Source organism: Caballeronia sordidicola (assembly GCF_000729995.1).
Taxonomy (GTDB): Bacteria; Pseudomonadota; Gammaproteobacteria; order Burkholderiales; family Burkholderiaceae; genus Caballeronia; species Caballeronia sordidicola_A.
The window spans coordinates 1-57,671 of the sequence record NZ_JNFG01000216.1; the positions used below are offsets into that span (position 1 = coordinate 1).

At 58.2% G+C, this 57,671-nt stretch carries 49 protein-coding genes, 3 pseudogenes and 1 riboswitch (1 of these 53 running past the window's edge); of the genes and pseudogenes, 22 read left to right on the forward strand and 30 right to left on the reverse strand.

What is annotated here, in order from left to right; genetic code table 11:
* Positions 1–329: LysR family substrate-binding domain-containing protein (locus tag FH08_RS0147750; RefSeq protein ID WP_031365152.1), on the forward strand; the 329-nt coding region annotated here is incomplete at its 5' end.
* A gap of 638 nt (positions 330–967) precedes the next feature.
* Here FH08_RS0147750 and FH08_RS0147760 read toward each other — a convergent pair.
* From FH08_RS0147760 to FH08_RS0147775, 4 genes and pseudogenes are all read right to left on the reverse strand, one after another.
* A pseudogene (locus FH08_RS0147760) lies at positions 968–1,315 on the reverse strand (EmrB/QacA family drug resistance transporter); the annotation flags it as partial.
* Positions 1,316–1,447: 132 nt separating this feature from the next.
* Positions 1,448–2,080: an NAD-dependent dehydratase gene (locus tag FH08_RS0147765; protein WP_031365154.1), complete on the reverse strand. Its 633-nt coding sequence runs from the start codon at positions 2,078–2,080 to the stop codon at positions 1,448–1,450.
* Between the two features lie 179 nt (positions 2,081–2,259).
* On the reverse strand, positions 2,260–2,844 hold the full coding sequence (locus FH08_RS0147770) for a YceI family protein (protein ID WP_031365155.1): 585 nt from the start codon (positions 2,842–2,844) through the stop codon (positions 2,260–2,262).
* A gap of 77 nt (positions 2,845–2,921) precedes the next feature.
* The gene (locus FH08_RS0147775; RefSeq protein ID WP_031365156.1) at positions 2,922–3,752 is read right to left on the reverse strand and encodes an SDR family NAD(P)-dependent oxidoreductase; all 831 of its coding nucleotides are present in this window, start codon (positions 3,750–3,752) and stop codon (positions 2,922–2,924) included.
* Between the two features lie 89 nt (positions 3,753–3,841).
* Between FH08_RS0147775 and FH08_RS0147780 the strand changes: the two genes are divergently transcribed.
* Complete coding sequence (locus tag FH08_RS0147780; RefSeq protein WP_031365157.1) at positions 3,842–4,444, forward strand: TetR/AcrR family transcriptional regulator; 603 nt, start codon at positions 3,842–3,844, stop codon at positions 4,442–4,444.
* 133 nt (positions 4,445–4,577) lie between these two features.
* Complete coding sequence (locus FH08_RS0147785; RefSeq protein ID WP_031365158.1) at positions 4,578–5,279, forward strand: IS6 family transposase; 702 nt, start codon at positions 4,578–4,580, stop codon at positions 5,277–5,279.
* Positions 5,280–5,398: 119 nt separating this feature from the next.
* On the opposite strand, the gene FH08_RS0147790 is transcribed toward FH08_RS0147785, so the two are convergent.
* The 5 genes from FH08_RS0147790 to FH08_RS0147815 all read right to left on the reverse strand — a co-directional run bounded on the left by FH08_RS0147790 (position 5,399) and on the right by FH08_RS0147815 (position 12,694).
* Positions 5,399–6,499 carry an NAD(P)-dependent alcohol dehydrogenase gene (locus FH08_RS0147790; protein ID WP_031365159.1) on the reverse strand — a complete coding sequence of 367 codons (1,101 nt, stop codon included), beginning with the start codon at positions 6,497–6,499 and terminating at the stop codon, positions 5,399–5,401.
* A gap of 53 nt (positions 6,500–6,552) precedes the next feature.
* Positions 6,553–6,726, reverse strand: a complete 174-nt coding sequence (locus tag FH08_RS52870; RefSeq protein ID WP_160172578.1) for a hypothetical protein — start codon at positions 6,724–6,726, stop codon at positions 6,553–6,555.
* Positions 6,727–7,459: 733 nt separating this feature from the next.
* Positions 7,460–10,297 (reverse strand): ATP-binding protein, encoded by a 2,838-nt coding sequence (locus FH08_RS0147800; RefSeq protein ID WP_031365160.1) that lies wholly within the window; start codon positions 10,295–10,297, stop codon positions 7,460–7,462.
* Entirely contained in the window at positions 10,294–11,427 is a 1,134-nt protein-coding gene (locus FH08_RS0147805; RefSeq protein ID WP_031365161.1) for a substrate-binding domain-containing protein, read from the reverse strand. The genes FH08_RS0147800 and FH08_RS0147805 overlap by 4 nt, the downstream gene beginning before the upstream one ends.
* A 1,042-nt stretch (positions 11,428–12,469) precedes the next feature.
* Entirely contained in the window at positions 12,470–12,694 is a 225-nt protein-coding gene (locus FH08_RS0147815; protein ID WP_031365163.1) for a hypothetical protein, read from the reverse strand.
* 207 nt (positions 12,695–12,901) lie between these two features.
* Here FH08_RS0147815 and FH08_RS0147820 point away from each other — a divergent pair, with 207 nt between their 5' ends.
* Positions 12,902–14,908 carry an arabinofuranosidase catalytic domain-containing protein gene (locus FH08_RS0147820; protein WP_235210746.1) on the forward strand — a complete coding sequence of 669 codons (2,007 nt, stop codon included), beginning with the start codon at positions 12,902–12,904 and terminating at the stop codon, positions 14,906–14,908.
* Between the two features lie 171 nt (positions 14,909–15,079).
* Here the strand turns inward: FH08_RS0147820 and FH08_RS0147825 are convergent, their stop codons facing one another.
* The 5 genes from FH08_RS0147825 to FH08_RS0147845 all read right to left on the reverse strand — a co-directional run bounded on the left by FH08_RS0147825 (position 15,080) and on the right by FH08_RS0147845 (position 19,700).
* On the reverse strand, positions 15,080–15,997 hold the full coding sequence (locus tag FH08_RS0147825; protein WP_235210744.1) for an ABC transporter substrate-binding protein: 918 nt from the start codon (positions 15,995–15,997) through the stop codon (positions 15,080–15,082).
* A gap of 81 nt (positions 15,998–16,078) precedes the next feature.
* Positions 16,079–16,585 carry a flavin reductase family protein gene (locus tag FH08_RS0147830; RefSeq protein WP_031365166.1) on the reverse strand — a complete coding sequence of 169 codons (507 nt, stop codon included), beginning with the start codon at positions 16,583–16,585 and terminating at the stop codon, positions 16,079–16,081.
* A 50-nt stretch (positions 16,586–16,635) separates the two neighbouring features.
* Positions 16,636–17,952 carry an LLM class flavin-dependent oxidoreductase gene (locus FH08_RS0147835; protein WP_031365167.1) on the reverse strand — a complete coding sequence of 439 codons (1,317 nt, stop codon included), beginning with the start codon at positions 17,950–17,952 and terminating at the stop codon, positions 16,636–16,638.
* A 51-nt stretch (positions 17,953–18,003) separates the two neighbouring features.
* Positions 18,004–18,807 carry an amino acid ABC transporter ATP-binding protein gene (locus FH08_RS0147840; RefSeq protein ID WP_081889885.1) on the reverse strand — a complete coding sequence of 268 codons (804 nt, stop codon included), beginning with the start codon at positions 18,805–18,807 and terminating at the stop codon, positions 18,004–18,006.
* Between the two features lie 2 nt (positions 18,808–18,809).
* Entirely contained in the window at positions 18,810–19,700 is an 891-nt protein-coding gene (locus tag FH08_RS0147845) for an amino acid ABC transporter permease (RefSeq protein WP_051889095.1), read from the reverse strand.
* 227 nt (positions 19,701–19,927) lie between these two features.
* Between FH08_RS0147845 and FH08_RS0147850 the strand changes: the two genes are divergently transcribed.
* Positions 19,928–20,836, forward strand: a complete 909-nt coding sequence (locus FH08_RS0147850; protein ID WP_031365170.1) for a LysR substrate-binding domain-containing protein — start codon at positions 19,928–19,930, stop codon at positions 20,834–20,836.
* A 171-nt stretch (positions 20,837–21,007) separates the two neighbouring features.
* On the opposite strand, the gene FH08_RS0147855 is transcribed toward FH08_RS0147850, so the two are convergent.
* The 3 genes from FH08_RS0147855 to FH08_RS0147865 form a co-directional block, all read right to left on the reverse strand.
* The gene (locus FH08_RS0147855; RefSeq protein WP_031365171.1) at positions 21,008–21,535 is read right to left on the reverse strand and encodes a GNAT family N-acetyltransferase; all 528 of its coding nucleotides are present in this window, start codon (positions 21,533–21,535) and stop codon (positions 21,008–21,010) included.
* A 226-nt stretch (positions 21,536–21,761) separates the two neighbouring features.
* Positions 21,762–22,013 carry a hypothetical protein gene (locus FH08_RS0147860; protein WP_031365172.1) on the reverse strand — a complete coding sequence of 84 codons (252 nt, stop codon included), beginning with the start codon at positions 22,011–22,013 and terminating at the stop codon, positions 21,762–21,764.
* 538 nt (positions 22,014–22,551) lie between these two features.
* A complete protein-coding gene (locus tag FH08_RS0147865; RefSeq protein WP_326929024.1) occupies positions 22,552–23,466 on the reverse strand; it encodes a LysR substrate-binding domain-containing protein in 915 nt (304 codons plus the stop codon).
* Positions 23,467–23,678: 212 nt separating this feature from the next.
* On the opposite strand from FH08_RS0147865, the gene FH08_RS0147870 reads away from it, so the two are divergent.
* The 3 genes from FH08_RS0147870 to FH08_RS0147880 are packed head-to-tail and all read left to right on the forward strand — an operon-like array spanning position 23,679 to position 26,386.
* Positions 23,679–24,431, forward strand: coding sequence for an SDR family NAD(P)-dependent oxidoreductase (locus tag FH08_RS0147870; protein WP_031365174.1), 753 nt, complete (start codon positions 23,679–23,681; stop codon positions 24,429–24,431).
* Between the two features lie 29 nt (positions 24,432–24,460).
* Positions 24,461–25,135, forward strand: a complete 675-nt coding sequence (locus FH08_RS0147875; protein ID WP_200878894.1) for a glutathione S-transferase family protein — start codon at positions 24,461–24,463, stop codon at positions 25,133–25,135.
* Positions 25,136–25,180: 45 nt separating this feature from the next.
* Positions 25,181–26,386, forward strand: a complete 1,206-nt coding sequence (locus FH08_RS0147880) for a multidrug effflux MFS transporter (protein ID WP_051889086.1) — start codon at positions 25,181–25,183, stop codon at positions 26,384–26,386.
* A gap of 250 nt (positions 26,387–26,636) precedes the next feature.
* Here FH08_RS0147880 and FH08_RS0147885 read toward each other — a convergent pair whose 3' ends face one another.
* The 6 genes from FH08_RS0147885 to FH08_RS0147910 all read right to left on the reverse strand — a co-directional run bounded on the left by FH08_RS0147885 (position 26,637) and on the right by FH08_RS0147910 (position 34,163).
* The gene (locus FH08_RS0147885; RefSeq protein ID WP_031365177.1) at positions 26,637–27,827 is read right to left on the reverse strand and encodes a phosphoribosylaminoimidazolecarboxamide formyltransferase; all 1,191 of its coding nucleotides are present in this window, start codon (positions 27,825–27,827) and stop codon (positions 26,637–26,639) included.
* A 39-nt stretch (positions 27,828–27,866) separates the two neighbouring features.
* Positions 27,867–27,948: riboswitch (ZMP/ZTP riboswitch) on the reverse strand.
* 242 nt (positions 27,949–28,190) lie between these two features.
* Complete coding sequence (locus FH08_RS0147890; RefSeq protein ID WP_031365178.1) at positions 28,191–30,272, reverse strand: acyltransferase family protein; 2,082 nt, start codon at positions 30,270–30,272, stop codon at positions 28,191–28,193.
* A gap of 1,178 nt (positions 30,273–31,450) precedes the next feature.
* Positions 31,451–31,921, reverse strand: coding sequence for a DUF2269 family protein (locus tag FH08_RS0147895; RefSeq protein WP_031365179.1), 471 nt, complete (start codon positions 31,919–31,921; stop codon positions 31,451–31,453).
* Positions 31,918–33,168: an SDR family oxidoreductase gene (locus tag FH08_RS0147900; RefSeq protein ID WP_031365180.1), complete on the reverse strand. Its 1,251-nt coding sequence runs from the start codon at positions 33,166–33,168 to the stop codon at positions 31,918–31,920. The genes FH08_RS0147895 and FH08_RS0147900 overlap by 4 nt, the downstream gene beginning before the upstream one ends.
* A gap of 8 nt (positions 33,169–33,176) precedes the next feature.
* Positions 33,177–33,539, reverse strand: a complete 363-nt coding sequence (locus FH08_RS0147905; RefSeq protein ID WP_035569156.1) for a hypothetical protein — start codon at positions 33,537–33,539, stop codon at positions 33,177–33,179.
* A 90-nt stretch (positions 33,540–33,629) separates the two neighbouring features.
* The gene (locus FH08_RS0147910; RefSeq protein WP_031365182.1) at positions 33,630–34,163 is read right to left on the reverse strand and encodes a GbsR/MarR family transcriptional regulator; all 534 of its coding nucleotides are present in this window, start codon (positions 34,161–34,163) and stop codon (positions 33,630–33,632) included.
* Positions 34,164–34,281: 118 nt separating this feature from the next.
* Between FH08_RS0147910 and FH08_RS0147915 the strand changes: the two genes are divergently transcribed.
* Positions 34,282–34,710: a thiol-disulfide oxidoreductase DCC family protein gene (locus FH08_RS0147915; protein ID WP_051889088.1), complete on the forward strand. Its 429-nt coding sequence runs from the start codon at positions 34,282–34,284 to the stop codon at positions 34,708–34,710.
* Positions 34,711–34,887: 177 nt separating this feature from the next.
* Positions 34,888–35,679 carry a hypothetical protein gene (locus tag FH08_RS0147920; protein WP_031365184.1) on the forward strand — a complete coding sequence of 264 codons (792 nt, stop codon included), beginning with the start codon at positions 34,888–34,890 and terminating at the stop codon, positions 35,677–35,679.
* A 157-nt stretch (positions 35,680–35,836) separates the two neighbouring features.
* Here FH08_RS0147920 and FH08_RS0147925 read toward each other — a convergent pair whose 3' ends face one another.
* A complete protein-coding gene (locus FH08_RS0147925; RefSeq protein WP_031365185.1) occupies positions 35,837–37,165 on the reverse strand; it encodes an MFS transporter in 1,329 nt (442 codons plus the stop codon).
* Between the two features lie 126 nt (positions 37,166–37,291).
* On the reverse strand, positions 37,292–38,251 hold the full coding sequence (locus tag FH08_RS0147930; protein ID WP_031365186.1) for an MBL fold metallo-hydrolase: 960 nt from the start codon (positions 38,249–38,251) through the stop codon (positions 37,292–37,294).
* 167 nt (positions 38,252–38,418) lie between these two features.
* Between FH08_RS0147930 and FH08_RS0147935 the strand changes: the two genes are divergently transcribed.
* A complete protein-coding gene (locus FH08_RS0147935; RefSeq protein WP_235210745.1) occupies positions 38,419–39,264 on the forward strand; it encodes an IclR family transcriptional regulator in 846 nt (281 codons plus the stop codon).
* Between the two features lie 46 nt (positions 39,265–39,310).
* Positions 39,311–40,096 (forward strand): annotated as a pseudogene (locus tag FH08_RS0147940) (IclR family transcriptional regulator); the annotation flags it as partial.
* Positions 40,097–40,107: 11 nt separating this feature from the next.
* On the opposite strand, the gene maiA reads toward FH08_RS0147940, so the two are convergent.
* Genes maiA through FH08_RS0147965 form a run of 5 tightly spaced genes read right to left on the reverse strand, consistent with a single transcriptional unit; the run spans position 40,108 to position 45,377 of the window.
* Positions 40,108–40,785 (reverse strand): maleylacetoacetate isomerase, encoded by a 678-nt coding sequence (maiA, locus tag FH08_RS0147945; RefSeq protein WP_031365189.1) that lies wholly within the window; start codon positions 40,783–40,785, stop codon positions 40,108–40,110.
* Positions 40,782–42,071: a fumarylacetoacetase gene (gene fahA / locus FH08_RS0147950; protein ID WP_031365190.1), complete on the reverse strand. Its 1,290-nt coding sequence runs from the start codon at positions 42,069–42,071 to the stop codon at positions 40,782–40,784. Before fahA ends, maiA begins: the two co-directional genes overlap by 4 nt.
* Positions 42,072–42,085: 14 nt before the next feature.
* A complete protein-coding gene (hmgA, locus tag FH08_RS0147955) occupies positions 42,086–43,420 on the reverse strand; it encodes a homogentisate 1,2-dioxygenase (RefSeq protein ID WP_031365191.1) in 1,335 nt (444 codons plus the stop codon).
* Between the two features lie 31 nt (positions 43,421–43,451).
* Positions 43,452–43,679, reverse strand: coding sequence for a DUF2783 domain-containing protein (locus FH08_RS0147960; RefSeq protein ID WP_031365192.1), 228 nt, complete (start codon positions 43,677–43,679; stop codon positions 43,452–43,454).
* Between the two features lie 6 nt (positions 43,680–43,685).
* Positions 43,686–45,377 (reverse strand): FAD-dependent oxidoreductase, encoded by a 1,692-nt coding sequence (locus tag FH08_RS0147965; protein ID WP_031365193.1) that lies wholly within the window; start codon positions 45,375–45,377, stop codon positions 43,686–43,688.
* 560 nt (positions 45,378–45,937) lie between these two features.
* Here FH08_RS0147965 and FH08_RS52875 point away from each other — a divergent pair.
* From FH08_RS52875 to FH08_RS53950, 10 genes and pseudogenes are all read left to right on the forward strand, one after another.
* Positions 45,938–46,081: a hypothetical protein gene (locus FH08_RS52875; protein WP_160172580.1), complete on the forward strand. Its 144-nt coding sequence runs from the start codon at positions 45,938–45,940 to the stop codon at positions 46,079–46,081.
* A gap of 48 nt (positions 46,082–46,129) precedes the next feature.
* Positions 46,130–46,351, forward strand: coding sequence for a hypothetical protein (locus FH08_RS0147975; RefSeq protein ID WP_152603120.1), 222 nt, complete (start codon positions 46,130–46,132; stop codon positions 46,349–46,351).
* 373 nt (positions 46,352–46,724) lie between these two features.
* Complete coding sequence (locus FH08_RS0147980) at positions 46,725–48,086, forward strand: DUF1329 domain-containing protein (RefSeq protein ID WP_051889089.1); 1,362 nt, start codon at positions 46,725–46,727, stop codon at positions 48,084–48,086.
* 83 nt (positions 48,087–48,169) lie between these two features.
* Positions 48,170–49,998, forward strand: a pseudogene (locus FH08_RS49215) (DUF1302 family protein).
* 61 nt (positions 49,999–50,059) lie between these two features.
* Positions 50,060–52,420, forward strand: a complete 2,361-nt coding sequence (locus FH08_RS0147990; RefSeq protein WP_031365196.1) for an efflux RND transporter permease subunit — start codon at positions 50,060–50,062, stop codon at positions 52,418–52,420.
* Between the two features lie 31 nt (positions 52,421–52,451).
* Positions 52,452–53,429 (forward strand): WD40/YVTN/BNR-like repeat-containing protein, encoded by a 978-nt coding sequence (locus FH08_RS0147995; protein WP_031365197.1) that lies wholly within the window; start codon positions 52,452–52,454, stop codon positions 53,427–53,429.
* A 257-nt stretch (positions 53,430–53,686) separates the two neighbouring features.
* Positions 53,687–55,135: an APC family permease gene (locus FH08_RS0148000; RefSeq protein WP_031365198.1), complete on the forward strand. Its 1,449-nt coding sequence runs from the start codon at positions 53,687–53,689 to the stop codon at positions 55,133–55,135.
* An 84-nt stretch (positions 55,136–55,219) separates the two neighbouring features.
* Positions 55,220–56,518: an NAD(P)/FAD-dependent oxidoreductase gene (locus FH08_RS0148005; RefSeq protein ID WP_031365199.1), complete on the forward strand. Its 1,299-nt coding sequence runs from the start codon at positions 55,220–55,222 to the stop codon at positions 56,516–56,518.
* Positions 56,519–56,549: 31 nt separating this feature from the next.
* Positions 56,550–56,909, forward strand: coding sequence for a cupin domain-containing protein (locus tag FH08_RS0148010; protein WP_031365200.1), 360 nt, complete (start codon positions 56,550–56,552; stop codon positions 56,907–56,909).
* A gap of 99 nt (positions 56,910–57,008) precedes the next feature.
* Positions 57,009–57,671, forward strand: the 5' portion of a protein-coding gene (locus FH08_RS53950; protein WP_051889090.1) for a PAS domain-containing protein. 30 nt of this gene lie beyond the right edge of the window; only the first 663 of its 693 coding nucleotides appear in the window; its start codon is at positions 57,009–57,011; its stop codon lies beyond the right edge, outside the window.

Here is a 57,671-nt window from a genome sequence, read left to right on the forward strand (position 1 = left end):
TCGCACCTGTTGCAGGTGTGCAATTTCAGGAGGCCATTCTCAGCTACTGCAGACGTGCGGGTTTTGAGCCCCGCCTCGCGACTGAGGCCCGCGACACCAACTCGGTTATCGTTCTGGTCGCCGCCGGATTCGGCGTTGCGATTCTTCCCGAATGGGTGAAAGAGACGTTTCGCTCGAATGTCATATTCAAAACATTGCACGAGGTTCCGCCGCTGGTCGATTTGGCGTTGGCATGGTTGCCGGACGACCCGTCACCCGCCAGTGCCGCATTCCGCAAAGTGGTTGATTCGTACGTGGCTGCCAACCCTGTGCGTTCCAGTCGCACTTGAAACAACGCCGATCATCGAGATGGCCGGCACACCGCAGACGCTTGATCGTTTGCTTGGCGACCTGAGCGGTTAGCGTGATCAGTCCGGGGATCTGAGTTACGCCAACACCAAGGCTTCGCATGGCTAATAAAAAATTTGCCCCGCATGAATCAGATCATCTCTTATTCCGTCCGGAGTCGTTCCCATGCCTGTTGCGAACGTCGGGATGAGGGCGGCCAGTCAAAATGAATAAGGGCCGACCGGTTCCTTGTGACTGACTCTGAGCGAAGTCGAACGCGAGAACGCGAGGATCAAAAAATGACCTGTTCTGACGGAGAAGCGGATGACCGCTGCAGAAAGATCCTTGCGCTCTTCGTAAAAAAATGGCTCAGCCAGTTCCTTCGACATCGGCTCGGGTAACCCGGCTCTGCGGTATGCGCTCGAATCAGAGCCCCATTTACGCGTCGAAGTGCCGCGACCGACTGGTCCGGTTAGAATTTTTCCCTCCGATGCGGTGACGTTGGATGGTGCGGGTTCGACGCCTCAGACCGAACGCTGAGCGTCAGTAGTAGGCGGCTCGCCTGGGCCATTCGTACATACGCGTGCATGTGAGGCATGAGGGTGATCTCGGTTTGCTCGGTCAGGTATCTTGGATGACATCAATGCGCGCCCGAATCTACAGCACCGCGACCGCCTCTCGCCGGCCTCGTGATCCAGATCAGCGGAATAATCAAAATAAAAATCACTGCGGACAGGTAGAAAATATCGTCAAGCCCCATCATCGCCGCCTGGCTATTCACCGTGAAATCGAACAGCGCCCGCGACGATTCGGCAGTGAGATGCAGCAGCGATTGGGTTTCACCAATCTGCTGGTTGAACGCCGGATTATTGACGCTTGCGACTTCTGTGAGACGCACATGATGCAGAACCGTACGATTGTTCCACTCGTTGCCAGCGAGCGAAGTGCCGACTGCACCACAAAATACCCTCACAAAATTGGTTAGACCTCATCGAGTGGGTCAAAAGATCTTCCAGTTCCCACACGATTTTTCTCCCTTGCGGGCGACGCCAATGTACGAATGTCGGTTCTTGGTTGACAGCACGAAGCTCGGACGGCGAAGTAACAAATCTGAACGAACTCAGTTCATCTCTTGCGAGTTGATCCTACGACACCCTAATTTTGCAACGATGACCGCATCAAGTAATTTGGCAGCAATGGCATCTGCTGGATTGATGCGGAGTTTCTTCGGTAAGATCGGAGCGAAAAATCGAAGCAGCCCCAGCACCGCTCCCTCTGCAGCCCTTGCTTTATTTCTTTCACCACCGACAAGGCTGGGTCTGCAGATCGTAAGCGATTGGAACGCGATTTTCTGGATATCCCTCTCAACCTCTCCTTTAGTCCTGTAGTAAAAGCTCATGGAATCGGGAGATGCGCCCATGGCGGTCACAATCGCATACGTCTCTACGCCGGCGGTATACGCTGCTTTCCCGAATGCAAGAGGTAGTTCGTAGTCGACGTAACGGAACGCTTCTTTCGAACCTGCTATTGCCTGCGTCGTTCCCAACGCGCAAACGACTGCATCCGGCTTGTACGACATCAGAGTCGGAATAAGCTCTTCGAGGTCTAGCCCGACCGGGTTCACCAGTCTGTCACTCGGGGCCAGCGGTTTGCGTGTCGGTGCAATGACCGTGGAAACGAGCTCGCTGGAGAGCGCGAGCTTCAATGTTTTGCTGCCCACCAACCCTGTTGCACCCAGCAGTAATAGTTTCATCCTCATGCTCTCCCACTCCAACACCCTGACTCAGACATGCTTGACATGCTCAAGACTGATGCAACACCAGTTTGATGAGCGGCGATTTCAAGCGGCGGCTTTCTGCAGATCGATCCAGCGTCGTGCATCGGCCCACCGTCTCTGAGGCCGCCCGATTCAAAAACGCAGCGGCGAAAGGCTTATTGTTTGATTCCTTCGAAATTGATCGTCACGTGAACATCGTCGCCTACGAAGGGTACATAAGCCTTCATCCCGAAATCGGAACGCTTGATCGTCGTTGTTGCAGTGAAGCCGACCTTATAAACGTTCGTGCCGGTCGTATCCTGCGCTGCCCGATTGAACGTCGTCTTGAGGACCAGACGCTTCGTTATCCCGAGCAAGGTGAAGTCGCCTTGGATATCCATTGTCTTGGTACCCGTCTTTCTGATGTGTGTGCTGGTAAACGACATTGTTGGAAACTGTGCGATGTTGAAGAACATCGGGCCATGCAAAGCCGTGTCGCGTGCCGCGAAGCCCGTATCGACGCTGTCCGCGGCCATGGTCACCTTGACTGTGCTGTCTTCCAACTTTGCCGTGTCAAGAACCAGTGCGCCTTTCAGGTCGCGAACACTCCCAGTAATCGTAGAGAAGCCGAGATGGTTGATGGTAAAGATAGTCTGCGTATGCGCCGGGTCCAAGGCATAGGTATCAGCCGCAAACGCGGAAGTCAGCGGCGCGGCGACGGTCAAGCTCGCCGCAAATAGCAACTTCAGTGAAAACTTCATAGATAGTTTTTTCCGTTCGGATTTTGAAAGGGTAGTCAACCGCTCGGGACTTCGACGAGATTCCCTGGATCACTGCATCAAGATTGCTGCTTGCCCTGAGCAGCGTTCGACACAGCCTCCCATTTGTCCCAGTTGCTAAGACGCGCCGCGTAAGTCGCCCGGATTTTTGTGATCGTTGCCGAGCCTAGCGCCAAACGAAGCGGCGGCTGTTCAGCGTTCACGGCTTCGAGAATCGCTGGGGTGGTCGCTATCGGATCGCCAACCTCCTCGGGTTTGAATGACGAGCGAACTCTCTGACGTATCGGCTCGTAGGCTGCTATGGGCGAAGAGGATTGCACTGCCGACTGAAACCCCGTGGCGAACTGGCCCGGTTCTATGATCGTGACTTTGATTCCGAACGCCGCTACTTCGCCGGCCAGTGCTTCCGACATGGCCTCGATGACAAATTTGCTTGCGGTGTAGCTGCCTCCGGTCGGGAAACCGATAATGCCGCCAATGCTCGACACCGTCAGGATGTGGCCGCTGCCCTGGGCCCTTAGGATCGGCAGCGCCGCCTGAATCACCGAGAGCGTCCCAAACACATTGGTGTCGAAGTTCGCCTTTACTTGCTCGTGCTCTAATTCTTCGATCGCGCCCATGTAGCCATAACCGGCGTTACAGAGGATGACGTCGAGGCGCTTGAAATGCGAGTGCGCATGATTGACCGCTTGAAATACCGCATCGCGGTCTGTTACGTCGAGCGGCAGGACCAGGATCGACGTACCGTAAATCTCGACGAGTTCGTCCAGCGCCGCCGGGTTTCGCGCCGCAGCGACCACCTGATCACCACGTTTTAGGGCGGCTTCTGTCCAAATTCGGCCGAATCCTCTCGACGCACCGGTTACAAACCACACTTTTGCAGTTGACAAGTTGAACTCCTTTATAATTGCACTGGATGTAAATTATCGCACTGAGTGCACACTTGTCAAGAAGCACGTCGATTGTCAGAATGGTGACGATGAATAGCAAAGAGAAAATCCCAAACGGCCTGCGTGAACGCAAACGCCAGTTGACGCTGGATCTGATCACCAAAACAGGCCTGAAACTCTTCAGCGAGAATGGGTATGAGGAGACGACGCTCGATGCGATCGCTGCGGCATCGGGCATATCGCGGCGCACCTTCTTTTACTATTTGAAGTCGAAAGAAGACGTTTTGCTTGCGCATGAGAGCGGTGAGTTCCCGCACGCGCTGCGCCCTACCTTCCTCGAGCAATCACCGGATCAGTCGCCCCTGGACGCCGCCAGGAAGACATTTCTGAGCCTTGCCCCGATGTATGACACTAAAGAGTCACTCATCGCGGACCAGATCCTTCGATCAATAGAAGCACTTCGCTTGCGCAAAGATGCGCTTTTTGTTCAGCTGGAGGATGTACTGGCAGGTGCGATGTATGAATTGTGGCCAGATCCGGCTCGTAAGCCGGGTCTGCGACTGGACGCCATGATGGCAATGGGAACTCTTCGAATTGCCAAGGAGAATTGGCGCCAGGCAAACGGGGCTCGTCCGTTGACGTTCTATATCGACGAGGCTTTCGAACTTCTTAATAACCGGTCGGAATGGTGAGCGTTGGCGGGAATCTCTATCGACTCGACAGACGCCTTCGCGGTATGCGTGGCTTCGCTTGAGCAGTCGTCGGGTTCTGTCGCATTAAGGCGGTGCTATATGATTTGCGTCGACAAAACGAATCCCATGCCCAATGAAACAGATCCTGACGCCGGCCTTAGCGCGTGTTTTTAAACGCCTTCACTATCCGTTTGACGTGATGCTGATGTGCGTGCGCTGGTATGTCGCCAATGGGCTGAGTGTGCGAAACCTGGAAGAGATGATGGCAGAGAGAGGCATCGAGGTCGATCATTCGACCGTGCATCGTTGGGCGATCAAGCTGCTGCCAATTCTTGAAAAAGCGTTCCGGCGTCGCAAACGCCCGGAGGGAAAAAGCTGGCGTGTCGATGCGACGTATATCAAGATCAAAGGAAAGTGGAAGTACTTGTATCGAGCGGTGGACAAGGCCGGACAGACGGTCGATTTCCTGCTGCGAGGCCAGCGTGACAAGGCCGCGGCGCAACGTTATTTCGATAAGTCGATTGACCAGAACGGCGAACCACAGACGATCACGATCGACAAAAGTGGCGCGAACTTGGCCGCGCTAGAGGCCCTCAATGCCGAGCGCGACACACCGATCAAGATCCGCCAAAACAAGTATCTGAACAACATCATCGACCAGGATCACCGGGCAATCAAGCGTCGCACTCGGCCAATGCTTGGGTTTAAGACCTTCCGGTGCGCACGCATCCTGCTGGGCGGCATCGAACTGATGCACATGATCAAGAAGGGGCAGTTGAAAGACAGCGGTAACGGCCAGACTCCCGCCGATCTGTTTTATTCGCTGACCAAATAAGTATTCCATATCATTGGAAACTTTGCTCGCCTAGATATCCTTATTGCGACAGAACCCCCGTCAGACCCTCCGTGCCGGGGCGGACAGTCTGACCGCAAACATGACTCCAAGCTCGGCATTCAGTGCGGCGTGATTGCCACCTTAAGTACACCATCGCGCTGGTTCGCAAAGAGGTCGTAAGCAGCGGCGATGTCGTCGAGTTTGTAGTGGTGAGTAACCAATTCTCCCAAGTCGACACGGCCAGAGGCTACGACGTTCAACAAGCGGCGCATGCGCTCCTTCCCTCCCGGGCATAGCGCTGTGTTGATCTTGTGATCGCCCAAGCCGGACGCAAAAGCCGACAACGGGATTTTCAGGTCGGACGAGTACACGCCAAGGCTAGACAGCGTGCCGCCGGGCTTCAGAATGCGAAGGGCCGATTCGAATGTTCCCTGCGTGCCCAGCGCCTCGATCGACGAATCGACGCCACGACCGCCGGTTAGTTTCATGATTTCATCGACCACATCGCACTTCTTGAAATCCAGCGTGATATCGGCACCCATTTTTTTGGATACGGCCAGTCGCGCCTCGTTGCCATCCACCACGATGATGGTGCTGGCGCCCAGCAACCGCGCGCCTGCCGTGGCGCACAAGCCAATTGGGCCCTGCGCGAACACAGCCACAGTGTCGCCAATCTTTATATTGGCGTTTTCCGCCCCCTTGAAGCCGGTCGACATAATGTCCGGGCACATCAACACCTGCTCGTCAGTCAGGCCGTTCGGAATCGGGGCGAGGTTGGCCTGGGCATCGGGCACCAGTACATATTCGGCCTGGGTGCCATCGATAAGGTTGCCAAAACGCCAACCCGCCGTCGCCTTGTAGCCGTGGCATCCGCACAAGCCCTTGGCGATCAGGTAGCTGCCGTCTTGTGACGGGTAGCCGTCCATCGCGGCGTACGAGTTGAAGTTGGGGCAGATCGCGCCGGCGATCACGCGCTGGCCTTCTTGGTAGCCGACCACTGCACTGCCCAGTTTTTCGATAATGCCAACCGGTTCGTGACCGATCGTGAGACCCTTGGCGACGGGATATTCGCCCTTGAGGATGTGGACGTCGGTGCCACAGATGGTGGTTGTGGTGATGCGAATCAACGCGTCGTTGGGGCCAACATCGGGAATTGGTTTTTCGACGACTTCAATACGACCGGGTTCGACGAACACAGCTGCTTTCATCATGGAGGGCATAGCACTTTCCTTTTATAAAGTGTTTATACGCAAACAGGCCGCGTGGCGATTTTTTAAGGACGCCATCGAAGTAGCAAAGCATGGCCTGGCGAAGCGAACTTGCTGAACCCGCCCGCCTCTGCCACGTTCAGACCGGTGTTCCAGGCAGAGTCGACAACATGCTCGTAGTTCACTAGCGCGCCACGACGCATTGATTGGCTGTATTTACGCAGCACAGTTTCGTTCACGTTATGTTTCCTGCATTCTTTGTCTCGTCTTATATCTGTTGCAAGCCAAACTTCCAAAGAGCGATGAACGCTTCTGCGTGGGTTACGCCCACCTCGTCGAACGCAAACCGGTTTGTCGGATCAGCGGGTTGCGCGGTCCGAGGCTGACACAACTTAATGTTGTTTAAGGCGATATATCAAGCAACTTGTGCGCCAGTCGCTGGTCGCTCCACGCACAAGGCATCTAACCTTTGATGCTCAAGGAACCCTTAGTTATCGACAGTAAATCGTCCACCGATGGACACTTCCTCCTGTCGCAAAATCGATCGCATTGCCGGGCGCGAGCCACATCACCTGTTTCAAATTGGTACGCTTTGCTCGACCGGCGTTCAGGAGTTAGTCATGGCGACGTCAGCTCTCGTGATTGCTCGACCGGGACCTGGATTGTCTTTTGTACAATCTTTCGGTCTTGGCACAGTGCTCCTGATGCACGCGGTCGATCGGCAGGCGCAACGTATGAACCGGCAGATCACCAGCGTGTCGCTACCAGGGTGATCACGCGTGCGTTGGCATTGGCCTGACGTTCCAAAGGTCGTTCTCTTCGACCTTGCAGAGGTGGGCGCCACCACCTTCCACCCTCCTCCCTTCAACCGAACTTGCACTGGTCGCAATCACCACTGCGCCCGGGTTTGCTCATCGCAGCGCTTCTGCTCCATGTGCCTTGGGCACAAGCGTGGGCTGCATCGCGCACGTGTCATGGCACTTGCCTCTTCATCAGATATCGCTCCACAAAGCTGAGGATTGCCTTGGACCGGTAATCCTTTGCGAGCCCGCAAAGATGATCGGCGAAAGGACGGTAGCGCTCGTCGAGTTCGGGCAGGTGGGCGGCGTGCTGCGCAATGGCTTTCATGTCGCCGAGTCGCGCCAGATGATGCAGCGCTTCAATTTGCTCCGGCGGCGGCGCGATCAAGGTCTCGATGGCGGGATCGGCAACGGGTACTGCCGCTTCACTGGGTCCGGCGACTTCCGCCGCGCGAATTTCGTCGCTCCATTCGATATTCAGGAGGGCCGCGATCTTTGATAACAGCCCATTGAAGTCGATCGGTTTAGTCAAAAAGGCATTCGCACCGGCCGCCAGGCTTTGCGCCGCATCGGCCCCGGAGGCGCCGGCGGAGACTGCGACGACGGGCAAATCCTGGAACTCCGGCATCTGGCGCAGGCGGCGTGTGGTTTCGAGCCCGTCCATGCCAGGCATCACAATGTCCATCAGGACGAGCGCCGGCCGCAGGGATTTGATTTTCTCGAGAGCGTCCAGTCCGTTAGCAGCCTCCGCCATGTCAAATCCGAGCTGGCTGAGCATATCGACCGCGACCGCGCGGTTTTCCGCCACGTCATCCACGACCAGGACGGTCTTGCGCGCTCCCTTGTAGCCACCTATCGTCCGCTCCAGTGAGGCAACAGCCGCATGAGGCGCCACCACCGGCGCGTTCAGCTCGAATGAGAAGGCGCTGCCGGCGCCGCTGTGGCTCGTGACATGGATCTCGCCGCCCATCAGGCGCGAGAGCTGTTGGCTGATGGCGAGGCCCAGCCCCGTGCCTCCCAACCGGTGGCGAGCGTCGCTCACCTGTTCGAAAGGCTGGAAGATTGCCTTCAGATGCACATCGTCTATGCCGATGCCTGTGTCCTCTACCTCGAAAAGCAGTCGCGCTGGCGGCAGGAAACCGACGCGCAGACGCACGCCCCCTTCTTCGGTAAATGAGATTGCATTGGAGAGCAGATTGAGCAGCACCTGGCGCAGCCGTTTTTCGTCCACGCGCACGCCCGCGGGCAGATCGGGTGCCATCTCGCAGGCGAAGGCAAGCCCCTTTTCCGTTGCCTTCACCCGGATCGTCTCGGCAATAAAATGGATGAACCGGTCGAGCGGAATGTCGGAGAGGTTGAGCTCCATCTTGCCGGCCTCGATTTTAGCCATATCCAGGATGTCGTTGATGAGCGTAAGCAGGTGTTCGCCGCTGCGCTGGATCACCCGGATCCCGTCGATCTGTCGTTGGTCGAGGCTCTTATCGCGGCCAAGGATCTGCGCGTAACCCAGAACCCCGTTCAACGGCGTGCGCAACTCGTGGCTCATGTGCGCGAGAAAGTCGCTCTTGGCCTGGTTGGCGGCATCGGCGTGTTCCTTTGCGACGGCCAGTTCAGCTGTTCGTTCGAGGACCATCTCTTCGAGCCGCTCGCGATAGCGCCGCAGTTCCTCGTCGGCACGCTTGTGTTCCGTAATGTCGCGCGAGATGCCGAGCAGGAATTGCGGCTCGCCGCTTGCATCCGGGATCGGGATCTTCATCGTGTGCACGATGCGCACCCCGTAGCGCGTATGGACCTGCTCCTCCGGCACGTCGACCATTTCCCGCGAATCCAGCACGGTACGATCGTCCAGCGCGAAGAAATCAGCTTCATGCGCGGGAAACAGGTCATGGACGGATCTGCCGATGAGTTCCTCGCGCCTGTAGCCGAGCAGTTGTTCTCCCGCCTTGTTAAAGCGCACGAAGTGCAGGGTCGCAGCCTCCTTGACGAAGATCATATCCGGGATATTTTCGATGATGCTGCTCAGGAAGCGCTCGCTTGCCCGTGCGGCATCCTCGGCGTGCTTGCGTTCGACGATCTCCGCCGTCCGGCCCGCAAGCGCCCTGCTCAGTTCGGCCGTCCGCTGCGCGACGCGGGACTCCAGTTCAGCGTTGAGCTGCTTTAGCTCGTCCTCGGCTTTCCCGCGCTGGCGCCGGTCTTCCAGGAACTGCTCGACTGCGCGCGCCATGTCGGCAATCTCGTCGTCCCCCTGCACCGGGAGGCCGTTCTGCGCGCTCTCCACGTCACCGTGCCGCAGGGTGTGGCTCACCCGGCGCAGCCGTGCCACGACATGACGACCGAGAAATACGCGGGTTATCAGCCAGGTGAGCAGCAGGCTCAGCGCGACTTCGGCGCCCACCCATGCGCGCGTGCGATCCGAGCTTTCGGCCAGATCTTGCACCGCTTGGCGGTAGTCGCGCGTCAAATAGTCCGACTGTTGGCGTGCCGCGGCCGCCAGGGCGCCGGCCTGGGCGAGCAAATCATTGTCGAGGCTGGCGAGTGACCCTTCGGGCCGGGGCGTGGGCGAGGCCACGGCCACCGCACGCTCGCGCAGCACGGTCTCGCGCACCTGCGCCTCGATGTTGACCGTGTTGCGAAAGCGCTGGCTCGATCGATGCAGCGCCAGCGTGTCGCCACCGGGGTCGTCGCGCGCAGTCGCCGAGGTGAGACGCCCCACCAGACCGTCGAAGGACGCCAACTGTTCAAGGACGTGCCGATGCGTCTCGCGCACGGCGTCGACCGTATCGTCACTGGACAACTGCAACGCCAGGCGCTCGATCATCAGGGTGTGCTGCGCCAGATCCTGTGCATCCTCCAGTCGCGCCAGCCGGTCGTCGGCCAACAGGCGAAGCGCGTGCGCCGAACCGTCCAATGAATAAAGGGTAGTGGCGCCGACCGCGACTACCAAGGCGGCGAGGCAGGAGACCACGAGCGCGCACTGGGCTGTAAGCGAGTGCGGAAAAGTGAGTTTCAAGGCCGTTCCCAAATGCGGCGATAGATGTCGCGATAGCCGTTGGCGGGGTCGTAAAGCAGACGATCACCGCCGTCCGCGGAGATGTTGTCCGCCGTCACGAGATGCACCGGAAACACATAACCCGTGACGCTTTCTCCGGCGAGGAGCCGGTTCATCTCATCAACCATTTGCCAGCCGTGCAAATTCAGCGGCTCAGCGACTGTGCCCGTCTGGAATGTGTGCGCCCGGATGCGCAGGAAGGCGGACTCGCTCCCGTCGCCGGCCGACAGCATCGCCAAGGCGGTGTTCGGCAATCCGGCCTGGGTCAGTACAGGAGCGGCGTAGTCAAAGTAGATGTCGTTGATTGCCAACGCATACGTCCAGCGTGCGCCGTAACGCGCGAGCAAGCTGCGCGTTATGCCGGGCATCAGTTCCTGGTTGCGCGAGATGGGTACGTCGCGCATTTCGAGCAAGGTGCAGCCGCTACACGCACGCACGACGGCGGCCATTGCGTCCGCCTTCGATTGTGGGAGCCGGTAACTGCTGTCGGTGAAGATGATGACTCTTGCTCGTCCGCCGGACTCCACGATGGCCGCCAGCGCGGTCACGCGCGCGACCTCAAGTGGATCCGTCGAGACGTTCATTGCCACAGGCGTACCAGGCACCGCACCAGCCTGGGCCGCGGCGTGCCAACCGACAATCGGAATGTTTCGCTCGGAAAAGGGTCGCAGCCCAGGCAGCACGGCACGCGCGTCGCCACCGACGATAATCAGACCGTCCGGACGGCTCTCCAGCGCATCCGCCAGCATCTTCAGCCGCAGTTCCGGCACGCCGCCGGTGTCGAATATCTTTACGCTCCAGCCGACGACTTTGGCGGCCTCCAGCATACCGTCGATCACACCGAGGATGCCGCCGTTGCGCAGATCCTCGGCGACCACGGCGATGCGTTTCCCACGCTGCGCGCGTGGCCCGTCACGTGGTCCGTTCCAAGGCGCAGCCGGTTGCGCCGCAGCGTCGACGACGCGCTTCGCCTGGTCCAGATAGTTCCTCGTGGCAACCGCGCCCTCAGGCACGGGGGCAGACAACACCCCCTGCGCCGCAGCAACCGACGGCATACACGCGCATGCCCACGCCAGAAGCAAGCCCCTCATGCTGTTCCCCACGGGTCCCGTCAATTGTGCGCCACTGAAGACATAGCAAAATGCCCCGCAGGGGACCCTGCAAACACGATACTACACTCCGCTGGCCGCATGTCAGCGGTCATGCGCTCGAGCAGCGAACGGCGGTCTTGCGGTAAGTGAAGAGCCGATTGCGATCCGTCTGCGAGATCGCCGGAATCGATGCGCCCCGACGTCCGGACACCGGGTTGAGAGGTCGAGCTTTCAGACCCCGGCGGCATCCAGTGGTTAGACACTGGAGTTCGCGCGACTGCCCTCGTCGCGCCTTGCAGAAAGCCGGGACGCGGCCGGCTCGCCCGCGCCCGCCGCTGTCGCCTCGCACCCCAGACGGTTCGATTGGGTGCGCCGCTTGATCTCTCGATAGTCCTGCTCGACGAGGTCGTCCGGTTGCTTCCGGCAGGAGCAATTGCGGGGCGGGACTTAGACCCGCTGGAAAGCGCCGCCTCTTCACGGCGCACACCCTTTCCTGCCGTTCGTCGCCAACTACGGCAGACAGCAGCTTCCGAAATACAGCGGTCATTCCTGGTCGCGTAGCGTCTTGCCAGGAGGTGGCCACATAGACAAATCTGACCGGAAATGGATCATTTTCCGTGAGTCGCAGACCTAACGAGGTTCAAAACAATAATATTTAGGGATGCTTTCGTTACTACACCTGCTCAATCACTCTGACGGCGAGCGCTCGATGAGCAACCGTCGTTTTATTACAATTTGCATTAGCAATAATATTAACGACGTGCACGTCTCCGTGCTTCACGCGCCGTACCATTGGGCTGCGATCGTCCAATTTCTTCGTTCAGGCATGAGGGAATATACCGAGATGGCGAAGTAATATTATGTATTAATATTATTTCCTAGCGAGGCTGCCGTAGCGCTTCGCGGCATCGGCTGCTGTCCGCGTTAGGCAGACAATCGATGCAACGACAATGGAGACGAGGATGCCGAGTCGCAGAGCGCTGCAACGGGTGGTGGTGATGCTGGTGACCGCTAGCCTCGTGTACTAGCCATCGCCGCCAGCTCACACCATGCCACCATTTTTTCGCAAGCCGTCGGCAAGATCCTGCTTGACCGCCCGCCAGTGCGGCTCGACAGCCCGCCCGCCGCGCAGCTTGCTGGCATCTGCACTGTCTACCAAACGATCAACCTCAACTCCGAGCGTAGCGTGTCTGAGAGCATCTCTGTCGGCCACGAGCTGCGCCTGTGGGGGATCGCGATCGAATGGCGTGCGATAAAGGCGCAGCATGGACCGGAGGTGAGCTGCGTCATTCAGTAGTGCATTCCATAACCCGCCGAGAATGAGTGAAAGTTCCGAAGAGCACCTGCTTGATCAGTGATGGTTATAAGTAAATACGTTCGTATAACTAATTTTTCCAGTCCAATCAAAATGCATGGTTCATACGAGGAGTTCATGATGTCCAGAGGAGTTGGATTAATTTCTGTCTTGTTGGCGATGACTGTTGCGCTCGCTGCATGTAACGGAGATAGCAGCGGCACATCTGCGTCTCAAGCCACAGGCGTGGCGAACACGAGTGCATCACTAACTGCTGCAGCCCAGTCAAATGACAGTACATCAACGGACGCGGCAACGGACGCGGCAAGGGCGTCCCCTCTACCCTGCGACGCTGCCGCAGCAGCCAACACGCCGTGTTCTGCGGCTCACAGCGTGACACGCCTGCTAACAAAGAACTACAGGGGTCCGCTATTCCAGGTTCAACGAGCGTCCGATAATACAACGTTGGACGTCTATCCCTATACGTCGGCGAACTTGCCGAACGGCGCCGATCACGCGCTGATCAACTCGGCCAATGTCAAAAGCGCAGACTCGTTCTGCAACAATACAACCTGCTCCGTCACCTACCTATACGATCAGATCGACCTGGTGGCTCCTCTCAAGGGCGGCGCGTTCGGCAATGTGCCGGCGACCCTCACGCTCAACGCGAATGGAACAGAGTCGTTGACCGTTCCGAGCACCAGCACAGCGGCGCAAAAGGCGACGACTGTCCCGGTCCTCAACGGCTTCGCGACGATCACGCTTCCAGGAACCAGCGGGACGCTGACCGTTCAACTGCTCCAGCCTCCCACTCCGCTGACCACCCAGTCGCCGACGCTGCAGGTATCGATCGGAAATGACTTGCCGGCGCTGCCCGGTACGCCTGCAAAGCTCGGCTTCGTGCCCCTGCAAGGCGCCCAGATTCCGGCCTTGGGTACTTTGGCGGGACAGGCGTACCGCAACCGGTTCGGCACGGTGAACCAGTCGATTGGAGACACGGACATCGCCGAATACATGGTGGCGGGCGCGCACTATAGTCAGTCCTCCACTTGCTGCGGGACGTACGGGAATATGGAAAGCAGTGCTAATCCCAGCACCTATGCACATGGAGAGGTCGAAGGCGAAATGTTCGCGCTGGCATTCTCAAACGGCAACGCAGCGGTGTTCGGATATTGTGATGGCAATTCGAGCCAGGCACCCAACGTCAAGGACCCCGTATGCAACGCACTCGATATCAACTGGCCGGGTGTCGACGCAGAAGCGGGAGTTTATCTTTATGGCCCGCAGCAGCCTCCGAAGGAAAAGTTCGTCACGGTGCTCTCCAAATACTCGCCGGTAGCCGCGTCGAATATCTTCGTTGTCAAAGGCGGGTCTGCCTCGCAGAATGTACTTACGGCACTCTATGACCAGGCTCCCCCGGAAGCCCTAAATTTTGGAAACGATGCGGGCCATGCATTCAACGGGCAATGGCAAGGCGGCCTGTCGCTTGGGGAAGGCGGCGACGCTAGCGGTGCTCCTGTCCAATTCTTCGAAGGAGCGATAATCACCAAGGCGACATCCGATCTGACCGATAACGCAATCCAGTCGAGCATTGCAAGCTTTTATGGGCCGCCGGCCGATAAGGCGACGGCAGCCTGCTATGCAAACAATCTGGTCAATTCGCCACTGAGTCTCGCCACGCCGGATGCATGGGCGCAACAAAATGGCGGCACCGCCGTGCCTGCGACCGACGTCTCGGGAGTGAACAAGGGAGCGGCAACGGTTACCAGTACGAATGGCTCGTCAGTGTCGAATATCCGCGAAATCATCAGGGTTCAGGGTGGGCAATCGTATAGTTTCACTGACTATGTTCTGGCTACCACGAACGCGACGGTCTTTCCTGGCGGATCAATTCAGACCGATGACTCGAACGGCTCCGAGTTTGCGTGGGTTCTCAACACGAATACGGGCGCTATAGTGCGAGGGACATGGGGCAGCGGACAGGCGACCTCTCTTACCGCGGTGAAATCGGGCAACTGGTGGAAAGTCACGATGACGCTGACCGCTCCCGCGGGATCGAACAACGCACAAGTGTTTATCGATCCTCCGACGTCTAGCGCTGCCGGAGTCCGCTCACAGCAAACGGCGTACTTGAGCGCAACGCATTATTGCCCAAGCCTGGCAATCGTGACTGCCTCGGGAACGTAGGCGTCAAACGGTACCGTTTTTCCGGAGACTCTTGGCTCTTGAGAGCGTGGAGTCTCGGAGACACCTAAACCTTCATAAATCGCGTCTCGATCTGTTTTCACAGCCTGTATGGGGGTATGCCACACATCTTGCGGTCGAGGCCGCGTCGCCCGGACCTTGCAACGTTGACGGCTACAGCTTTCCACCGTCGATGGGAAACTGCGGCTTCCCGTCTTTGGAAGACAATCCCCACTTTTTAAGCAGCGCGTCATAGACGCCATCTTTCTGCAGTTTCAAAAGCGCTTGCTGAACAGCTGCCGCCAGCTGCTTCCCCTTTTCATCGACGCCGAAGCCAATGCCATATGGCGCCAGCGGATTAAAGTAGACGACCTTGTATTTCGCGGGCGCCTTGCTGGCGTTGTAATAGCCCACTGGCGAGTCCACCCACGCCACTTCGCTGACACCGGTTGAAAGCGAGAGAAGCGTCATATTGGAGTCGGGATAGGTCGCGACGGTAAGCGGCTTTTTTCCCGCCTTGATACATGCGTCGCTGATCTTTGCACTTGCCTGTCCCGAAGCCGAGCCACGCGGTAGCGCGACCTGGAGGCCACACAGGTCATCGAGAGATTTCAGCGACACATTCCTGGCCGGCGACGCGACAATGGTGTCGCCCATGTTCAGGTAATCCACGAAAGTCACGACCGTGTGCCGGGACGTGAAGTCGGCAAGCGACAGCAACACGTCAAAGCGATTTGCATTCAGCCCGGGAATCAGTGCGTCGAATGAGGATTGCACAAGTTCGAGCTTCAGGTTCAGCACGGCGGCGGCCGCAGACAAGAGCTCTGGTGTAAAGCCGGCGATATTGCCATCGTCATCTACGAATTTAATCGGTACGACGTCAGGATTGACTCCTGCGAGTAACGTTCCGCGATCACGATAAAACTTTGGCACGGTCGCCGCGAGCGCGGCATCGGCCTTGACGTTTGGAACCTTGGGTGTGCCCTCGCCCCAGGCGACTTGAGCCAGGAACAGCGAGGCAAAGACACACGCCGCCGCCCGAACGATACTCCGGGACTTGCGTATCGTGCTGGTCAGAGGGTAAGGATTCATTCTTGTCAAACCTCGCTGAGTGAACGTAGCTTGCTAAACGTAGCTTTCAACCAGTGAACCGCAATCACTGCATTGACCCGATTACGCCGCCCTTAGTGTGCTCTGCGCGAAGTCGCGCCTGTGCCACAAGAGGCAATCTGTCGCCATGTCTTCATTGACGGTTGCGTCCGCCAGCTGACCCACCATAATGCTGTGCGTGAAACCATCATGCACGGCAATCAGGTTGCAATCGAATACGACGACCGCACCGATCAACGTGGGCGAGCCCGTGCTGCCGTCTTGCCACTGTGTCGATTCGAAACGCTCCGCGCCGCGCGACGATGTGAAGCGCTTCGCGACCGCCATCTGATCTGCCGACAGCAAGTTCACGGCAAACTTTTTCGTTCGAAGAATGACATCGTGCGCGGACGCTGACTTGTTTATGCAGACCAGCATGGTCGCGGGGTCCACGGACAGGCTGCATACCGAGGTCGCGATCATGCCCGACGGAAGGCCCGCCTCTCGTGTGGTTATCGCGGTGACACCGCTGGCAAAGCACGTCATTGCGTGGCGGAAAGCGTCCGCGTTCACGTTGGTCGAAATTGGCATGGCTCTTACTCGAAATTGATCATGGTGTTGGGCTACATGCGGTGCGGCGCTTAGTCGCCAAACAGCAGCGGCTTGAGTCCGAGATTTCCGCGCAACGTACTCGACGCGTACTCGGTCCGGAACAGGCCGCGTCTGCGAAGCTCAGGGAGGATGAATTCAACGAAGTCTTCCAGGCCGTTCGGCAAAATAGCGGGGCAAAGGTTAAAGCCGTCAGCCGCCCCCTCCCTGAACCACGTCTCCATGTCGTCCACAATATCCGCGGCTGTCCCGATGAGCTGTCGGCCACCGGAAGCTCTATGCTTGTACAGCTGGCGGATCGTCATGTTGTCGCGCCGGGCCATTTCGATAAGTCCGTCCCCAATGCTGCTGACCGGGCCCGAGCTGATGTCCGGAACGGGTCCATCCAGGTCATAACCGGAAAGGTCGCCAAGCGTGCTGTAGAGGATTGCGAGGCCGCTCAACGGATCGATAAGATCCTGCAACTGATCGTACTTGTCCTGCGCCTCCTGCCTCGTCTTTCCAACATAGGTTGTAAGGCCTGGCATGATCAGCATCTGATCAGCCGTTCTCCCGTATTTTCTCAAACGGCTCTTTAGGTCTGCATAGTATTTGCGTGCCGACAATATATCGAAGGATGCGCTGTATACGACGTCTGCATTTTTAGCCGCAAGCTCGCGCCCCGCTTCGGCCGCGCCCGCTTGCACGACTATAGGCCGCCCTTGCGGCGTGCGAGCCGAATTTAATGGGCCCCGGACGCTGAAGTGCTTGCCCTTGTGATTGGCGACATGCAGCTTGGACTCTGCATAGAAGATACCCGTTTCCTTGTTGCGAATGAACGCATCGTCCTCCCAGCTATCCCACAGCTTTTTGACAACATCGACAAATTCGTCGGCACGCTCATAGCGCTCGTCATAGCCCAGATGTTCATCGCGGCTAAAATTCCACGCTTCCTGCTGGGACCAGGACGTAACGACGTTCCATCCGGCCCGGCCGCCACTGATATGGTCGAGGGACGCATATTTTCGGGCAATATGAAACGGTTCGTTATACGTAGTAGAAGCAGTCGCCACCAGTCCGATATTCGAGGTGTGAGCGCCGATGGCCGCGAGCAGTGTGAGCGGTTCGAGCTCCGCGTTCTTCGAATCGCGGGTTAGCGAACCCTTTGGCGTATCGGATGCGCGAACACCGATACCGTCGGCAAAGAAAATCATGTCGAGCTTCGCTGCTTCGGCCTTGCGGGCACTATCGAGAAAATATTTGAAATCGATTGCGCCGCCTGCAGGCACATCAGGGTGCCGCCACGCGGCCATGTGATAGCCGAGGTAACGCATCGACAGGCCAATCCGCATCATTTTGTCTTGTTCCATCACATCTCCGGTTATGTCAGGGGTTGAGTCGACAACCCGTTGCCGCCCGTCTCAATCGGGCATATTCGAGATAAAGCGCCGGGTGCGTTCGGTCCCGCCGCCATTGAAGATATGCTCGGGCGAGCCTTGGTCGACGATCCGTCCGCCGTCCATGAAGACCACGCGGTTTGACACCTTGCGGGCAAATTCCATTTCGTGCGTCACGACGATCATGGTGGTGCCGGAAATCGCCAGCCCTTTCATGACGTCGAGTACTTCGTTCACGAGTTCGGGATCGAGCGCGCTGGTCGGCTCGTCGAAGAGCATGACCTCCGGCTCCATGGCGAGCGCCCGCGCTATTGCCACTCGCTGCTTCTGTCCGCCCGAAAGTTGTGCGGGGTAGTGGTTCATCTTGTCGGCCAGGCCCACCCGCGCAAGCAGCGCGCGTCCACGCTCGATCACGTCCTTTCGAGCTTCGCGGCCGACAATGCGTGGTCCCGCGAGGACGTTGTCCAGCGCCGAATAATGGGGGAACAGGTGAAAGCCCTGGAATACCATGCCGAAATAGCGTCGTTGCCGGTCGAGTTCTTTCTTGGGCAAACGGATGCGGCGATTTCCGCGCATTTCGGTGCCGAGCACTTCGCCCTTGAAGGACACCGTGCCCGAGTCGATCAGTTCGAGCATGTTGATGCAGCGCAGCAGCGTGCTCTTACCTGAACCCGATGGGCCGATGATGGCGACCACGTCCCCTTTGTTCAGGGAGAAATCGATGGCGTTAAGCGCGGTGAACGCACCAAACTGCTTGGTGGCCGCCCGAATCTGGAGCAGCGCGTTGCCCGGCCCGATCGCATTCTTGGCAATGCTGGAGGCGTCCATGACTAGACTCCCTTTCCAAAACGGCGTTCAAGAAGACTTTGTCCGCACATGGCGAGGCTGGTGAGGAACAGGTACCAGAGGCATGCAACGGTGAGCAATGGAATCGTTTCGAAGTTCGTCGAATAAATCAGCTGCACCGTTGTGAGCAGTTCCACATAGCCGATGACCGAGGCGAGCGACGTATTCTTGAACATGGTGATGAGTTCGTTTGCAAGCGGCGGAATGATGATGCGCACAGCTTGCGGCACGACCACGTGCACCATCATGCGAAAGTCGCTCATGCCCATCGCCTTGCACGCTTCACGCTGACCTTTATCGACAGATGCAAGGCCTCCGCGAAAGATCTCTGCGCTATGTCCGCCCAAATACATCGCCAGGCCAATGATCGCCGCGCTGAAACGCGAGATCATGGTATTCGTGTCGATATCGAACAGAGTTGCGTGCAGGAACGGTACGGGCAGATACAAGCGCGGAACGAGCGCCGACAGGAAGAACAGGAACAGCAGCATGGCAAGCGTCGGCGTGGCCCGGATGATCCAGATATAAAAATAGCCCGCGCCGCGCAACACGGGATTGTCCGCCATGCGGCACGCAGCAATGACGGCGCCCAGAAACAGGCCGAGCACGCTCGCCAGCGCCGTCAGGATCAGCGTATTGGCTAGCCCCGCAAGCACGCGCTTATTGAACAGGTAGTGCCCGACGACGTCCCACTGCCAGCGAGGGTTATCGATAACCAGTTCATAGAAAAGGACCAGAGCAATAGCGAACAGCCCATACCAGAGCCAGTCCGATTTCTTCGGTCGCGCGTGAATGCGCAGGTCGACGGGAGGCTCGCCTTGCTGATTCATTCCCGCCATGAACTGCTCCTGCTGATAGTCGGCGTTCTTATGCATAGGTCGATGAACCTTGTCGATTATTTGAATCGCATCGGCAGTGTGATGGCCGCCAATCGCTTGATGTTCAATAGGAACCGTTATGGGCCGGAAGCCCGGAATTCCGGCTGGCGCCCACAAAACGTTGCCCATTAAAATCTGGAATGAATGCAGAATAGGGAGGCAAAAAACGGATGGGAAATGCTTTATTTTGCGAATACGATAATGTTTTGTTATAGGACGTCTCCGTGAAAATTCGCCAACTCGAGGCTTTCCGGGCGGTCATGCTTTATCAGACGGTTACGCTCGCCAGCGAGATGCTTCACATATCTCAGCCGGCCACGACGCGTCTTCTTGCCGATCTGGAAAGCTCGCTGAGGTTCAAGCTATTCGACCGCGTCAAGGGACGTCTTAATCCAACGGTAGAAGCACAAGCGCTCTATGAGGAGGTGCAACGCTCGCTGGCCGGAGTCGATCGCATTGCGCGGGTGGCGGATGAAATCAGGGACATGCGGCACGGGACATTGCAAGTTGCAGCCGCGCCTGCGATTGCGCTCTCTTTTTTGCCGCACGCCATTTCGGATTACTTGAAGACGCGCCCGGAGGCGCATATCGCGCTGGCGGTGCACTCTTCACGCTCGGTCGTGGACCGGGTGATCGGTCAGCGCTGCGATGTCGGGTTCGCCATTCTTTCCATGAACCACGCGACCGCGCATGGCGAGCGGCTGATTTCCGTGCGCATGGTGTGTGCGTTGCCGGCAGGGCACCGGCTATGCGCGCTCGATATCATCACGCCGGCTGATCTTGCCGGAGAGCGTTTTGTCGCGCATCCGCGCAGTGTGGAGTCTCGATTGCGGATGGACGCGTTGTTTGCGGCGCATGGTGTCGAGATGAGGGCGCAGATGGAATGCCAATTGGGTCATGCGATTTGCGCCTTTGTTGAGGCTGGGGCAGGTGTTTCCGTGATCGACGCGATCAGCGCGTGGGGATATCGGGGCTCGGGTGTCGTGTTTAAGCCGTTTGAGCCTTCGCTTGTTACGGATTTTGCGTTGCTGACGCCATCTCAACGGCCAGCTCCGTTGTTGCTAAAGTCATTCATCGCTCATGTTCGGGAGTTTGCAATTGCGGAGTTGGGGCCGGCGGTTCTTGCGGCGTGATGCGGTCTTTCTCTCGCCCAGGATTTGCGCTCGCGCTCGGGTCTCTTTGAGGTTCTGCGAAGGCGTAGACAAAATCAGATCCGTCACTACTGCGAGAGTAAATGGGTCAATCCGGATCTTTTTCATTCAGAATGTTTTTGCGACGCATCTATCGCCGACAAGGGTCAATTTTCATGGTCGTCTGGTCGAAACCGAGTGGGCCAGTTTTTCGTACAGCGACCAGACATAGCCGTCGGGTTCTGGCTCCGGGTACAGTCCTACGCGGATAAAGCCAAGCGACTCGTAGTAGACGCATAGCCCTGCGTTGTGGACGGCGCAGTCGAGTCGAACGAATCGACGGTTCAAGCCGCTCACCTTGTTAGCGCACCAATCAATCATGAAGTTCCCGATTCCACGTCCGTTAAAGCCTTTCCGCACAGAAAGCCCATGCACATAACCGGCGATCGGTTCTTGAGGTCCCCAGTGATTGTCCCCGTCCAGATCGAGCGAAAACGTTCCGACCGGAGTGCCTTCCAGCTCAACGACATACACTTCTTTTTCAGAGACGTTGTTTCGTACCCACCTCTCGGAAAATCCGTCTCCTTCCTTGCCCCACGCATAGTCGCCGTGCGCCACTTTCATTGCGTGTGCATCATTGCGGATTTGCGTGAGAGCCGGCACATCCAATTCGCCTGCCCTACGGACGAACATGCTTGTCATTGCTAATCCCTCCACCGGTTGCGCGAGAGCGAAGGTTAGCAACGTGTCCTTACATTCTGCCAGGCGAACGCCGGCCACGGTCTGGACATCACAGATTGGCGGCAGAACGACGGCGCTGTCGCACTTGATATCGGCTCAGCTAAGAGTGCGATCATCCATGACGCGAGCAACAGGCTGTTCGTGTCATGGATCTACAGTCGCCGCCTCAGTTGCCGCGAAGCGACCTTTATCCGTGCCCTGTCACGAACTTTTTCGTCGCGTGATAACCGTGCCTTGTTGCATCGGCTACGGCATGACCGGCCATCTTCGTACCGTGGCCGACAGCATGCGCGGCATCGCGCGCAACATGCCCGCTCTTCTTTCCTGCCGTCTTGACATCGTTCTTGAACTCGTGGGCACCTGTAGCCAGGCTCGCATGCGCCAGCGGGCTGAGCACGGCCAGCACGAACAGAATGATCGAAATCCTTGTCTTCTTCATCACTTTGATTTTCCCACATGAGATTGGTGCGCACGATAGCGAGCCGGACAGCTTGAGAACGCGGCTCGCATCCAGTATGACTGGCGCCCTCCCCGGTGGTCAGCAGACGCCCGCTAATGGATAGGGAGCAACCGCTCATGCCGGCACTTAGACCTGCGATTATTGGCAGCATCTGAACGCCCGAGCCCCGCGGCGAACTCCCGCTCACGACCCACTTCGCCCCGCCGACCCAGCGCGATCTCCACGGCAGCTCCCAAGGTACAACGGCCGTTCGTCGATTCGCATAGCTAGGCGGGTGTCCTGCCAAACAGCCGTTCATATTGTCCCGCTTGCGGCCATTTCGTAACGACCTGTTCAAAACGCGGTGGACCGAGGCCGTCGACTGTCATGAGCAGTTCGGCTTTGCTGAAAGCGGACGTAAAAGTCAGATCCGGTTGTAAACGGCCTCGGCCATCATAGGTCAAAGCCCGTTGTTTAATGACGGAACATCAATACGCAACAGAGACCGACGATATGCTCCCAAGGCCTGTTCGACGGTTCATGTGACGAAGTGACCGGCTATCCAGTCGATGAAAACTCTCAACCGGTTGCTTAAATATCGGTTGGGCGGATACACCACGTAGAACGGATATGGCGCGGGATTCCAGTCCTCGAGAATCGGCACGATGTCACCTTTTTCGATGTGCGATTGCGCCATGTAGCTGAACGTCTGAATAATCCCGAGGCCCGCCAGAGCCGCCGCAAAGTGTGCGTTGCTTTCGTTCACCCCCACGACATGGGGCACAGCGAGTTCGATTATCTCTTTACCGCGAGCGAAGTTCATCGGCATCGGTCGACCGGTTCGTGTCGATATGTAATTAACTATCGAATGGCCAGTTTCCAAATCGCCGGGCTTGCGCGGCACGCCGTGCTTTTCAAGGTAGCCGGGAGTTGCGCAGGTCACCCACGGCGCGTTACCAATCAATCTTGCAACCAGCGAGAGGTCATTAAGTTCGCCGCTACGGATAACACAATCGACGTTGTCGCTAATCAGGTCCACCTGTCGATCGCTGACTCCGAAGTCAATGCTGATATCCGGATATTTCGCGAGAAAGTCGGGAAGAGCGGGAATAACTACCAGGCGGGCAAACGTGCCGCCGATATCGACACGCAGATGACCGCGCGGCTTGCTTTGCGCAGATTGGAAGCTTGAGTCAATGTCTTCCAGGCTTTGGAGGAGCGCAGCCGTTTTCTCGTAGTAAGCCGCTCCGTCCGTGGTTACCGTGACCCGTCGCGTCGTACGAAGCAGTAGCTTCACGCCGAGGTGCTTTTCGAGGGTGCGCACGAGCTTGCTCACGGTTGCCAACGGAATCTGCAGCGAGTCGGCTGCCTTCGTGAAAGTGCCGGCTTCTACCACACGGGCAAACGCCCGGATTGCGAGTAACTGGTCCAAAGATAGCGCCCCTTTGAGCACATGCCGATGTCGGGCCTCGGCGATTAGTCACCTTCATTATCTACCACAGTAGATAAAGCTTTTGCATTTCGCTACTTTTTCTAATGATTCGCGGGCCGTACATTGAGCCCAATGGTCACCGGCAATCGAGTAGAGATCTACCGCTAGCTCCGTGGTCACCAGCGGTCGAGTAGAGCCCTACCACCGCCTCACTAAACGAACTGGAGTCAATCATGACGACGCGCAAACTCGAAGGCAAAGTAGCTTTGGTAACTGGCGGTACGAGCGGTATTGGACTGGCATCCGCGCAGGAATTCGCGGCGCAAGGCGCGAAGGTGTTCATCACCGGCCGCCGCCAGGCAGAACTCGACGCAGCGGTCGCGGCAATTGGCGGTACCGCAGTGGGCATTCGCGGCGACGCTTCGAATTTGGAAGACCTGGACCGGGTGTACCAGGAAATCGCGGCAAAGGGCGGTCACCTCGATGTCCTGTTTGCGAACGCCGGCGGCGGCGACATGCTACCGCTCGGCTCCATTACGGAAGAGCAGTTCGACCGAATTTTTTCGGTGAACGTCAAGGGTGTGCTGTTCACCGTTCAGAAGGCGCTTCCACTTCTGCGTGATGGTAGCTCGGTGATTCTGATGGCGTCGACGACGTCGGTGAAGGGTACGGCCAATTTCAGCGTCTACAGCGCAAGCAAGGCCGCGGTGCGTAATTTCGCCCGCTCGTGGTTGCTCGACCTGAAACCCCGGAACATCCGCGTGAACGCAGTCAGCCCGGGACCGGTTCGCACGCCTGGCCTAGGTGAGCTCGTTCCCGCAGAGCATCGGGAAGGTCTGTTCGCACATCTGTCCTCGGTAGTGCCTATGGGGCGTTTGGGCGAACCCTCCGAAGTCGCGAAGGCCGTCACATTCCTCGCATCTGACGACAGCAGCTTCGTGAACGGCATCGAACTGTTTGTCGACGGCGGTACCGCACAAATTTAAGCCTTTCGCGTGGGTTCCGGGACGCGTTCGTGCGTCCTGGAACCCACGGGATCATCACTGAGATCCCCATGATTACGCTACACACCTGGACCACCCCCAACGGGCGGAAGGTCTCGATTATGCTGGAAGAGCTCGGTATCGCGTATCAGGTCAATGCTGTGAACCTTGGCAAGAACGAACAGTTCGCACCCAAGTTTCTCGCGATTTCACCGAACAACAAAATCCCTGCTATCACTGATGATTTGACCGACGGCAGCTCCCTATCTGTGTTCGAGAGCGGTGCGATTCTCACCTATCTGGCAGAAAGGCACGGCCGCTTTCTCGACGCTTGCGGTCCCGGCCGCTACAAGCAACTGGAATGGCTGAACTGGCAAGTGGGCGGACTGGGGCCGATGCTTGGTCAACTTGGCTTCTTCGAGAAGTTTTCGAAGGAAAAATCGGAATTGGCCAGTCGACGCTTCATCGCCGAAGCAGACCGCCTGATGCTGGTCATGGAAGCCGCGTTGTCGAGGAATCACCACCTGGCCGGCGACGCATACTCAATCGCCGATATTGCGGCCTATCCGTGGGTAGTGACGGCCAATACGTTCCTGGCTGACGTGCTGTCCAAACACATGGCCGCAAAGCCCGCCTTGCAGGACTGGCTTGCTCGGGTTGGCGCGCGCCCTGCAGTTCAACGAGGAATGGCAATTCCGGCCGTCTGAGGAAAAATCGTGACGACACACACAGAGCCAGCCGGACTGAACCCAATGACAGAAGCAAAGATCAGCTCCCTTGCCTTCATGCTCGGCGGCCTCGCGCTTTTGGGACCACTCTCGGTCGATGCGTATCTGCCTGCGTTCTCCCACATCGAACGTTCATTTAACGTGGGAGCGCATCAGGTCCAGTTCACGCTCACAGCCTATCTGTTCGCCTTCGCAATCATGAGCCTGTGGCACGGCGCGTTATCGGACGCATTGGGTCGCCGCAACGTCATTCTGGGCTCGCTCGCAGTTTTCTCGATTGCGTCAGCGGGTTGTGCAGCGGCGCCCGACCTCGACTGGCTCTGGGTTTTCCGGGTTCTTCAAGGCGTCTCAGCCGGCGCTGGGACCGTGGTAGGTCGAGCCATCATCCGCGACCTCCATGCCGGCCCGCACGCCGCACGCCTGTTATCACTTGTCAGCATGATTTTTTCGCTGTCGCCAGCGGTCGCTCCGGTACTTGGCGGCTGGATTGTTACAAATTTTCAATGGCGAGCAATCTTTGTCTTTTTGTTCATCTACACAGCATCGCTCCTGATGTATTGCTTCCGGTACCTCACGGAGTCCTTACCATTTGAAAAGCGACGTCCGCTCGAACCGAAAAGACTGCTGAGCGACTATCGACGAGTTTTCGCATCGCACACATTCCAGCGAGCTGCCGGTGCAATTGCGTTTAACTTCGCGGGCCTTTTCTTATATGTCGCAGCCGCACCGGTTTTTCTCGGTACGCACCTGGGTCTGACCTCCGAGGGCTTTGCGTGGGAATTCATGCCGTTGGTCGCCGGCATCTTTCTCGGTTCACTCGGTGCTGAGCGCATGGCCGGAAGGGTCTCGCAAAGTACACAGATCGCAGCAGGCTTTGCAATCATGATGGCCTCCAGTGTCGCCAACGTCGCCTTTCATACAGTTCACGCACCAGCATTGCCTTGGTCCGTAGCGCCGCTCCTCTTTTACTCGTTTGGCATGTCGGTTATCGCACCCGGCATAACGTTAATGGTGCTGGACCTGTTTCCGAATATAAGGGGCCTCGTCGCCTCCTGTCAGGCGTTCACGATGGTTCTGCTCGCAGCGCTGGTAACGGGTTTCGTCGCGCCGGCGCTCGAAAGGTCAGTACTTTCGCTTGCTGCGGGTCAGATGGCTTTTGGACTTGTTGGTCTTGTGCTATGGATCTTGGAGTTGAGAGCAGTTGGAGAAAGCAATTTATCTCCGCACTAGATATTGTCGGATAGCGGATCGACACGCAGCTACAACGCTTGCGCGGCCGGTTAAGTGGTGGATTCGGCGAACGACCGGCTGGAGGGCATCGACCAGAGAAGGACCGCTGCCAGGGCGAATCCGAGTTGTACTAGCCGGTAGAAAATAGAGGCCAGCGTTTCAACTCGCGCCATAGGCGATGAGCAGTTGCTGGCCCGATCGTTTGCACACGGGCAATCAATCCCCGATAAAAAACGGTAACTTCAGCAGTTCAATGCAAGAAGTGTCGTGCTCCACTGTGCAGCATCACAATGTTGTGTTGATTCGCTGCGGCTGTCACTTCCTGATCGCGAGTCGAACCACCGGTTTGCACGATATGTGTGACCCCGGCTCGGGCTGCTCGATCGATATTGTCCCGAAACGGGATGAAAGCATCCGACGCCAGACAAAGCCGACGTTTGTTTCCAATCCAGAGGTGCCGTTCTTCGGCAGTCAGCGGTACAAATCCAGGAATGAGCTTTGTGTCCAGCACCGCCCTCTCTTCGGGATAGAGTAAGTCGAACCGAAGGAATAGCTCCACGGTGTTGAATTTTTCAACTCGGCTCACCTCCGGTAGGAAGCGCAACCCCAGCACCTTGGGATGATCATAGAGCAGGTATGCTTCCGCCTTTTCGCAGGCAATCTTTGTGGCTGAGATACGGGACTGCTGGCCGGCGCCAATACCCGTCGTGTACCGGTCCGTTGCAACGACGACTGCGTTGGACTGGGTATGCCTGGCGACGATCGCCCCCAATAGAAGCGCGTCGGCGGCCCGCACATCGAGAGAGGTATTCGCCGTCACAATCTTCGAGGCCCGTGGATCAGGGACCTCCGAAGGATCGCGGTTCTGAGTGAGCATCAGACCGAACTCGTCTCGGACATCTGGCCCGGTCGGTTCGTACCCGGCATCAATCGCGGCCACGACGAACCGGCCAGCGCGCTTGGTCTTAAGGATTGCCAGGGCGGCGGGCTCGTAGCCCGGCGCTATCACACCATCTGACACAACATTCTTGAGGACCCGGGCTGTTGAAACGTCGACAACGTCGCTCAATGCCACAAAGTCGCCGTACGAAGAAATCCTATCTCCGTGGCGAGCACGTAAATAAGCAATCGCCAGTGGCGAGAGCGATTCAGCTGTAAGGAAATGAGTTTGCAGGTAGTTATCGTCGAGCGCATCACCGCCGAGTCCAACCCCAGCGGGATTCACATGCTTGAAAGATGCCGCGGCTGGAAGGTCAAAACGGCGTCTCAATTCTCGCACCAGTGCCCAACCTCTCAGGGCATCCAGGATATTGATATAGCTGGGGGACCCCGAGAGCAACACAAGCGGCGTGGAGTTCGCCCCGGAGATGAGTGCCGCTTCGGTCCGCTGCGGATTGATTCCGTACCTGAGGTCGAGGGTATTGCGGGGATTGTCGGGCATTTTGTATCCGCGTCTTTCAAACAGGGTGTACCGACGACTGTCGGCGGCCCAGGCGAACGGCCAGATAGAATCCGCGCTCCCCAATGGTGAACCCCATTTTTCGCCAGTTACGCGGACACCGAAGTTTAGCAGCCTCGGAAAAATCTGGAGCTCGATCACGCGCAACGAGCGTATTCCGCCGACCGGGAAATTCCGCAGCGGTTAAACCTCGACCATTGGAAGCGACATCGCTGATCGTCTCCCCCTGACGGACCTCGGTCCGATGTCGAACAGCCGTAGTCGAGCCACTGCGGTCCTTCGATTGTCCATAAAGCAGCCAGTCGCAGGGTCCCGCATGCGATGTTTGCTTAGCGGGGCTGGATGCTATTGGCTGCCCACTTTGGTAACTGCGACGTTGCCATTGCTCGCTTGCATCCTTCCGTCGCCATCGCCGAATATCTCGCTTACCTCGCCCGGATGTTTCTCGACATACTTTCCGAAATATAACGAGCTACCGGCAAGGCTTAGATGATGATAGTCGTTGTAGCGATAGATGGGCAGACCGTCAAAGTCGAGTTTGCATATCCCATTACTGCACGGAACATCGAACGTGTGCATGATAGCGACCGGCGGATATCGGTCCTTCAATCTGTCCAGCATGGCTTTGATCGGCTCGTGCTGATCCTGGGCAATGCGGGCATCGAATTGGCACGCACGCTTTTGAACCGGGAAGAACAAGTCGTTGTAGAACGCGCAGTTGATCAACTCGTTCGGGATCATTGGCACGTCGTTCACTATCACCACGCGCTTTCCCGCTGCGACGAGCTTCCCTATTGTGTTTCCCAACTCCCTTTCCAACTGGCCCGGCATGAATCCGTGTCCACTTGGCTGCACGTTCTCCCCGGTGGCATAGTTTTGATAGTTTTGCCACGCGGACGCCATAAACACGGTTTTGATCTCATCGTTCGACATCACATATTTCATAACCTCGCGGTTGTGAGCAACGCATTGTTGATGAATGTCCTCGTAGGGCGGATAGCCCGCGTGCAACGGTTCATTCTCGATCGGAGGGCAAAGCGTCAACGCCAGGTCGTGGACCGCGATGTGCCTTGCCTTTCCTAATTTGTCGAAGAAGTAAATCAAATGATACGCATGCGAGTCCCCCCAAAGGACCGCCTTATCGGAGCTCGCCGGATCGCCCAGCGTGCAGACCGTTGCGGCGGTCACCCCCACCTTCGACCAACAATCCTTGGCTCGCGGCATGTCAAAAAGCGCGGTGCCCGACCAGTGGACATCTGCTTGAATTCTGGCGGGATAAGCGAACAAGAAACCGTCTGTCAGTTTGCCGATACCCGCAACAATGCCAGCCGCAAGCAGAGGGGCTGCAATGAAGGCCAGCAGTGTCTTATTAGCACCCATTGACACGCGTTGCGCTCGACGCTCGATTACCCAATAAGTGAGCGCTGCGAGTCCCAATGTGGCAATCATTGCCACCGCAAGAGCCACCGCGCTCTGCGCACCAAATCGCCTGAAGGCAAAAAACATCGGCCAGTGCCACAGGTAGATTGGATACGAGATCTTGCCAAGGAAAACAGCAACGCGATTCGACAAGAGAGCATGAGCGTATCGAGCGCGCCGACCACTGTAGATAAGGATCAGCGCTCCCCCGCAAGGGACGATTGCACCGAGCCCCGGAAATTGCGATGCCACGCTGACGCCCAATACGCCTGCCAGTATCAGCGCTATACCCGCAACGAACACGGCATCGAAGATAACCGCTTTCGCCGCCGCACGCCTTTTCTCGAATACGGCCAGAAGAGATCCGATCAGAAACTCAAAACCGCGATACTGAGCAAAATAATACGCGCCGGTGGATCCCCGATGCGCCTCCAGCACTGCGAACGCGAACGAAGCGATCGCCAGTGCGGCAAGAGCAGGAGTCGTCCACCTTCTCGCTTTTCGATAGAGACCGACCAGGAGTAGCGGCAACACAATGTAGAACTGCTCTTCAACCGACAGCGACCATGTGTGCAGGAGCGGTTGGTCGGCTGCCTCAGGAGCAAAGTATCCTGTTTGCTTGGCCAAGAAGATATTGGACGTCATGGTCGCGACAGCAAGGATATTTTTTCCGAGCCGAAACGTGTCTTCAGGTACGCAAAACAGCAGGCTGAATACGAAGGTCGCCACCAGCATCGCATAAAGCGCTGGAATCAGACGCTTCCCGCGACGGGCATAAAACTCTTTGAACGAAAACGCGTTCCGATTCAGATCATCAACTATCGAATTGGTGACGACAAAACCCGATATCGAGAAGAAGACATCTACTCCGACGAACCCGCCGCGAAACGTCGTGAAACCAGCGTGGCACAACATGACAGCGATGACAGCAAAAGCGCGAAGTCCATCCACATCCGCACGATAGCTTTGAGCATGATGGGTACGGCGAGGAGAAACAGTGTCACTCATAGGCGGAAGGGCGGATCTTGTTGGATCGTATTTCGGTGATGTAGTCAAGAATGGGGCAGCCTGATCGTCGGCCGCAGCCATATCTAGCTTGGTCTTACCCGAGGGCCCGACGACCGGTCTGCTCGATGCCGGCCCGAATGATACCCGCTCCAGAGTTTGGTGTGCCGCTATCGAGATCAACCGTTCGCGCCAACCTAACAGCCAATCTCGAAAGTTTCTCTGCAACACCAAGCGCGCCAATGCGACATCACACCCCATCAATTCATCTCGCTAGCATCTTGCTGGCGCTAAACCATGCCGCCTTCTACTCAAAATCAGGGAGACGCTGCCAACGTCCGCAACTGGCCGAACGATGACCTAGGCCGGCTTGCCCACCCAGGATTTCGACTTATCGACAGAACGGTCGTATTCCACGTCCGGCCTTTGAACGTTCGATCTCCAATACCCGTGGCCAACGCTGTCGATACTGCTTCTGTTCAATGCGTTTCCAATATGCGTGGCAATTCATGCCTCACTTTCCTTATCGATTGCCAACGAACTACGTACCGATGTCGACTGGCCGCTCCTGGCCCCACCCTGCCCCATGAATCAACTACGCCGGTTCGTCGGCAGAGGGTTATTACAGCCGGCATAAGCGTGCCTATTCGGTCATTCGAAGGCTGCCCTTTGACCTGCGGCCACGAAGGCACAAGCACAAGCGCAAGTGGACGCTTCCTTGCGATCGGTGTTGGAAACCATAGCGTCGTCACCGGGATTGTAACAACAGCAATATCGAGACAACTCAGACGTCAACTTTGAAATCGAGATCGATTTCTGAGCGCCGACTGCACCGCTTCGATCATATTCAACGCAATCTGATTCGCCCAGCTACCTGTCGTGATTCGTGTACTTGGCATGTGGCATTTATTCCGCCGGAAAGCTATTGCAGTTCCATGCGTGGCGATCGTAAACGAAGCCCCCGTTCGCGGCAAACACAAGGCACTTCCCTTCCAAGGCGGTCAGTCCCGACAACAATCTGGAACGGCATTCGCTTGATCAGCCGATCACGGCCTGCTTATCTGAATGATCGTTTTCAAGCCGAGGTTGATCTTCGGATGTCGCCTTCGGCGTGGAAAGACGAGCGTCCCTTGTTGGCCAAACTCACACACTCCAATCTGCCGGAATGCATCATCTGGTGGTCATGCCGGCTTGAGCACCATGAGAAAATAAACCGCGACCATGGCGATAAACGCCGGGTATCCGAGCCATTCCCAAAGCTTGGCATACTGCCAGTATTTCTGCGGCAAGGTGCTTGAGCCGTCGCGAAACGCCGTCTCTGCCATCTTGGCCAGCCGGAGTTGCAGCCAGACCACCGGCAGCCAGCACGCCCCGGCGAGCACGTAGAGCGAGAGCGCCCCTGCCAGCCACGGGGTGCTCCACGGCCAGCCTGCCATATGCGCGAGCCAGACGCCCGAGACTGGCTGAAACACCGCCGCCGGTGTCGTGAACCACCAGTCGGCGCGAACGACGAACCGCGTGACGTTCGATATCACTGGGATCGACTGCGTGCGGTTGGCGAAGTACATGTAGAAAGCCGAACCGAATCCCGTTCCAACGAGGAGCACTGATGAGATCACGTGCAACGCCTTGACCGCAAGATAGATATTCATGATTGCAACTCCTCGCTATGAAGTGAGATCAGGAGCGCGATGATGGGAAGATTCTTCAGGACCGGGCCGAGCGGATCCAGCAGCGTGGCGGGCAAAGTCGTCGCGACGATAATCGTATACAAGGTGACGATGAGCGCCTGCATCGCCCAAAGCCGGCGGCTCGGCCAGACGAGCGTGGCAACGCCCATGCCAAGATCCAGTGCCGACGCCAGATAAAGCACAACGATCGCGAGCAGACCATGCAGGTGGACGTGATCGAGAAGCGCCAGGCCAGCCCCTTTCGGATAGATCAAAGCGCTGACCAAGGCCGTCCAAATCCACACAATGGACAACGCGCCCCGGAAAATCGCGGGCCGCCACGACGCAAGCGCTTCGTGCCGCCGCGCTGTAGCGTCCGCTCCGATAAACTGCCCGATGCCCAACGGTGGTCGCTCGAGCAACGACGCGACTGCCACGTCCGACGCGGTGTTTCCACGATTGAGCATGGTCCATGTGTCGCGCGTGAGCATCGAGCCGGGCAAGCAGCTACCCATGGCTGCGACTGCCCGGACAAGCGGCACAGGGATCTTGATGCACATTGCGGGCGGAAGCTTCATGGCCGCGCGATACGTCGCGAGCATGTTGCGATAGTCGACCAGTGTTGCGCCCACGACATCGATGCATCGCCGATCGCTTGATGGCTTCATGAGCAAACGCGCGACGACCTCGGCCAGATCATTGATGTGAACGGGACGAAACACCTGATCCCCATCGCCGGGCAGCACGTGCACGGGCAAACTCGCGAGCGTCCGGAACAACCGCGCAGATGTGCCGGACGCGCCATACACGAGCGCCGGCCGCACGACATCGAAGTCGATCGGCAAACTCATCAGAAATATATCGGCTTCCCGCTTGCTCCGAAAATACGCGGTATCGCCGTCTTCACTACCCAGAGCAGAGATCTGCACGACGCGCTTGATACCCACCAAACGGCACGCCTCGAACAGAGCGATGGGTGCGTCCCGATGAACCGCATCGAATGTCTGACTGCCTCGCTCGATGAGAATGCCGACCGCATTGATGACCGCGTCAACGCCACGCAACCGTGCGAGCCACTGCTCGGCGCGCAGGTCGCTCGCATAGTCGATACGGACCTCATTCGCCGCGGCATGCCGCACGCCTCTCAATACGCGATGACCCTCGCGTTCAAGCCGCGTGCACAGCGCACGACCTATAAAACCATTCGCCCCGCAGACCAGGATGTTCATTCGCGTGCTCACTGGACGACGGAAATATGCGGCTCGCGCGGAACGTAGCGTCCGACCACGCGCGCCACGATGCCGACCGAGATGAGAATGCCGACCAGCGAAAAGATGATTGTCTGGCGCAGGACGTTCAGTGCGCAGGCGGTATCGTCGGGCGTGCATCGCAGTGGGCTCTGCGCCGCCAGCAGGACCAGTGCCAGCGGTGCGGTGGCCATCAGGACGCTAGTGACGCGCACCCAGAAGTCCGCGCGATCGACGGTTCCACACAGGTCCACCAGCAAGCGCTGTGTCACGCTTCGCAGATACACCATGACCATCACGCCGAGCGCAGCCGGACACACAAACTGAAAAATCGACAACAGGATCAGATTCATTTTTATTCTCTAAATTACTGTTATTTCTGTAAGAACAGAAATAACAGGATTCAAAAAAGCGGACATCTCGTCCGCGCCCTTACTTTCCGCTCAGCTTCCCTTCTTGCCTCGTACAGTTCGGCTGATTCTGGCGCCTAGTCCAAGCGTCTTCATCAGTGTTTCGGGTTTCATCCGCAACATCTCATCGGACCAGGTCGTGAGCGTTTCGAGAAATCGTAGCGTGTCGCGAATTCGGTTGGCGGTTTCATTGCTCTCGTTGGCGATTTCCGGGCTCATGAGGCTATCCCGCAGCATTGTGAGCGTCGGGTCGATCTCGCGCTGGCGCCGCCCTTCGACGATCAGCTTGAACAACTCCCATATGTCGGTCGATGTCTCGAAGTGGTCGCGCCGGTCCCCCATCACGTGAACGACGCGTGCAAGCCGCCACGATTGCAGCTCCTTCAGACTGTTGCTGACATTGGATCGCGCAACGCCAAGCGTGTCCGCGATTTCGTCGGCTGCCACTGGCCGGCCGAGCAGATACAACAGCGCATGAATCTGGGCAACTGTGCGGTTGACGCCCCATCGGGAACCCATTTCGCCCCAATGAAGAATGAATCGTTCGGCTATCGGTGTGAGTTTCATGAATTGGACTCTAGTTATTTCCGTTATTTCTGTCAAGAGAGAAATAACGCTTGACCGCGTCTTCCTGGCAGGTATATTTCTGTATAGACAGAAATTTCTGACAGAAAAGGTGCGAAAAATGATCACGATGACCGAATCGCTGACGCTTTACTTCGACGGCCCCTGCTACTTCTGCGCGGCCGAAATGCGGCGCCTGGAAAGCTGGGACCGGCTGGGCAAGCTGAAGTTTATCGATATCGCAGAAGAGGGTTTCGATCCTGCGCCGCTCGGCAAGGACCTGGCAGCCCTCAACCGGGAACTGCATGGCTGGACTTCATCGGGGGAATGTCTAGTGGGAATCGATAGCATGATCGCGGCATATACACTGGTAAACCGAGGCTGGATGGTCGCACCGTTGCGTGTGCGACCGTTGCGGCCGGTGTTTCGATTGCTCTACCGGAGCTTTGCCGATAATCGCCAACGAATCTCATCGATGCTCGGACTCAAGCCTGTCGCGACATGCAGTAGTGGGACGTGTTCTGTGGATCGAAATCCATTCTGGAAATAAATAAGTCTTGGCTCGTTAGTCGCAATAGGCGAGCATACCGAACCGTCGATATTGACCGCACGATGTCTCCTGCAATCGGCAAGTGACGACCCACGCCGGCCGAACGCATTTGGGTGCGTTCACGTCTTTACACCCCACGCTAGAAGAACGCCATCGAAATGGCACAAAGGAAATGGGATGCAAAAATTCACATTCGAAGAGTGTATTGCTGGCGCATGGCGCGACGGGTGGAACTTGGCGCGGCAGCGCCCCTTATTCGTCGTCACATCCATCGCGGCGATTTTCTTCATTCGCATCGCTCAGGATGAGTTGAGGGCCATTCCCGTACCGCATTCCATTTCAGTGATGCTCGCGATGGGTGCATTGTGGCTGATAAGCGTCCTGCTCATGAATGCCATCGTGGTGCAGGCCGTACGCTATGTGCTGCTCGGTGATGAAGCGACCACTTTCAGCGCATTCGCTGGCCGCAATTACTGGCGTTATTGCGGGCTGGCGTATGGCCTCCTCGCGTCCATTATCATTGCGACGATAGTTGGCATGACCTTCATCGTAATTGCATTGCACTTACTCGGAATTCACGGGCATGAGCGTGCCTTGTACTCGACAAGCGGCTTTGTCATCGTGATCGTCGCAGTCTGGGTAAATGTGAGACTCAGCCTGTTACCCAGTCATGTCGCGATCGGCAAGCCACTCAGTTGGCGAGCAGCCTGGCGCGACACGCGCGGGCGCTGCATGACCATTGTAGGTACCCATCTTGGGATTGTTGTAACGCTGTGCGGGGGTGCGATCCTGGTCGAAGGGATCGCAGGATTAATCGCATTTGCAATTAACGATGGTCGCCACGGCCCCGTGATGGAACTCGCGCTGGTTATCATCCTGGTTCCGGGGTTGATCGTCTCCGGGGCCGGTTCGGGGTGGATCTATCGGCGCTACGCGGTGGAGTTGGTCGCACAGCGCCAAGGCACCTAGAGGGAAGCGCGAGACGCCCTCACAAGGTTCATCCGCTCGTCCTGATACTCCCCTCGTAACCTTCAGCTCATGAATCATTTCCAGGCGGGCGCACCTGTTTCATCGGCACCAGCGGAGCAAGGAATTGTTCGAAGTGTGGCAACCATATAGGAATGGCTCATCCCTGCTTCGCGAAGTCCGCCTTGACGCCCGCCATCAGCGCGATTCCACTCAGCATCAGAAGGCCGGCGAGCAGATAGATGGCGAGGTCCATGCTTCCCGTGCTCGTGCGAATTTGACCGATCACCCATGGACTCACGATGCCGCTCGTGATCCCGATACTGCTGATAAATGCAATCCCCGAGGCCGCGGCGTTGCCCGACAAGTAGCTCGGCGGAACAGACCAGAAGATCGGCAACGCGGCGAAGATAAAGACGGCCGCGAGGGAAAGAATCGCCAGCATGGCGGGAAAGCTGTTCAAGTGCAGGGTCAGTGCGGCAAGCGCCAGGCCCCCGGCGATGGTGCAGAACGCGAAGTGCTTGCGTCGCTCGCCAGTACGGTCCGAACGACGCGCAATCAGAACGAGACCAATCGCGCCAATCGCATTCGGAACCACCGTATAGAGACTGACCGAGACGACATCCTTGATTCCGAAATCGCGAATCATGAGCGGCATCCAGAAGTTCAGCGTGAGAGACGCACACGTCAGCGAAAAGTAGATGAACGCGAACAGATAAACACGGGGGTTGAGCAATGCCGCGGCGAAACTGCGTACGTCATGCGCACTGTCCTTTGCCTGTCCCTGTGCGCAGAGAGCAACCAGACGGTCCTTTTCGGCTGCGGTGAGCCAGGTGGCTGCGTGGGGTTTATCCACGAGATAGAGCAACGCGATGAACGCAAGGATTACAGCTGGCGCCCCTTCGATGGCAAACATCCACTGCCAGCCGAACAGGCCCATTACGCCACCCATGTCGCGCATGATCCATCCGGAGAACAACCCGCCGAGCACGCCGGCCACGGCCACGCCCGCAAAGAAGACAGACATCATGGCGGCGCGACGGTTAGCGGGAAACCAGAAGGTCAGGTACAGAACGATGCCCGGGAAGAAGCCGGCTTCGAACACCCCAAGCATGAACCGCAACACATAGAAGTGGACCGGCTTCGACACGAACATCATGCATACCGACGCCAGCCCCCACAGAAGCATGATGCGGGTGAACGTCCTGCGGGCGCCGAACTTGACCAGCAGCATATTGCTTGGGACTTCGCAAAGAACATAGCCGACATAAAACACTGCCGCGCCGAGTCCGTACATGGCGTCGCTGAACCCGAGATCGTGCTTCATCTGTAACTGGGCAAAGCCGATATTGATCCGGTCCAGAAACGACACGACGTAGCAGAGGAACAGAAAGGGAATAATGCGCCACGCGACCTTGCGAAACATCAGGTGTTCATCGGTCGCAGCGCTCGCGTAAGGGATGCCATCGGCAGTGAGGGATTTTTTCATGTCTCGCTCCAGGTGCGTTGCGGGCCTTCTTGCAGGACGAGCAGCGCCGAGGCGTCTCTGCGCCTTCATTTTTTGGACAGGAAGCGAAAGGTCCGGAGGGGACCCTTCGAAAGCGGGCTTGCTGGATCAGTCCTGCAACGCGGTCCACATTTCCTTGTCGCGTTGCGCGGTCCAGATCCGCGGATGGACAATGCCGCTCGCTTCATCGAACGCGCGCGAGACGTCGAACGGCAGGCAATGCTCGTAGATAAACACTTGGCCGAACTTGGGGTCCATCGATTTGCGGGTGTGGGCCATCGCGGCTTTAAGATCGAGCTTCATTTCGAACGCCTCGCGGCCCGCCTGCAACAGCGTCGTGACGAAGTCCTTCGTATAGTCGATGCCCTTGTGCACATCCGCCGGCGACAGCAGCGCCGGGCCGCGGCCGGGAACCAGTTTGTCGGCGTTCAGCGCGCGCAGCGCCTCCAGCGTGGCCGGCCATTGTTCGAGTTGGGCATCGCCGCAATAGCAGGCTGCGTCGTATTCGACCAGGTCACCCGAGAACAACACCTTTTGCGACGGCAGCCAGACCACCGTGTCGCCCTTCGTATGGCCGGATCCCAGGTGCGCGATCCTCACTTCCAGCTTGCCCAGCCACAGGGTGATTTCCTTTTCGAAAACGAGCGTCGGCCATGTCAGACCCGGGACCGTTTCGACGCCCGCGAAAAGGCGCGGAAAACGCTCGATCTCCGACTTCATGTCTTGCTCGCCGCGCTCGACGATCATTTCGTATGTGCCGCGGCTCGCGATCACCTGCTGTGCGCCTTCCTCGAAATAGGCCGATGCTCCCAGCACACGCACCGCGTGGTAATGCGAAAGCACGACGTACTTGATCGGCTTGTCGGTGACGCTGCGGATCTTCGCAATCAGGTCCTGCGCCATTGCCGGCGTCGCAGTCGTATCCACGATCAGCACGCCATCATCGCCAATGATCACACCAGAGTTAGGGTCGCCTTCCGCCGTATACGCATACGCGTTTTCCGACAGCTGCGTGAAAGTGATTTTCTTCTCTTCCAGGTCCGCCTGGGATGCGAATGCCTTTGCCATGTGTGTCTCCGTTGCTACGACTGTGGGGATGCGTCATCTTCATCTTGATAACATTATTTGTCAATGGCAAATAGACTTGCTATTAGCTAAGATAGGGTAAACTCCGGTTTGCCGGATGAGCGACGCTGATCGGATACCATCTGCTTGTTCTAGTGCGAGGCAGCCAATTGATCAAAACCCCGGCGGAAGGCATAGCCAATGAAGTTGCGGAAGCGCCCGCGGAAAAGAAGCAGCGAGGTATTCAAAGCGTTGAAGTGGGCGGCCGTCTCCTGGACGCATTGGCGCGGCATCGCGGACCGCTGGGCTTGAGCGAACTCGCGGCCGCGGCGCAACTGTCGTCGGCGCAAGCCCACACGTATCTCGTGAGCCTGACACGGCTGGGTCTCGTCAAGCGCGATGTGCTCACCGGCAACTACGAGCCGGGCCCGCTTTCGTTGCGCCTCGGCCTGATGCATATAGAGCAGCAGCCTGCGTACCGCATCGCGGTTCCGCATGCCGCTGCGCTAGCCGAAGCCATTGGGTTCAGCGTGGCGGTTTGCGTCGCGGGCGCGCAGGGACCGACCATCGTTCGATATGAGCGTGGCGGATTTCCGCTGCACGTGAACCTGCACGTCGGCACGGTGATGTCGCTCGAGATGACGTCGACTGGACGCGTTTTCTGCGCGTTTTTCGCGCCCGAGCAAGTCGCCGCCATGGCCCGGAGCCAAATGACTAATCGGTCTCGCCTGAGCGCGAGCGATCGGCAGTTGACCGGCGAATCTGCTATCAATCAGCAATGGCGAGCGCGCCTGGACGAAATTCGCGAGCGCGGAATCGAACGCGGCATCGATGTGCCAAGCCCCGGCATCAGCAGCCTGAGCGTGCCGGTATTTGACGCCGAACATCGGATGCAACTCGCGCTGACGGTGATCGGATCGTCCGGTTCGATCGATGTCGCCTGGGATGGGCCGGTCGCGCGTCAGTTGCTGGAAACCGCTCGACGCGTAACCAATGCGCTCGCGAACCCTGCTTAAAATCATGCAAAGCGAATTCCCGGCAAGCCCGGACGACTCCGTCTCACTGGCAAGCGATGCGAAAGCGCAGCGCGGCATCAATGCACTCGACAGCACCGGCGAACTATTGCTCGCTTTGGTTTCCGCGGGCCGGCCGCTGTCGCTGCGCGATCTGGCCGCGGCCGCCGGGATGCCGGCGGCGAAGGCGTTTCCGCACTTGGTGAGTCTGCTGAAGGTAGGCTTGTTGAGTCGCGACGACAGCGGGTGTTTCGACGCCGGGCCGCTCAGCATGGAACTTGGCCTGATCGCGTTGCAGCGTCTGTCGCCGACACGCGATGCCGAACCCGAGATCGCCGCGCTGGCCGCCGACACCGGCATGAGCGTCGCGGCTGCGACACTCGGGCCCCTTGGACCCACCGTGATTCGCCTGGAGGAATCCACGCGGCCGCAACACGTCAGCTTGCGGGTCGGCACCGTCATGTCGCTGGTCAATACCGCGATCGGCCGGGTATTCGCTGCCCACATTTCCGATGACGTGCTCGCGGGTCTTTTGCCGCAGGAAGCGATCAGGCTTGCAGGCTTACCGGCGGCCGGCGCCCTTCCCGCTGACTACCGCACGCGTCTCGCTGAAATTCGCAAGATCGGGATTGATCACGCGTTTGATGCGCCGGTTCCAGGCATCGGCACGCTGGCCGCGCCGGTGTTTGATCACACCGGCAGCATTCGCCTTGTCATTGCGCTGATTGGCTCGTCAGGAAACTTCGATCGCAGCCCGCAAGGGGAGATCGCGCAACAACTGCTCGCCGCGACGCGCCGTTTGTCGTGGCGCTTCGGGTGGGTCAACTGCGGTTGATGTGAGAGTGACTAGTGCCGGCGCGGCTCGGCATCTGGCTGCATAGAAGGCTCGGCCGCGGCGAACGCATCGAGGCTCATTGCATGATCTGCCAGCCGGACGATTGTCGGGTAGTCGTCAAGCGGTATGTTGAAACGCCGGGCGTTCCAGACCTGTGGGACCAGACAGAGATCAGCAAGCGTAGGCGTGTCGCCGAAGACGAACTTTCCGACCCGCCGATCCGTCGACAAGCGCGACTCCAGCGATCTGAAACCAAGATCAATCCAGTGTCGATACCACGCGTCCTTCTGCTCTTCCGAAAGCTCCAGGGTCCCTTTCAAGTATTTGAGGACGCGAAGATTAGCCACTGGATGAATCTCGCAGGCAATCTGCAAAGCAACCGATCGCACGAAAGCACGATCGAGCGCCGAGCGCGGGAGCAGCGGCGGCTCCGGGTATAGCTCGTCAAGATACTCGACGATGGCAAGCGACTGCGTCAGGACGCTCGCCTCGCCGTTGACCGCGTGAGTCAGCGTCGGCACCAGTCCGTCCGGATTGATCGCCCGATACTCCGGGAGCAATTGCTCACCTCCATCGCGCACAAGATGCACCGGCGCCTGATCAAACCGAATTGTCTTGAGTGCCAATGCAATTCGGACGCGATACGACGCCGAACTGCGAAAGTAACCATGCAGCGTGAGATCGCTCATGCACTCTCCGACGCGGGCACGATCCGCCCCGCACACGAACCGAAACCGACCCGGTAGCCATCGCCTTGGCACCAGCCGCGCAACACGATCTCGTCGCCGTCCTCCAGGAACGTGCGTTGCCGCCCGGATGGCATCGTCATGGGGCGCTGGCCGTTCCACGTCGATTCGAGCAGTGAACCGCACGAGTCCGAAGTCGGCCCGCTGATGGTCCCTGAGCCCATCAGGTCGCCTACTCGCACGTTACAGCCTGACGAAGTGTGATGCGCAAGTTGTTGCGCCATCGTCCAGTACATGTACTTGAAGTTGGTCCGTGCGATCGTGCTCGCCTCGCTTTCTCCCACGCCGTGCAGATCTACCTCGAGCCGGATATCGAAGCCATGACGGCCCGAATGGCGAAGATAAGGTAACGGCGCCGGTGATTGTTCCGGCTGAGCGCATCTAAACGGCTCCAGCGCATCGAGGGTGACGACCCATGGGGAAATGGTCGTAGCGAAGCCCTTTGAATTGAACGGCCCGAGCGGCACATATTCCCACTGCTGGATATCGCGTGCGCTCCAGTCATTGAGAAGGACCATGCCAAAGATGTGCGCTTCTGCCTGTTCGCACTGAATCGGTTCGCCCAGGCGGGTGTTCGTTCCCACGATGAAGCCCGTCTCCAGTTCGATATCGAGCTTTCGACACGGCCCGAATGCAGGCCGCTCGGCCTCGGGCAGCTTGGTCTGGCCGTTCGGCCGTTTGACCGGCGTGCCACTGACGACCACCGATGAAGCACGGCCGTTATATCCGATAGGGATTTCGAGCCAGTTCGGCAGAAGCGCGTTTTTGGGGTCGCGAAACATCGTCCCGACGTTTGTCGCGTGCTCTTTCGAGGAGTAGAAATCGGTGTAGCCCGGGATGTCGACAGGCAGATGCAAGCGAGCGTCGGACTGTGGAACCATCACCGTCTGCCGCAGCAGCGCGTTATCACGCAGCACCGCATTGCCGGCATCGAGCAGCGACGAAAGTTGCACGCGCAAGGCACGCCACTCTGTTTGCCCGAGTGCAATGAAGTCGTTCAGTGACGAACGCGCGAATGTCTTGCGCTTATGCGACAGCAGACCGTGGTCGGCCAGGACAGTCAGATCCACGATTTGATCGCCGATGGCGACGCCAACCCGCGCTGCCTCATTCTGACTATTGCTAAAGACCCCGAACGGCAGGTTTTGAATCGGGAAGTCGCTCTCGGGTTCATTCGCCGAAGCGACCCAACTCTTGCGTTGCCGATCATTGGTCGCTTGCCAGGTCATCTGATTGATGTCATTCACGATTTCGATTCCGCCAGGAAATTTTTCTGCAAGCCCTGCCAGCACTCGAAATATTGCGCCTGCAATTGCGACGTCTCAAGTGCATACGCCGTCGGTCTGATGACGCGCGGCGTCTCGAACATGAAGGCCAGCGTGTCATCGACCTTGTGCGGCTTCGTCGTATCGGAGCTCGACGCCCTGCGGAACGTCTCGGCATCGGGCCCGTGTCCGGACATGCAGTTATGCAGGCTTGCGCCTCCCGGCACGAACCCTTCTTCTTTCGCGTCATACACGCCGTGCACGAGGCCCATGAACTCGCTCGCCACGTTGCGGTGAAACCAGGGCGGACGGAATGTGTCTTCCGCGACCAGCCAGCGCGGCGGGAAAATCACGAAGTCGAGCGAGTGGACGCCCGGCGTGTCGCTGGGTGACTGCAGCACCAGAAAGATCGAGGGATCGGGATGGTCGTAGCTGATCGAGCCAATCGCGTTGAAGTGGCGCAGATCGTACTTATACGGCGCATAGTTGCCGTGCCACGCAACAACATCGAGCGGCGAGTGACCTATATCTGCCCGCCACAGGTGACCATCGAACTTCGCGACGAGTTCGAACTTGCCTTCCCGATCCTCGAATGCAGCCTTCGGGGTCAGGAAGTCGCGGGGATTCGCGAGGCCGTTCGATCCGATCGGCCCGAGATCCGGCAGGTCGAGCAACGCGCCGAAGTTCTCACAAACGTAGCCGCGCGCACGTCCATCCGGCAGTGCTACCGTAAAGCGCACGCCACGCGGAATCACGGCTATCTCGAACGGCTCCAGTTCGATGACACCCAGCTCCGTGGCGATCGTCAGACGGCCTTCCTGAGGCACTATCAGCAACTCGCCGTCAGCCGAATAGAAGAACCGGTCGCGCATTGAAGCAGTCGCCGCGTAGAGGTGAATCGCGCAACCGCTCATCGATGCCGCCGAACCGTTGCCCACCATCGTAATCAGCGAATCGACGAAGTCGACCGGCGCATCACTCATCGGCAGCGGATCCCAGCGAAGCTGATTGGGCGGCGTGGTGGGCACCGTCGAAAAGTCTCCGACCAGACGATCGTTGGCTATCGGCGTGAACGGCATATGAACAGCCGCAGGACGAATGCGATAAAGCCAGGAGCGACGGTTGTGAGCACGCGGTGCGGTAAAGGCCGTGCCGGACAACTGCTCGGCATAGAGTCCTTTTGCGACTCGTTGCGGCGAATTGCGTCCCACGGGCAGCACGTCCGCCAACGCTTCTGTTGCGAACTCGTTGCCAAATCCGGACTGATACCCGGTGCCAGCGGCCCTCGTCAGGCCGTATGTTGCTTCCGACATATGCGTCTCCGGTCGAATGGGGAATGTCGAGTCAGTGAGGCTGTTGCAGAGCCCCGGCGGCACTGCTCACGCCGGCGCGCGCCACTGCAAGCGCTTCGCTCAGTACTTCCGCATCGCCGATATGGTTCGCCAGGAGCAGCACCAGCTTGGCATTCATGAAGTGGCTTTCCTCGTCCGTCAGTCCGTTGTGCGTATCTATCAGCTTTTCGTAGAACGCGTCCGGATCTGCAATGTTCAATTCAATGTTGAGCTTGTTCATGGTCGTTCATCCGTTGCACGTTGCGCGTTTGAGGGCCGCTTCGATTGATGCGGTGTCGAGGACGCGCCACCGCGCGCAGACATGCTGGTCGGGCCGCAGCAGGTAGAAGGTGCCCGGCCGCGCATCAAGGCGATGCGTGAGAATGCCTTCAACGTCTTCGATGACCGTCACGCCCGGCGCCGTGTGCCCTATTTGCGCCGCCGCACCGCGTGGTACGACGATTAGCAAGCGCACTGGAACCGGAAAACCCGCGAACGCGGTGAGCCGCTCGGCACAGGCGGACAGGTCATCACCAAGCCCGCAGAAATAGACGCCCGAGAATTGACCGCCGCCGGTCCGGTTCAGGAACCATGCGTCCTTGCCATCGACTTGCACAGGCGCATCCGTGCAGACCGCGCCCGGAACCACGGTGCACGAGAATGCGTCAGCGGCTTCATCCGGCGTATTCAGTGGCGAATCGCGCAGCACTGCGGGCACCGACAGGCGGCCGCTATTCACGATGCGCCGCGCAAACGGACAATCCTTCGCGAGCTTAAGCGTCGCATCGCGAAACACGCGCGACACCGCGCTCTTCGGCGTGATGAAGTCCGTTGCACGTGTCGAGTTGAGAATGTTTTCGTCGGCGGCGTATTCGCGCTCGGACGCATAGGTGTCGAGCAGTGTGGGCGGCGCATCGCCATTGACCACCAGCCGCAGCTTCCATGCGAGGTTGTCCGCGTCCTGCACGCCACTGTTCGCGCCGCGCGCACCGAAAGGCGACACGCCATGCGCGGAATCGCCCGCGAACAGCACGCGGCCATGCCGGAAGCTGTCCATGCGCAAGCATGAAAACGTATAGACGCTCACCCATTCCAATTCGAATTCGACGTCCTCACCGAGCAGCGCCTTCACGCGCGGAATCACGCGCTCCGGCTGCTTCTCCGCGACCGGATCAGCGTCCCAGCCGAGCTGGAAATCAATCCGCCATACGTTGTCCGGCTGCTTATGCAGCAGTACAGACTGATTGCGGTGAAATGGCGGATCAAACCAGAACCAACGCTCGGTCGGAAATGGAGCCTTCATTTTCACATCGGCGATCAGGAAACGATCCTTGAAGGTCCGCCCGCGGCTGTCGAGACCGAGCGCACTGCGCACCGCACTGCGTGCGCCGTCGGCCGCGATCACATACTGCGCTCGCAACGGATACACGCCATCGGGCGTTTCGACCTGCAACTCGACATAGCCGTCGTACTGCGTAAGGCCAATGACATTGCTCTTCCAGCGCATCTGCAGGTTGTCCGTTTCCTGCGCGCGTTCGGCCAGATAGCCTTCGACGTAATACTGCTGAAGGTTGATGAACGCTGGACGCGCATGACCGGTTTCAGGCAACAAGTTGAACGTGTAGATCAGTTCGTCCTGCAGGAACACCTTGCCGACGTTCCAGCTCACGCCCTTCTCGACCATTTGATTTCCGCAGCCGAGGCGATCGAAGATTTCCAGCGTACGCTTTGAGAAGCAGATCGCGCGGGAGCCGCTGGAAAGGGTGTCGTCATTGTCCACGAGCACCGTGCGCACGCCCTGCTGCGCCAGGTCGATCGCTGCGGCAAGCCCAACGGGCCCCGCGCCGATGACGACGACTGGATAGAGTGTCGGCGTTCCCTCATCGTGATCGGCGGCCCGCTCGTAGTCGAACCGCAGCGTTTGATAATCGATCTGCATGGCGTCTCCGTTTGCTGAAAGACAGCAAATTAATTTATAGCAATATACTTTGTTCCTCGCTAATGTTCGTCATTGTATAAAGCTTTTGACATACGCAAATCTGTGTTTACCCTTACGTCGCGTCTGCGCAATGTGATTTATCTGGCGTCCGAGGAAGGGGAAAGGCAGAAACCAGGAGCTTCGAAATTCTCACCGGACGTCTTGCCGTGCCGGGGGAGAAGCCGCGCGTCTTCGCGTGTGCGCGAAGCTAGTTGCCGAAGTTGACCGAACAGCTCGCTTCGCTTGTCCAGACGCACGCTGGGACCTCTCAACCACGACTCTCAGTAACCACAGACGGTGCCAGCGGGATGCAAAGCATCTATCGCCAGTTCCCGTTTAGCGCCACGCCGAACCTTGACTGGTTTCGCATCTCGATGCCGGTGCGGTATCTCTAGCAGATCGTCAGGGGTCTGCTGCCACGGTCCGAGACGGAGCAGTACACGAAGAAAGCGCTGCAAAATTACGTCAACAAATTACGCTGGTGCTTCTGGCATGCGAACGCTGCAAAAGCGGAGCAACGAATGCGACAGATCCCGCTGCTCTGTCGCATCGTTGTGCCCCAGACGCCGCGATTCGGGCGCAGCCTCGAGCAACTCGACTATCGCCTCGGCGAGTTGTTCGCTTACCTTGAAAGCAACCACGGCTCGACGATCGACTGCGGGTAGCACTATCGTGAGCACAAGCCGATTTCGACGGCCATGGCGGAATCGGCGGTGAACCAAGTGATAAACGCACGCATGTGCAAATGTCAGCAAACGCGCTGGACGCCACGTGGCGCCCATCTGCTTGCACAGATGCGATGCGCGCTGATCAATGGTGATCTGGCAACTAAGCTTGCAGCCTATAGAGCGCGCATCGACGAAGTACCGGAGGACGTGAGCCGCTTTCTCGAGTTCCTGCAGCTGGCGGCAGAAGCGGAACCCCACGCTTTTTAACTGTCCCCCTGAATGGACGACTTTAGTAGCACTTTTCGGACGACTTTACTTCGTTTGACAACCATTGAGCAGTCCGTATCCGCTAATCCACGGTCCACGGTCCACGTCTCACCCTTCGTTAGCGCGGAGCGCACCGCGACCCTGTGTCCTCGGTTTCGCTCGACGACGGTAGCGTAAGCACCGCGTTTCCTATGAAAGTCCGTTCTTAAATACCCGCGTGCATATCGCTCGCCGCATGCGTCTGCCGCCTCTACAAGCAAACCCTACGCGATCGTTTGCCAAATCGGGCTAAAGGCTTTTTTTTGGTATCCCTACATTCCTCTTCACAGCAGCCTGGAAACAACCGTATCTGGAACGACGTGAGGAGTGGGAAATGAAGCAACTTGCAAAGCTGGTTTTGTTGGCAATGTGCAGCGGGTCGATTGCACTTGCATGGGCGGAGTCGCCCAATGATCTGACGATCGTGGGCGCGCAGAAGGGAGCGAGCAGCGACGGAGTGATACCGGCATTTTCCGGCCACGATACGCCGCAAGCAGGATGGAGCGCGGGCAAGGTGCGCGGCGATTACTGGAAATACAAGGACGAGAAACCTTTGTTTTCGATTACCGTGGCTAACCTCGACAAGTACGCAGACAAGCTTTCGCCGGGCCAGATTGCGCTGTTCAAGCAGGTCAAGAACTATCAGATGGACGTCTATCCCACCCATCGCGATTGCAGCTATCCGGACTGGGTGCAGGACAACATCAAGAAGAATGCGGACAGTGCCAAGCTCGACGCCAATGGTGATCACCTGCAAAGCGCAGTACTTCCAGGCATCCCGTTCCCCGGTGCGAAGACCGGCCAGGAAGCAGTCTGGAACTACCTGACCCGGTACCGCGGTGTGGGCGCTCAATGGGCTAAGGTCAATACAATGGTGTCCCCGCGTGCGGGCAGCTCCGACTGGATTTCGGTGACGAGCCACCAGACCTTGTATTTCCCGTGGGGCAAGAAGGGAGCCAACACGCTCGCGCCCAACGACTCGCTGTTCTCGATCCACTTCGCCTACGACACGCCACCGGCGCTGGCCGGTCAGGGGCTCGTCCAGACATTCCACTTCGCCGACAACGAATCCCCTACGTTCTACTACTTTCCAGGTCAAAGGCGCGTGCGCCGGATGCCTTCGTACGACTACGACGCCCCGCAGATCGGCTTCGAAAACCAGTACACCGTCGACGAACCCTGGCTCTTCAATGGAGACATAGATCGCTTCAACTGGAAACTCGTCGGCAAGAAGGAACTGTACGTTCCCTACAACGACTTCGCGATGTACGACTTCAAGAAGAGCGCGGCGGACGTATTCAAGCCAGATGGAGTCGATCCGTCAGCACGGCGCTATGAGCTGCACCGTGTCTATGTGCTTGAGGCAACGCTCAAGTCGAACATGCGGCACATCTCGCAGAAAAAGGTGCTGTATCTCGACGAAGACACATATCTCGCGTTGGTGGGCGAGGATTACGACGCGCAGGGCAAGCTCTGGAAAACGAAGGAAGGCTATCCGGTTCCGGTCTGGGAACTGGGTGGCACGTGTGATATTGAGCCCTTTGCCCAATACAACCTGCTTGCGGGGCGCTACGTCACTGATCAATCTGTGATCGGTACTGGCCAGGACGTGCATTACTTCGAGACCACTAGCGATCCACACTTCTCATCCGACTTCTACTCGGCCGAGAACCTGCGTTCAATCAGCGAGCGTTAATTCGTGTGGCGCTGGAGAAGCGCGCGCCTCGTGTGCGCGTGCCTCCATGACCGCCCATCAGGACAGAACAAATAAGGTTAACTATGAAAACGACAGGGGTAGGCTTGGCGGCTTCGGTTTCGCTCGCAGTGTTAGGCGCGGCGTCGTCAAGCGCTTACGGCTACGACTTCACGACGGGTTTTGGCGATCTGTCCGGCTCGCTGGTTTCGAATCTGACGGCAGGCGCGGGCATTCGCACGAAGAGTCCGAGCTGCTCGCTCACCGGCGACCCGAACGCATACGGTTGCGGTGCGGCAGCCAACGTCAACCAGTGGGGTTTCGGGGATGACGGCGATCTGAACTACCGCAAGGGGCAGGCGTTCAGTACCTACATCAGCGCGACGAGCGAGCTTCTACTGACGATGCCCAACGAAGGCTACAAGTTCATGATACGCGGTACCGCCATGTACGATTTCCTGGCCGGCGATACCGCGAGAACGCCTCTCTCCAGTACGGCGTCGGCACAGGTGGTCTATCCGGTGCAACTACTCGACCTGTGGGTTGAAAAGGACTTCAACCTTGGCGGCGGGCCCGCGCACGTGCGCCTGGGCAATCAGGTCATCAACTGGGGCGAGAGCTACTTCGCGACGGGCGGCATCAATGCGACGAACTCCGTCGATATCCAGAAGCTCCTGATCCCGGGTCGCAACTCAAGCAGGCACTGCTGCCGGCACCGATGCTGAGCTTTGCGGCCGGTCTGGGTAACGGCTTCAGCACTGAGGGGTACTACCAGTTCCAGTGGAACGGCAACCGCTATCCGCCCGTAGGCACATTCTGGTCGGTCAGCAATAATTTCGGGCGTGGTGCAGTACCGGCTACCGTCAACTCCAACAACTTCAACGTGGGCGGTGTCGATGCGGGCACCATCGCCGGCTCGAACAGCGGCAATTCCACGACGCTCTCGACGATCAACTCGGGCCTGGTGAACGGCCAGTATGCGGGGTCGCCGTATAACTCGATTGGCATCCCCGTGTCCACGCAACTGCCGAGCGAGTACAAGCCTCAGTTTGGCGTGAAGCTTAACTACAAGCCGAAGAACATCGACGCGAATTTCGGTTTCTACTATGAGAACTATACCGACAAGTCGCCGGTGCTTTCCACACTCGCCAACGGTTCGAACCAGTGGTCGTATCTCGAGAATCGCCAACTGTTTGGGGCGAGTGCGAACTTTGCGCTAGGAGATTGGGCGATCGGCACCGAACTGTCATACCGTCCGCATGACGCAATCGCATTGTCCAGCTGTTTCGGGGCGAATGGGCCGCTCGATTCGAACACCAATGGCGTGAGTGGCATCAACTGCCAGCAATGGGAAGACAGAAAGAAGCTCCAGTACGACATCAACGGGCAGCTCAATCTCACACAGAGCGAGTATCCGTTCCTGAAGCTCATCCATGCGGACATGGCCGTGTTGACCGCCGAGTTGACGTGGATTTACTACCCCGGTTTGAGTTCGAGCGGCGTGACGCGCACGATCGACGGCCAAAGCGTCACGCAAGTGCCAGCCGCCGGTTACTACGCATGGCTGAACAATGGCTCAAGCCTGGGTTACCCAATCGTTGCAGCGCAGGGTACCGCTAGCTCGGTGGGCGCAACCGTCGACTTCAACTGGACGTATGACGGAAGCCTGATTCCTGGCTGGCAAGTAACACCTGGTGTGACTTTCTCCGATGCGCTGTATGGGTACACACCAACCTTCTCGGCGAACTACCTGCAAGGTGCGAAGTCGCTGAACTTCTACGTGCTGTTCAACCAGAACCCCACGGTTTGGCAGGCCGGTATCAATTTCACGGCGTTCTTCGGCGGGCATAACACGGTCGGCCAGCCGTATGCCGACCGGAATTTCGTGGGTATGTTTGCAACGCGCAATTTCTGAACCGTTCAGCGCAGTCAAGCGGTACGCATGTCCGCGTACCGAAATCTTTGAAGGATAGGCCGTGTTAAATCGCTTCGTTACCCGTCTTGAGAAACTGTTTTTCGGACATCGTGCGGTCGTGCTGATAGCGATCGGGATTTTCACCGCCATCATGGCCGTGTTCGCAGCGCAGTTACGCATGGAGGCTGGCTTCGAGAAACAGATGCCGATAGGCCATGAGTACATCAAGACCTTCCAGAAGTATCGCAACGATCTGTTCGGCGCGAATCGCATCACCGTTGTCGTGCGCGCCCGCGACGGCAATATCTGGACGCCACAAGGACTCACGCGCTTGTACAAGGTGACACAGGCGGTCATGTTCCTGCCGAACGTTGACCGGCAGGGCGTGGAGTCGCTGTGGACGCCCAACGCGTTCGTCAATGAAATTACCGAGGATGGCTTTCGCGCCAACCCCGTCATCGACGGTACGATCACGCCTGATCAACTGACGCCGCAAATCATCGCGAGGATCCGGCGGTCGGCGACAGACGGGGGTTATATCGGCACCCTCGTCTCGCACGGCGAAGGCAGCGCGATGATTACGGCCGAACTGAACGAGCGCGACAGCGCGGGTAAGGTGCTCGACTACGTCGCGTTCAACCATTTGCTCGAAACGCAGATCCGCGAGCAGTTCGAAGACACGGGCTATGAGATCCAGATCATCGGCTTTGCGAAGCAGATCGGTGACATCGCTGACGGCGCGACCGCCGTGCTCGGTTTTTGCGGTGTCGCACTGCTGCTGACCGCGCTTGCGGTGTACTGGTACAGCCATTCCATTCGCTTTACGATCCTGCCGATTGCGTGTTCGCTGACGTCGCTCGTCTGGCAGTTCGGCACACTCAGGCTGCTTGGCTTCGGTCTCGATCCGCTCGCGGTGCTGGTGCCGTTCCTGGTGTTCGCGATCGGCGTGTCGCACGGCGTGCAGCAGGTCAACTACATCGTGCGCGAACTGTCGCACGGGCGCAGCTCGCTCGACGCAGCGCGCCACAGCTTTAGCGGCCTGTTGATACCCGGCACGCTGGCGCTGATCACCGCATTGGTGTCGTTCATCACGCTGCTACTAATTCCGATTCCCATGGTGCGCGAGCTCGCGATCACGGCATCGCTCGGGGTAGGCTACAAGATCGTCACGAACCTGATCATGCTGCCAGTGGCTGCGTCCTGCTTCCATTTCACGAAGGCGTACGCCGATCGCGCACTCGACAAGCGCGAGCGCCGCTCGGCGTGGCTGCGCAAGCTGGCGCGGGTCGCCGAACCGAGGAACGCCTACGTTGTCGTCGCGATCACGGCACTCGTGTTCGTGCTGGCAGCGTGGCAAAGCCGCGACCGCGTGATCGGTACGCTCCAGCCGGGTGCACCGGAGCTGCGTGCGGACGCGCGTTTCAACCGCGATGCCGTGTCGATCGCGAACAACTACGACGTCGGGCTTGACTGGCTGACGATTGTGTTCGAGTCGGCGGGCGCTGCTTGCGACAGTCCTGCAGTCGGCGTGTTCGAAGATGACTTCGCGTCGGCGATGCAAAGCGAGCCGGGGGTCGTTTCGGTGCAATCGTATCCCGCGATGCTGCGCACATATAACGAAGGCTATAACGAAGGCAATCCGAAAATGAATGTGGTGCCGATTGATCCGGGCAACTACGGCGGACTATCGGCTGAGATCGGACGGGTCAAGGGCTACATGAACAAGGATTGCAGCATGACGGCGGTCCACCTGTTCCTAACCGATCACAAGGCGAAGACACTTAACCGCATCCTGGCGGACGTCAAGCAATACCGTGCGTCGCACCATCTCGACGGGGTCTCGATCCGGCTCGCCGCAGGCAATGCCGGAGTGCTGGCTGCGACCAACGATGAGGTGGCGCAAAGCGAGCTGCCGATGATGCTCTACGTCTACGCGGCGATCCTGATCCTCGTGTTCCTCGCCTATCGCGACCTGCGCGCAATGGTGGCGTGCTGTGCGCCGCTGACAGTTGCAACCTTCATCGGCTACTGGTTCATGAAGGAGCTGCAGATCGGCCTGACCGTCGCGACGCTGCCGGTAATGGTGCTCGCAGTCGGGATCGGCGTCGACTACGCGTTCTATATCTACAACCGGCTGCAACTGCACATGGCGAACGGCCAGACCATCGTCAAGGCGGTTGAGCACGCGATGCTCGAGGTCGGCGTGGCGACGATCTTCACGGCAATCACGCTCGCGATCGGCGTCGCGACCTGGAGTTTCTCCGCGCTGAAGTTCCAGGCCGACATGGGGAAGCTGCTCGCGTTCATGTTCATCGTCAACCTGGTGATGGCGATGACGGCCTTACCGGCGCTCGCGGTCCTGCTTGAGCGCTGGTTCCCGCGCCGCAAGCCGGTGCGCGCGCCGGGTCTGCTGGGCCACTGAGCATGTCGGACATAACATCAAGGGTTTCTCAATGATCAAAAATCTTCTTGCCTGTGCCGCGCTGTGTTGTGTCTGCGTGAGTAGCTTCGCGCAGACGGACGGCAGCACAGCAGCACCGCTAACGGTCTTGCCCGCACACCCTTGGGGCGACCCAACCCACTCGATGCTGCTGGACGCAACACGCGCCGGTTCGCGGATCGTCGCCGTCGGCGAGCATGGCATCGTCGTACTGTCCGACGATGGAGGCCATACCTACAGGCAGGCGAAAGCAGTCCCGGCCTCGTCGACACTTTCGGCGGTCTATTTCGCCGACCCACAGCACGGCTGGGCTGTGGGCCAGTGGGGCGTCATTCTCGACACCGTCGATGGCGGCGAAACCTGGACGCTGCAGCGTGCCGTTACATCGATCGACCAGCCGCTCTTCTCAGTGTATTTCAAGGACGCGAGTCACGGCTGGGCGGTTGGCCTGTGGTCGCTCCTGCTGGAAACAGCCGACGGCGGCCACACCTGGAACGTCTCGAAGCTACCGCCGCCGCCCGGCGGCGGCAAGGCTGATCGCAACCTGTACCGGATCTTCGCCGATGGCTCGGGCACGCTCTTCATTGCCGCTGAGCAGGGCATCGTGCTTCGCTCACGCGACGGCGGTTCCACTTGGGAATATCGTCAAACCGGCAACAAGGGCAGCTTGTGGACGGGCACTGCGGCAGCGGACGGTTCGATATTTGTCGGAGGACTGCTTGGTCACCTCTACCGCAGCCATGACGGCGGGGATACGTGGACCTCCGTCGACTCGGGTTCAAACGGGTCTATCACGGAGCTCATCGCGTCGGGGGATCAGGTGTTCGGCGTTGGCCTGGATGGGTTCGTGCTCAACGGGTCCTCTGCCGGCGCACGCTTCACAGCGAAGCAGCGACCGGACCGTGCCTCACTAACCGCACTGGTCGTGCCGGGCGCTGGAATAAGCGCACCCATCTTCTTTTCCAAGGATGGCATCCTGAAGTCCGAGTAGCGAAAGGCGCATTGATACCCTGTGAAAAACGAAAGCGGATGCGGTCCAAATTCTGAAGCGGCGTCCAATGGATAAAGGACTCGCATCGCTCTCTGGGCCGACGCCACGCGTTGCCAATTTGCGCTCACCGCTGCCATTTTGACTCCCTAAAGTGAATTGCATCAGGCACGGGTTGGGGAAAGGCAGCGCAGCCCGCCGTGAAACCGGGTTCAGAATCAGGACTTTCCGGAGCCGCCACATATTCTGGAGTAAAGCAAATGACCGTCGCAGTTGAAACACCCGAATCCACCGAGCTTCGGCAAGGCGCGTTAGGTCTTGGGTTTATTATCTTCTTTGTCATCTCGGCCGCGGGCCCTCTCGTCGCTATCGCAGGGGGTTTTCCGATCGGCATCATGCTAGGCAATGGCGCGGGCACGCCTGCCCTACTGGTCGCAACAGTCGCAATACTGCTGCTGTTCTCGGCAGGCTATACGGCGATGGCGCGCCACATTACCAACGCGGGCGGCTTCTATGCGTTCACTGCCCGCGGTTTGGGCGGCACCGCTGGTGGCGCAGCGGCACTCCTTGCCCTGCTCGGCTACAACACGATGCAGATCGGCCTCTATGGCATGTTTGGAGCAGTCGTATCCGGGCTACTGAGCAGCCGCTTCGGCATCGACGCTCCGTGGTGGGCCTGTTCGTTTGTTGCAATGGCCAGTATTGCCGTGCTTGGCTACCGGCAAATCGACCTGTCCGCAAAGCTCTTGGGCGTACTGGTGTTCGGCGAATACATTGTTGTATTGATCCTCGATCTGGCAATCTTGATGGCCAGAGGCGACAGCGGGATCAATGGTGTGTCGTTTACCCCGCATGCATTTCTCAGCGGTACGCCAGCGATCGGCTTTCTGTTCTGCTTCGCGAGCTTCATTGGCTTTGAGGCCACCACCATCTATAGCGAGGAAGCGAAGGACCCGCACCGCACGGTGCCGCTCGCAACCTACATTTCGGTGTTGCTGATCGGCGTGTTTTACGCGTTTTCGGCGTGGTGCATGGTAATTGGTGCGGGCTCCGACAAGATCGTCAAAACCCTGACCTCATTGTCCGACCCGACAACGTTTCTGTACAGTTTGTCAGATCACTACGCCAACAAGACCCTGACTACGGCGATGAGCATTCTGTTCATCACCAGCGTTTATGCGGGATTACTCGCGTTCCATAATTCGGCGTCGCGCTATTTCTTTGCTGCGGGTCGCGAGGGCCTGCTGCCGAGGGTGATCGGCCGTACTCACCGAGTACATCAAAGTCCCCACATCGGGTCCGCCATTCAGACAGTCCTCGCCGCTATCGTCGTGCTCGCCTTTGTTGTCGCCAGGACCGATCCGGTGTTGACGTTGTTTGCCTGGCTGACCAACGTCGCGACGCTCTGCATCATTGCGCTGATGGCGCTGTCGTCCGCGGCGGTAATCGCGTTCTTCTTGAGGGTCCGTTCGGGTTCCGAAGGCCGGCTGCGTACGTTCGTGTTCCCGCTCGTTGCGGGTCTGGCATTGACTGTAGTGCTGGTTCTCGCCGTAGCGAACTTCTCAGTGCTGACAGGCGCCAGCGTCGTACTGTCCTATGCGCTTACAGCGTTGCTTCCGGTCTTCGCGATCATCGGCATCGCCCTGGCCAGAGCGCTCAAGCGTCGTGATCCTGCGTGCTTCGCGCGGCTGGGCAGTTCCAAACTCTAAAACCCGCAAGCTTAGCCTCGTTCACACGACGCAACGTCGCGAGCACCTTCCGGACCTCATCTGAGCTAGAGAAATACTGTGGAAATGAACAATCTGGATTCGTTGACTTACTATGCTGCAACCAAAAAGTACGACCTGCGGTTCCCCAGCCTGAACGAAGACATCGACGCCGACGTAGTCGTGATAGGCGGCGGCTTCTCCGGGATCAATACGGCGCTCGAACTGGCCGAGCGCGGCGTCACCAATATCGTCGTGCTCGAAGGCCGCTACCTCGGCTATGGCGGCACCGGGCGCAACGGCGGCCAGATCATGGCCGGGATCGGTCACGATCTCGACACGATCAAAAAGCATGTCGGCGAGGAAGGCCTGCAGCAGATCTTCAAGATCAGCAACGAGGGCGCAGGCATCATTCGCTCGCGTATTGAAAAGTACAATATCGACGCGGACTTCCGCTTCGGCTATGCGTACCTCGGCTTCAACCAGCGTCAGGAAAAGACACTGCGCGCCTGGGAACAAAGCTTCAAGGCTGTTGATCCGACAGTCGACGTGCAGTTGCTGACTGGAGCGGATGTCAGGAGGGTGGTGGGCTCCGATGTGTATGGAAGCGCCCTTCTGCACATGGGTGCGGGTCACGTGCATTCGCTGAATCTTCTGCTGGGTGAAGCGAAAGCACTCACGAGCCATGGCGCACGTATTTTCGAAAACAGCGCGGTCATCGACGTCGAATACGGCGAGCGGGTGACCGTCCGCACCGCGATGGGATCCGTGCGAGCCTCGAAAATGCTATGGGCGTGCAACGCCTTTCTTAACGGCATGGAACCCGAGATCCACCGCAAGACCGTCAACACCTATGCATTTCAGTTGTGCACGGAACCGCTGTCCGACGAACTCATTGAGCGCATTAGTCCGATTCGGGGCGCGTATAGCGACATCCGGCCTGTAATTGACTACTACCGCGTCACCAATGAAAACCGTCTGCTCTTCGGTAGCGCGACGGCACTGATCGACTACATCCCCAAGGACTTGAAGGCGTGGAATCGCAGCTTGATGCTCAAGGTGTTCCCGTACCTCAAGGATGTGAAGATCGATCTGGCGTGGGGTGGTCCACTGTGCTGTGGTGCGAACCTGTTCCCGCAGATCGGAACGCTTGCGGCCCACCCCAACGTGTTTTACGTGCAGGCTTATGCGGGATTCGGCGTGACTCCGAGCCATATCGTGTGCCGGGTGCTCGCGGAGGGAATGAGCGAGGGTTCACGCCGCTACGATCTGATGAGCTCGATTCCGCACCTGAATATCTTTGCCAAGGACAACCTGCGCGCCGTCGTGACCACTGGCGGGAAAGCATGGAACCAGCTTAGCGGTTTCTGGAAAGGACGCCGCTAGATTTTTCACTGTCGTACACATGGAGAACTACATGCTTAGTATCAAATTGGGCACACAACCGCCGGCTCTGGACCCGTGGGGCACAGTCGCCGACCTGGGGTCAACCATTATCGAGGGTGACGTCAAGGCGTTCGGTCACATTCACTTTGGCACACCGACCGCACCCGTTAGTGCGGGATTTTTCGCATGCACCAAGGGCAAGTTCGAGATGGTCTACCCGTTTAGCGAGCATGCCACCGTCATCGAGGGCGAATGTACGCTGCGCGATGAGAATACCGGCGAGTCGGTTCACTACAAGGCAGGCGATAGCTGGTTCATCGAGAAAGGTACACCGATCTCGTGGCACATCCTGACGGACCGGTTTACGAAACACTATCTGGCAGTGGTCTGACGGCAAGAGGAGTTAGCACCGGCAATCGGGATCTGGGGGCATCGCGTAGCCCTGCGTGATGGCCCCGGCAATGTGCCAGTACCACGAAAAAAGGGAAGTATGGATTCCTATGGGAACGAACAAAGCGCCGGCACACCAGTACAAGACGACGAGTTGTCGATTGTCCGGAGCATCACGGGAAGAATGAAGGGCTTCCTATATCGTCAGTTAAACGATGCAAACTTCACGGTGGTTTATGCGACGCCCTCGATCGAAACTTTGACGGGCTACCCGTCATCTCACTTCGTGGGCAACGCAGTACGTACGCTTCCCTCGTTGACCGAGCCTGAGGACGAAGGATACGTTCTTGATACGGTTCAATCAGCCCTTCAGAAACGGGAGATGTGGACAGTCGATTATCGAATAAGAACCGCCATGCGACGAACGGTATGGGTTCGGGAGATGGGTGGAGGCGTGTTTACCGACAATGGCAAACTGCTTTATCTGGAGGGTCTCGTTGTAGAGGTTCAAGGCGAACGCGCTGCACAAATCGCATCGGAGAAGCGGCTGAAGGCAATGACGGCATCCACCAACACCATTATTGGCGATGTTGCCGACATCCTGAGAACCATCCGTGCTCTATCGATTCTTTCATTTAACGCTCGGGTCGAGGCCGCGAGAGCAGGCGACAGCGGCCGCGGATTTGCCGTTGTTGCCGCCGAAATAAAAAGGCTTGCAGACGACACGGACAAGCTGACGAAGCAAATCTCAACGAACGTCAAG

Coding starts and splice junctions, on each gene's coding strand:
- FH08_RS0147965 (WP_031365193.1), bottom strand. CDS start 45,377: ATGCAGATCGATTATCAAACGCTGCGGTTCGACTACGAGCGGGCCGCC.
- FH08_RS0147770 (WP_031365155.1), bottom strand. CDS start 2,844: ATGAAGTTTTCACTGAAGTTGCTATTTGCGGCGAGCTTGACCGTCGCC.
- FH08_RS0147930 (WP_031365186.1), bottom strand. CDS start 38,251: ATGGCAAAGGCATTCGCATCCCAGGCGGACCTGGAAGAGAAGAAAATC.
- FH08_RS0147820 (WP_235210746.1), top strand. CDS start 12,902: ATGACTGTTGCGCTCGCTGCATGTAACGGAGATAGCAGCGGCACATCT.
- FH08_RS0147925 (WP_031365185.1), bottom strand. CDS start 37,165: ATGAAAAAATCCCTCACTGCCGATGGCATCCCTTACGCGAGCGCTGCG.
- fahA (WP_031365190.1), bottom strand. CDS start 42,071: ATGACCTGGCAAGCGACCAATGATCGGCAACGCAAGAGTTGGGTCGCT.
- FH08_RS0147825 (WP_235210744.1), bottom strand. CDS start 15,997: ATGAATCCTTACCCTCTGACCAGCACGATACGCAAGTCCCGGAGTATC.
- FH08_RS0147880 (WP_051889086.1), top strand. CDS start 25,181: ATGACAGAAGCAAAGATCAGCTCCCTTGCCTTCATGCTCGGCGGCCTC.
- FH08_RS0147805 (WP_031365161.1), bottom strand. CDS start 11,427: ATGAGGGGCTTGCTTCTGGCGTGGGCATGCGCGTGTATGCCGTCGGTT.
- FH08_RS0147920 (WP_031365184.1), top strand. CDS start 34,888: ATGCAAAAATTCACATTCGAAGAGTGTATTGCTGGCGCATGGCGCGAC.
- FH08_RS0147980 (WP_051889089.1), top strand. CDS start 46,725: ATGAAGCAACTTGCAAAGCTGGTTTTGTTGGCAATGTGCAGCGGGTCG.
- FH08_RS0147830 (WP_031365166.1), bottom strand. CDS start 16,585: ATGCCAATTTCGACCAACGTGAACGCGGACGCTTTCCGCCACGCAATG.
- FH08_RS0147895 (WP_031365179.1), bottom strand. CDS start 31,921: ATGAATATCTATCTTGCGGTCAAGGCGTTGCACGTGATCTCATCAGTG.
- FH08_RS0147885 (WP_031365177.1), bottom strand. CDS start 27,827: ATGCCCGACAATCCCCGCAATACCCTCGACCTCAGGTACGGAATCAAT.
- FH08_RS0147995 (WP_031365197.1), top strand. CDS start 52,452: ATGATCAAAAATCTTCTTGCCTGTGCCGCGCTGTGTTGTGTCTGCGTG.
- FH08_RS0147790 (WP_031365159.1), bottom strand. CDS start 6,499: ATGCCCTCCATGATGAAAGCAGCTGTGTTCGTCGAACCCGGTCGTATT.
- FH08_RS0147835 (WP_031365167.1), bottom strand. CDS start 17,952: ATGGAACAAGACAAAATGATGCGGATTGGCCTGTCGATGCGTTACCTC.
- FH08_RS0147905 (WP_035569156.1), bottom strand. CDS start 33,539: ATGAATCTGATCCTGTTGTCGATTTTTCAGTTTGTGTGTCCGGCTGCG.
- FH08_RS0147860 (WP_031365172.1), bottom strand. CDS start 22,013: ATGAAGAAGACAAGGATTTCGATCATTCTGTTCGTGCTGGCCGTGCTC.
- FH08_RS0148005 (WP_031365199.1), top strand. CDS start 55,220: ATGAACAATCTGGATTCGTTGACTTACTATGCTGCAACCAAAAAGTAC.
- FH08_RS0147900 (WP_031365180.1), bottom strand. CDS start 33,168: ATGAACATCCTGGTCTGCGGGGCGAATGGTTTTATAGGTCGTGCGCTG.
- hmgA (WP_031365191.1), bottom strand. CDS start 43,420: ATGTCGGAAGCAACATACGGCCTGACGAGGGCCGCTGGCACCGGGTAT.
- maiA (WP_031365189.1), bottom strand. CDS start 40,785: ATGAGCGATCTCACGCTGCATGGTTACTTTCGCAGTTCGGCGTCGTAT.
- FH08_RS0147845 (WP_051889095.1), bottom strand. CDS start 19,700: ATGCATAAGAACGCCGACTATCAGCAGGAGCAGTTCATGGCGGGAATG.
- FH08_RS0147785 (WP_031365158.1), top strand. CDS start 4,578: ATGAAACAGATCCTGACGCCGGCCTTAGCGCGTGTTTTTAAACGCCTT.
- FH08_RS0147765 (WP_031365154.1), bottom strand. CDS start 2,080: ATGAAACTATTACTGCTGGGTGCAACAGGGTTGGTGGGCAGCAAAACA.
- FH08_RS52875 (WP_160172580.1), top strand. CDS start 45,938: ATGCGACAGATCCCGCTGCTCTGTCGCATCGTTGTGCCCCAGACGCCG.
- FH08_RS0147890 (WP_031365178.1), bottom strand. CDS start 30,272: ATGAGTGACACTGTTTCTCCTCGCCGTACCCATCATGCTCAAAGCTAT.
- FH08_RS0147815 (WP_031365163.1), bottom strand. CDS start 12,694: ATGCTGCGCCTTTATCGCACGCCATTCGATCGCGATCCCCCACAGGCG.
- FH08_RS0147915 (WP_051889088.1), top strand. CDS start 34,282: ATGATCACGATGACCGAATCGCTGACGCTTTACTTCGACGGCCCCTGC.
- FH08_RS0147840 (WP_081889885.1), bottom strand. CDS start 18,807: ATGGACGCCTCCAGCATTGCCAAGAATGCGATCGGGCCGGGCAACGCG.
- FH08_RS0147960 (WP_031365192.1), bottom strand. CDS start 43,679: ATGAACAAGCTCAACATTGAATTGAACATTGCAGATCCGGACGCGTTC.
- FH08_RS0148000 (WP_031365198.1), top strand. CDS start 53,687: ATGACCGTCGCAGTTGAAACACCCGAATCCACCGAGCTTCGGCAAGGC.
- FH08_RS0147870 (WP_031365174.1), top strand. CDS start 23,679: ATGACGACGCGCAAACTCGAAGGCAAAGTAGCTTTGGTAACTGGCGGT.
- FH08_RS0148010 (WP_031365200.1), top strand. CDS start 56,550: ATGCTTAGTATCAAATTGGGCACACAACCGCCGGCTCTGGACCCGTGG.
- FH08_RS0147780 (WP_031365157.1), top strand. CDS start 3,842: ATGAATAGCAAAGAGAAAATCCCAAACGGCCTGCGTGAACGCAAACGC.
- FH08_RS0147855 (WP_031365171.1), bottom strand. CDS start 21,535: ATGACAAGCATGTTCGTCCGTAGGGCAGGCGAATTGGATGTGCCGGCT.
- FH08_RS0147910 (WP_031365182.1), bottom strand. CDS start 34,163: ATGAAACTCACACCGATAGCCGAACGATTCATTCTTCATTGGGGCGAA.